The organism is Arenibaculum sp. (assembly GCF_035998295.1).
Taxonomy (GTDB): domain Bacteria; phylum Pseudomonadota; class Alphaproteobacteria; order Azospirillales; family Azospirillaceae; genus DASYHS01.
In genome coordinates this window covers 1-43,693 of the sequence record NZ_DASYHS010000142.1, presented here as the reverse complement: position 1 = coordinate 43,693, position 43,693 = coordinate 1, and the positions used below count along the sequence as shown (strand labels likewise).

General features: G+C 71.0%; 46 protein-coding genes. 27 read left to right on the top strand and 19 right to left on the bottom strand.

Features of this window, described 5'->3' with window-relative positions:
* The coding region (locus VGO20_RS13970) for a LysR substrate-binding domain-containing protein (RefSeq protein ID WP_327502972.1) at positions 1 to 925 on the bottom strand (925 nt) is incomplete at its 3' end.
* 107 nt (positions 926 to 1,032) lie between these two features.
* Here VGO20_RS13970 and VGO20_RS13965 point away from each other — a divergent pair.
* Positions 1,033 to 1,572, top strand: coding sequence for a peroxiredoxin (locus VGO20_RS13965; protein WP_327502971.1), 540 nt, complete (start codon positions 1,033 to 1,035; stop codon positions 1,570 to 1,572).
* A gap of 60 nt (positions 1,573 to 1,632) precedes the next feature.
* Complete coding sequence (ahpD, locus tag VGO20_RS13960; RefSeq protein ID WP_327502970.1) at positions 1,633 to 2,175, top strand: alkylhydroperoxidase, AhpD family; 543 nt, start codon at positions 1,633 to 1,635, stop codon at positions 2,173 to 2,175.
* 33 nt (positions 2,176 to 2,208) lie between these two features.
* Here ahpD and VGO20_RS13955 read toward each other — a convergent pair whose 3' ends face one another.
* The 3 genes from VGO20_RS13955 to trhA all read right to left on the bottom strand — a co-directional run bounded on the left by VGO20_RS13955 (position 2,209) and on the right by trhA (position 4,911).
* A complete protein-coding gene (locus VGO20_RS13955) occupies positions 2,209 to 2,847 on the bottom strand; it encodes a LysE family translocator (RefSeq protein ID WP_327502969.1) in 639 nt (212 codons plus the stop codon).
* A gap of 111 nt (positions 2,848 to 2,958) precedes the next feature.
* On the bottom strand, positions 2,959 to 4,137 hold the full coding sequence (locus tag VGO20_RS13950) for an iron-containing alcohol dehydrogenase (RefSeq protein WP_327502968.1): 1,179 nt from the start codon (positions 4,135 to 4,137) through the stop codon (positions 2,959 to 2,961).
* A 93-nt stretch (positions 4,138 to 4,230) separates the two neighbouring features.
* Positions 4,231 to 4,911, bottom strand: coding sequence for a PAQR family membrane homeostasis protein TrhA (gene trhA / locus VGO20_RS13945; RefSeq protein WP_327502967.1), 681 nt, complete (start codon positions 4,909 to 4,911; stop codon positions 4,231 to 4,233).
* Between the two features lie 134 nt (positions 4,912 to 5,045).
* Between trhA and VGO20_RS13940 the strand changes: the two genes are divergently transcribed.
* Positions 5,046 to 6,035, top strand: coding sequence for a BMP family lipoprotein (locus tag VGO20_RS13940; RefSeq protein ID WP_327502966.1), 990 nt, complete (start codon positions 5,046 to 5,048; stop codon positions 6,033 to 6,035).
* Positions 6,036 to 6,061: 26 nt separating this feature from the next.
* Positions 6,062 to 7,621 carry an ABC transporter ATP-binding protein gene (locus VGO20_RS13935; RefSeq protein WP_327502965.1) on the top strand — a complete coding sequence of 520 codons (1,560 nt, stop codon included), beginning with the start codon at positions 6,062 to 6,064 and terminating at the stop codon, positions 7,619 to 7,621.
* On the opposite strand, the gene VGO20_RS13930 is transcribed toward VGO20_RS13935, so the two are convergent.
* Positions 7,599 to 7,790 carry a hypothetical protein gene (locus VGO20_RS13930; RefSeq protein ID WP_327502964.1) on the bottom strand — a complete coding sequence of 64 codons (192 nt, stop codon included), beginning with the start codon at positions 7,788 to 7,790 and terminating at the stop codon, positions 7,599 to 7,601. The two genes, VGO20_RS13935 and VGO20_RS13930, sit on opposite strands and share 23 nt — an antisense overlap.
* An 83-nt stretch (positions 7,791 to 7,873) precedes the next feature.
* Between VGO20_RS13930 and VGO20_RS13925 the strand changes: the two genes are divergently transcribed.
* From VGO20_RS13925 to deoA, 7 genes are all read left to right on the top strand, one after another.
* Complete coding sequence (locus tag VGO20_RS13925) at positions 7,874 to 8,524, top strand: hypothetical protein (RefSeq protein ID WP_327502963.1); 651 nt, start codon at positions 7,874 to 7,876, stop codon at positions 8,522 to 8,524.
* Between the two features lie 153 nt (positions 8,525 to 8,677).
* On the top strand, positions 8,678 to 9,820 hold the full coding sequence (locus tag VGO20_RS13920) for an ABC transporter permease (protein WP_327502962.1): 1,143 nt from the start codon (positions 8,678 to 8,680) through the stop codon (positions 9,818 to 9,820).
* Positions 9,821 to 9,833: 13 nt separating this feature from the next.
* Positions 9,834 to 10,808, top strand: coding sequence for an ABC transporter permease (locus VGO20_RS13915; protein WP_327502961.1), 975 nt, complete (start codon positions 9,834 to 9,836; stop codon positions 10,806 to 10,808).
* 5 nt (positions 10,809 to 10,813) lie between these two features.
* Positions 10,814 to 11,242 carry a cytidine deaminase gene (gene cdd / locus VGO20_RS13910; RefSeq protein WP_327502960.1) on the top strand — a complete coding sequence of 143 codons (429 nt, stop codon included), beginning with the start codon at positions 10,814 to 10,816 and terminating at the stop codon, positions 11,240 to 11,242.
* A gap of 2 nt (positions 11,243 to 11,244) precedes the next feature.
* Positions 11,245 to 12,060, top strand: a complete 816-nt coding sequence (locus tag VGO20_RS13905; RefSeq protein WP_327502973.1) for a purine-nucleoside phosphorylase — start codon at positions 11,245 to 11,247, stop codon at positions 12,058 to 12,060.
* The gene (deoC, locus tag VGO20_RS13900) at positions 12,057 to 12,812 is read left to right on the top strand and encodes a deoxyribose-phosphate aldolase (RefSeq protein ID WP_327502959.1); all 756 of its coding nucleotides are present in this window, start codon (positions 12,057 to 12,059) and stop codon (positions 12,810 to 12,812) included. The genes VGO20_RS13905 and deoC overlap by 4 nt, the downstream gene beginning before the upstream one ends.
* Before the next feature lie 14 nt (positions 12,813 to 12,826).
* Positions 12,827 to 14,146, top strand: coding sequence for a thymidine phosphorylase (deoA, locus tag VGO20_RS13895; protein ID WP_327502958.1), 1,320 nt, complete (start codon positions 12,827 to 12,829; stop codon positions 14,144 to 14,146).
* A gap of 12 nt (positions 14,147 to 14,158) precedes the next feature.
* Here deoA and VGO20_RS13890 read toward each other — a convergent pair whose 3' ends face one another.
* Both VGO20_RS13890 and VGO20_RS13885 read right to left on the bottom strand, forming a co-directional pair.
* Positions 14,159 to 15,223 (bottom strand): alpha/beta hydrolase, encoded by a 1,065-nt coding sequence (locus VGO20_RS13890; RefSeq protein WP_327502957.1) that lies wholly within the window; start codon positions 15,221 to 15,223, stop codon positions 14,159 to 14,161.
* Positions 15,198 to 16,223, bottom strand: a complete 1,026-nt coding sequence (locus VGO20_RS13885) for an ABC transporter ATP-binding protein (protein ID WP_327502956.1) — start codon at positions 16,221 to 16,223, stop codon at positions 15,198 to 15,200. The genes VGO20_RS13890 and VGO20_RS13885 overlap by 26 nt, the downstream gene beginning before the upstream one ends.
* Positions 16,224 to 16,326: 103 nt before the next feature.
* On the opposite strand from VGO20_RS13885, the gene VGO20_RS13880 reads away from it, so the two are divergent.
* Together VGO20_RS13880 and VGO20_RS13875 are read left to right on the top strand one after the other, a co-directional pair.
* Positions 16,327 to 16,506, top strand: a complete 180-nt coding sequence (locus VGO20_RS13880; RefSeq protein WP_327502955.1) for a zinc-finger domain-containing protein — start codon at positions 16,327 to 16,329, stop codon at positions 16,504 to 16,506.
* A 109-nt stretch (positions 16,507 to 16,615) separates the two neighbouring features.
* Complete coding sequence (locus VGO20_RS13875) at positions 16,616 to 17,197, top strand: YqaA family protein (RefSeq protein WP_327502954.1); 582 nt, start codon at positions 16,616 to 16,618, stop codon at positions 17,195 to 17,197.
* Here the strand turns inward: VGO20_RS13875 and VGO20_RS13870 are convergent.
* Positions 17,185 to 18,060: a LysR family transcriptional regulator gene (locus tag VGO20_RS13870; RefSeq protein ID WP_327502953.1), complete on the bottom strand. Its 876-nt coding sequence runs from the start codon at positions 18,058 to 18,060 to the stop codon at positions 17,185 to 17,187. The two genes, VGO20_RS13875 and VGO20_RS13870, sit on opposite strands and share 13 nt — an antisense overlap.
* Positions 18,061 to 18,312: 252 nt before the next feature.
* Here VGO20_RS13870 and dctP point away from each other — a divergent pair, with 252 nt between their 5' ends.
* The 8 genes from dctP to VGO20_RS13830 all read left to right on the top strand — a co-directional run bounded on the left by dctP (position 18,313) and on the right by VGO20_RS13830 (position 27,299).
* Positions 18,313 to 19,287: a TRAP transporter substrate-binding protein DctP gene (gene dctP / locus VGO20_RS13865; RefSeq protein WP_327502952.1), complete on the top strand. Its 975-nt coding sequence runs from the start codon at positions 18,313 to 18,315 to the stop codon at positions 19,285 to 19,287.
* 24 nt (positions 19,288 to 19,311) lie between these two features.
* Complete coding sequence (locus VGO20_RS13860; RefSeq protein WP_327502951.1) at positions 19,312 to 19,863, top strand: TRAP transporter small permease; 552 nt, start codon at positions 19,312 to 19,314, stop codon at positions 19,861 to 19,863.
* Between the two features lie 12 nt (positions 19,864 to 19,875).
* Positions 19,876 to 21,189 carry a TRAP transporter large permease gene (locus tag VGO20_RS13855; RefSeq protein WP_327502950.1) on the top strand — a complete coding sequence of 438 codons (1,314 nt, stop codon included), beginning with the start codon at positions 19,876 to 19,878 and terminating at the stop codon, positions 21,187 to 21,189.
* An 85-nt stretch (positions 21,190 to 21,274) separates the two neighbouring features.
* Positions 21,275 to 23,059 (top strand): thiamine pyrophosphate-binding protein, encoded by a 1,785-nt coding sequence (locus VGO20_RS13850; protein ID WP_327502949.1) that lies wholly within the window; start codon positions 21,275 to 21,277, stop codon positions 23,057 to 23,059.
* Between the two features lie 49 nt (positions 23,060 to 23,108).
* Positions 23,109 to 23,861 (top strand): class II aldolase/adducin family protein, encoded by a 753-nt coding sequence (locus VGO20_RS13845; protein ID WP_327502948.1) that lies wholly within the window; start codon positions 23,109 to 23,111, stop codon positions 23,859 to 23,861.
* A 26-nt stretch (positions 23,862 to 23,887) separates the two neighbouring features.
* Positions 23,888 to 26,194 carry a xanthine dehydrogenase family protein molybdopterin-binding subunit gene (locus VGO20_RS13840; RefSeq protein WP_327502947.1) on the top strand — a complete coding sequence of 769 codons (2,307 nt, stop codon included), beginning with the start codon at positions 23,888 to 23,890 and terminating at the stop codon, positions 26,192 to 26,194.
* Complete coding sequence (locus VGO20_RS13835) at positions 26,194 to 26,751, top strand: disulfide bond formation protein B (RefSeq protein WP_327502946.1); 558 nt, start codon at positions 26,194 to 26,196, stop codon at positions 26,749 to 26,751. Before VGO20_RS13840 ends, VGO20_RS13835 begins: the two co-directional genes overlap by 1 nt.
* 59 nt (positions 26,752 to 26,810) lie before the next feature.
* Complete coding sequence (locus tag VGO20_RS13830; RefSeq protein WP_414639817.1) at positions 26,811 to 27,299, top strand: demethoxyubiquinone hydroxylase family protein; 489 nt, start codon at positions 26,811 to 26,813, stop codon at positions 27,297 to 27,299.
* A gap of 11 nt (positions 27,300 to 27,310) precedes the next feature.
* Here the strand turns inward: VGO20_RS13830 and solA are convergent, their stop codons facing one another.
* Positions 27,311 to 28,453 carry an N-methyl-L-tryptophan oxidase gene (solA, locus tag VGO20_RS13825; protein ID WP_327502944.1) on the bottom strand — a complete coding sequence of 381 codons (1,143 nt, stop codon included), beginning with the start codon at positions 28,451 to 28,453 and terminating at the stop codon, positions 27,311 to 27,313.
* Between the two features lie 128 nt (positions 28,454 to 28,581).
* Here solA and VGO20_RS13820 point away from each other — a divergent pair, with 128 nt between their 5' ends.
* Positions 28,582 to 29,313 (top strand): FkbM family methyltransferase, encoded by a 732-nt coding sequence (locus VGO20_RS13820; RefSeq protein ID WP_327502943.1) that lies wholly within the window; start codon positions 28,582 to 28,584, stop codon positions 29,311 to 29,313.
* Between the two features lie 4 nt (positions 29,314 to 29,317).
* Here VGO20_RS13820 and VGO20_RS13815 read toward each other — a convergent pair whose 3' ends face one another.
* The 6 genes from VGO20_RS13815 to VGO20_RS13790 all read right to left on the bottom strand — a co-directional run bounded on the left by VGO20_RS13815 (position 29,318) and on the right by VGO20_RS13790 (position 35,741).
* Entirely contained in the window at positions 29,318 to 29,863 is a 546-nt protein-coding gene (locus VGO20_RS13815; RefSeq protein ID WP_327502942.1) for a hypothetical protein, read from the bottom strand.
* Between the two features lie 85 nt (positions 29,864 to 29,948).
* Positions 29,949 to 31,766: an AMP-dependent synthetase/ligase gene (locus tag VGO20_RS13810; protein ID WP_327502941.1), complete on the bottom strand. Its 1,818-nt coding sequence runs from the start codon at positions 31,764 to 31,766 to the stop codon at positions 29,949 to 29,951.
* A 23-nt stretch (positions 31,767 to 31,789) separates the two neighbouring features.
* Positions 31,790 to 32,599, bottom strand: coding sequence for an ABC transporter ATP-binding protein (locus VGO20_RS13805; protein WP_327502940.1), 810 nt, complete (start codon positions 32,597 to 32,599; stop codon positions 31,790 to 31,792).
* A 4-nt stretch (positions 32,600 to 32,603) separates the two neighbouring features.
* Positions 32,604 to 33,788: an ABC transporter substrate-binding protein gene (locus tag VGO20_RS13800; protein WP_327502939.1), complete on the bottom strand. Its 1,185-nt coding sequence runs from the start codon at positions 33,786 to 33,788 to the stop codon at positions 32,604 to 32,606.
* 25 nt (positions 33,789 to 33,813) lie between these two features.
* Complete coding sequence (locus tag VGO20_RS13795; protein ID WP_327502938.1) at positions 33,814 to 34,857, bottom strand: branched-chain amino acid ABC transporter permease; 1,044 nt, start codon at positions 34,855 to 34,857, stop codon at positions 33,814 to 33,816.
* Positions 34,858 to 34,859: 2 nt separating this feature from the next.
* Positions 34,860 to 35,741, bottom strand: a complete 882-nt coding sequence (locus VGO20_RS13790) for a branched-chain amino acid ABC transporter permease (protein ID WP_327502937.1) — start codon at positions 35,739 to 35,741, stop codon at positions 34,860 to 34,862.
* A 260-nt stretch (positions 35,742 to 36,001) separates the two neighbouring features.
* Here VGO20_RS13790 and VGO20_RS13785 point away from each other — a divergent pair, with 260 nt between their 5' ends.
* A complete protein-coding gene (locus tag VGO20_RS13785) occupies positions 36,002 to 37,219 on the top strand; it encodes an IS110 family RNA-guided transposase (RefSeq protein WP_327502936.1) in 1,218 nt (405 codons plus the stop codon).
* Between the two features lie 11 nt (positions 37,220 to 37,230).
* Here VGO20_RS13785 and VGO20_RS13780 read toward each other — a convergent pair whose 3' ends face one another.
* Genes VGO20_RS13780 through VGO20_RS13770 form a run of 3 tightly spaced genes read right to left on the bottom strand, consistent with a single transcriptional unit; the run spans position 37,231 to position 38,865 of the window.
* The gene (locus tag VGO20_RS13780; RefSeq protein ID WP_327502935.1) at positions 37,231 to 38,079 is read right to left on the bottom strand and encodes an ABC transporter ATP-binding protein; all 849 of its coding nucleotides are present in this window, start codon (positions 38,077 to 38,079) and stop codon (positions 37,231 to 37,233) included.
* 1 nt (position 38,080) lies between these two features.
* Positions 38,081 to 38,320 carry an FCD domain-containing protein gene (locus tag VGO20_RS13775; protein WP_327502934.1) on the bottom strand — a complete coding sequence of 80 codons (240 nt, stop codon included), beginning with the start codon at positions 38,318 to 38,320 and terminating at the stop codon, positions 38,081 to 38,083.
* Positions 38,317 to 38,865 (bottom strand): FadR/GntR family transcriptional regulator, encoded by a 549-nt coding sequence (locus tag VGO20_RS13770; protein WP_327502933.1) that lies wholly within the window; start codon positions 38,863 to 38,865, stop codon positions 38,317 to 38,319. The genes VGO20_RS13775 and VGO20_RS13770 overlap by 4 nt, the downstream gene beginning before the upstream one ends.
* A gap of 215 nt (positions 38,866 to 39,080) precedes the next feature.
* Here VGO20_RS13770 and VGO20_RS13765 point away from each other — a divergent pair, with 215 nt between their 5' ends.
* The 4 genes from VGO20_RS13765 to VGO20_RS13750 all read left to right on the top strand — a co-directional run bounded on the left by VGO20_RS13765 (position 39,081) and on the right by VGO20_RS13750 (position 43,201).
* Positions 39,081 to 40,181, top strand: coding sequence for an ion channel (locus VGO20_RS13765; RefSeq protein WP_327502932.1), 1,101 nt, complete (start codon positions 39,081 to 39,083; stop codon positions 40,179 to 40,181).
* A 127-nt stretch (positions 40,182 to 40,308) separates the two neighbouring features.
* Positions 40,309 to 41,487, top strand: a complete 1,179-nt coding sequence (locus VGO20_RS13760) for a D-alanyl-D-alanine carboxypeptidase family protein (RefSeq protein WP_327502931.1) — start codon at positions 40,309 to 40,311, stop codon at positions 41,485 to 41,487.
* 72 nt (positions 41,488 to 41,559) lie between these two features.
* Positions 41,560 to 42,750, top strand: a complete 1,191-nt coding sequence (locus VGO20_RS13755; protein WP_327502930.1) for an MFS transporter — start codon at positions 41,560 to 41,562, stop codon at positions 42,748 to 42,750.
* A gap of 91 nt (positions 42,751 to 42,841) precedes the next feature.
* Positions 42,842 to 43,201, top strand: coding sequence for a hypothetical protein (locus VGO20_RS13750; RefSeq protein ID WP_327502929.1), 360 nt, complete (start codon positions 42,842 to 42,844; stop codon positions 43,199 to 43,201).
* A 16-nt stretch (positions 43,202 to 43,217) separates the two neighbouring features.
* Here the strand turns inward: VGO20_RS13750 and VGO20_RS13745 are convergent.
* The coding region (locus tag VGO20_RS13745; protein WP_327502928.1) for a M48 family metallopeptidase at positions 43,218 to 43,693 on the bottom strand (476 nt) is incomplete at its 5' end.

Sequence of the window (43,693 nt, the reverse complement as noted above, 5' to 3'; positions counted from 1 at the left end):
CCATCTCCTGCACCGGCTGCGCCCCCGGCGGCAGATGGGTCCGCAGGAAGTCGGCGAGGATGCGGAACTCGGCGCCGCGCGCGGCCTCCCGGCGCCAGACTAGGGCGATGCGGCGCCTCGGCACCGGGTCGGCGAAGGGCCGGATCTCGACCGAGCCGTTGGGCGCCGTCGCCCCCGTCACGGAAAGCGCAGGCAGCAGGGTCACCCCGATGCGGCTCGCGACCATCTCGCGCACGGTGTCGAGCGAGGTGGCGGCGAAGGTGTCGCGGTCGCCGGGCGCGCTGAAGCGGCACACCGCCAGCGCCTGGTCGCGCAGGCAATGCCCCTCCTCCAGCAGCAGCAGCCGCTCGCCCGCGAGGTCGCGCTCGGTCAGGCGGTCGGACGCGGCGAGCCGATGGCCGGCCGGCAGGGCCACGACGAACGGCTCGTCGTAGACCGCCACGCAGTCCAGCGACGGCTCGTCCAGCGGCAGCGCCAGCAGCAGCACGTCGACCTCTCCCGCCTTCAGCCGGTCGATCAGCCGTTCCGTCTGCTCCTCGCGCAGATAGAGGCGGAGCTGCGGATGGGCCTCGCGCAGCGCCGGCAGCACCCGGGGCAGCAGATAGGGTCCGACCGTCGGGATCACGCCCAGGCGCAGGTCGGCCGACAGCGGCCGCGCGGCGCTGCGCGCGCCGTCGGCCAGGTCCTGCACCGCCCCCAGGATCGCGCGCGCGCGCGCCACGACCTCGGCTCCGGCCGGCGTCAGCAGCACGCGGCGCTTCGTGCGTTCCAGAAGCTGCGCACCCAGCGCCTCCTCGAGCTGCTGGATCTGCGCCGACAGGCTCGGCTGGCTGACATTGGCCGCCTCGGCGGCGCGGCCGAAATGGAGCGTGTCCGCGACCGCGACGAGGTAGCGGAGCTGACGCAGGGTGATCGCCTGACTCATCGGCGCATCCTATCACCGTGTTCCGAACTTCCTATTGGATTTCCCAACCCTTTACCCACAATTTTGGACCTATTCCAATTCTCACTCAGCACCATGGAGCGCTTTTCATGCTGACCGTTGGCGACAAGTTCCCGGCATTCGATCTCAAGGCGACGGTCTCCACCGACGTCAAGCAGGCCTTCACGCAGATCACCGACAAGAGCTACGCGGGCAAGTGGCTCGTCGTGTTCGCCTGGCCGAAGGACTTCACCTTCGTGTGCCCGACCGAGATCGCGGCCTTCGGCCGGCTGAACTCCGAGTTCGCCGACCGCGACGCCCAGGTGCTCGGCCTGTCGACCGATAGCGAGTTCGTGCACCACGCCTGGCGCGTCCACCACGAGGACCTTCGGGACCTGCCGTTCCCGATGCTGGCCGACATCAAGCGCGACCTGTCCGAGGGGCTCGGCATCCTCGACCGTCAGGAAGGCGTGTGCCTGCGCGCGACCTTCATCGTCGATCCCGAGGGCATCATCCGCTTCGTGTCGGTCAACGACCTGAACGTCGGCCGCAACCCGGCCGAGGTCCTGCGCGTCCTCGACGCCCTGCAGACGGACGAGCTGTGCCCCTGCAACTGGCAGAAGGGCGAGGAAACCCTCCAGGCCGCCTGACCCGGGACGGGGCCGCTCCCCGCGGGCGGTCCCACCCATTTCCAACCGAGGAGAAGCCCGATGTCGATCGACGCGCTGAAGGCCAGGCTGCCCGACTACGCCAAGGACCTGCGCCTCAACCTGTCCAACGTCTTCAACAGCACCAACCTGACCCCGCAGCAGGTCTGGGGCACGGCCGTCGCCTCGGCGATCGCGGCGCGCAACGCCGACCTCGTCCGCGCCGTCACGGCCGCCGCGGCCGACCATCTGGACGAGACCGCGCTCAACGCCGCCAAGGCGGCCGCCGCGGTGATGGGGATGAACAACATCTACTACCGGTTCGTCCACCTGTCCTCGACCACGGACTACGCGCAGATGCCGGCCCGCCTGCGCATGAACGTGATCGGCAATCCCGGCGTCGACAAGCTGGACTTCGAGCTGTGGTCGCTCGCCGTCTCCGCGGTCAACGGCTGCGGGATGTGCATCGAGAGCCACGAGCGCGAGGTCGTGAAGAAGGGCGCCGGCAAGGAGGCCGTGCAGGACACGGTGCGTATCGCCTCCGTGATCCATGCGGTCGCGGTCACCCTCGATGCCGAGGACGCGCTGGAGCGGGTCGCGGCCTGACCGGCTTCACGCGGTCAGGCTGGTGTGCGGGACTCACGCCAGCGCCAGAACGGCGGTGACGAGGGCGTAGAGGCCGCACCCCGCGAGCAGCACGGCCGCTATGCGGTTCACCGCCGCGAACCAGCCGTCGGTGATGCGGTGGCGCATCACCGCCACGCCGGAGTTCAGCAGCAGCCACCACGCCGCCGAGCCGGCGAAGACGCCGGCCACGAGAGTGGCGGCGTCGAACCGGCCTAGCTGGCCGCCGAGCCCGAACGCCGCGAGCACGGCGACGAAGGCCATGATCGTGAGCGGGTTGCCCATGGTCAGGACGAGCCCGGTGGCGAAGTTCGCGGCCAGTCCGGCCGGGTCCGGCGGCCCGTCCGCGCCGGGCTGCGGCCGGGACGTCGCCACGGCGCCCCTGATCGCGACCGCCAGCATGAAGATGCCGCCGAAGAGCCGGAACAGGCCTTCGTGCCCGGCCATCCATTCGATGACGGCCTGCAGTCCGAAGGCGGCGACGGCACCGTAGAAGGTGTCGGCGACGGCGGCGCCCAGCCCCGTGGCGAGCCCCATGGCCGGACCGTGCTGCAGCGTGCGCCGGATGCACAGCAGGCCGATCGGCCCGACTGGGGCGGCGATGGCGAAGCCAAGAACGACGCCCTGCAGCAATACGCCCAGCCCCTCCGGCACCCGCCCTCTCTCCGCCTTCCATGCGACCGGCGCGGAGTGTGCAGCCCCTCCGTTTAATTATTCTTAACCCTCCCCGACGGCCCCCGAGCTCACACCCCGGGGCCGGCGAGTTCAGGCCGGCAGGCCGCCGGGGGTGTAGACCTCGCGGTACAGCGCCACCATCTCCCCGGCGCTCGGGACCCGCGGATTGTTGGCGGGCGACCCCGACGCCAGCGCCTGCTCCGCCATGACCGGCATTAGGTCGCGGTAGCGCCGGGCATCGACGCCGTACTCCGCCGGGCTCGGCACCTTGAGGTCCCGGTTCAGCGCGATCAGCGCCCCGATCAGCGCCGCCCCCGCCTCCCCGTCCTCCGCCTCGGGCGGGACGAGGTCCATCGCGCGCGCGCAGTCGGCGTAGCGCCCCGGCGCCGCCGGCAGCGAGAACGCGGTGACGGCCGGCAGCAGCATCGCGTTCGACAGGCCGTGGGGGACGTGGAAATGGGCCCCGATCGGCCGGCTCATCCCATGCACCAGCGCGACCGACGCGTTCGAGAACGCGATCCCCGCCTGGGTCGCGGCCAGCATCATCTCGGCGCGCGCGTGCCGGTTCGACGGCTCGAAGCAGGCGAGGCGGAGGTTGCGCCACACCTTGCCCATGGCCGCCAGCGCCATGCTGTCGGCGAACGGGTTGGCGCGCCGGCTGACATAGGCCTCGATCGCATGGGTCAGCGTGTCGATGCCGGTATCCGCGGTCAGCCGGAACGGGCAGGTCAGGGTGAACTCGTAGTCGACGATCGCGACGCGCGGCAGCACGCCCGGCCCGGCGATCAGCATCTTCTCGTCGGTCTCGGTGTCGGTGATCACTGTGAAGCGGGTCGCCTCCGAGCCGGTGCCCGCCGTGGTCGGGATCGCGACCACCGGCAGCCCGTCGCGCGGGATCGGGTTCGGGACCTTGTAGTCGCGCATCCGCCCGCCATTGGCCGCGAGCACGCCCATGGCCTTGGCGGTGTCGATCGGCGAGCCGCCGCCGAGCGCCACCATCCCGTCGAACCCGCCGCCCGCGAGCACGCGGGTGCCGGCCTCGACGACGTCGGTCGTGGGGTCCGGGACGGTGTCGGCGAACACGGAATGGGGAATGCCGGCCGCTTCCAGCGGGCCGGTCAGCCGGGCGAGCGCGCCGCTGTCGCGCAGGAAGCCGTCCGTGACGATCAGCGGGCGCCTCACGCCCGTGCGCTCCAGCACCTCGGCGATCCGGGCGACGGAGCCGCCGCCGATCAGCATGAGCGGCGGGACGGTGATGCTGGCGATCATGCTGCCTCCTGGTGCTTGCCCGAACGGTGGGGTCCGGTCGTGGCCGGCCTATCATAGCCGGCCCATCATAGCCGATCAGGGCGCCGGCGCCACTCACGCGGCGTTCGGCGCGGCGACGTAGAGGTATATGGACAGGAAATGGCTGGCGCTGCCGCAGAGCACGAACAGGTGCCAGACCGCGTGGTTGAAGGGCAGGCCTTCCCAAAGATAGAACAGCACGCCGCCGGTATAGGCGAGGCCGCCGAGCGCCAGCAGGAGCAGGCCCTCCGTCTCGATCGACCGCATCAGCGGACCCAGCGCCAGCACCCCGATCCAGCCCATCGCGAGATAGAAGACGAGCGAGGCGCGCTCGTACCGGTCGAGGCACATCACCTTGAAGGCGATGCCGGCCGCCGCCGCCGTCCAGATGGCCGCGAACAGGAGCCAGCCCGCCGCCCCGCCCATGCCGATCAGGGCGTAGGGCGTGTAGGTGCCGGCGATCAGCAGGAAGATCGCGGCGTGGTCGAACAGGCGGAACAGCCGCCGGGCCCTCCGGTGCCGGACGGAGTGGTAGAGCGTGCTCGCGAGGTAGAGGATCACCAGCGTCGCGCCGTAGACCGCCAGCGCCAGCACGTGCTCCAGCGTCCCGTGCACCGTGCCCAGCACGACCAGCAGGACGAAGGCCGCCGCCGCCAGCAGCGTGCCGATGCCGTGGGTCACTGCGTTGGCGAGTTCCTCGGCAAGGGTGTGCTCCTGCTCGCCGGGATGGATCCTCAGTCCTTGACGGGTCCGCATGGCGGTGGTTTCCCGGGACGGTTCGCGCGTGCCTTTCGTTAACGTCTCAGCCGGACGAAAGATTTCCCCTGTAAGCGGGTTAATACCGGCGCTATCTTTTCGCCGAACCCATGGACAGGGAGAGAATGGGAATCATGAGGACGCTTCTCGCCGCGCTGGCGGCAACGACCATCCTTGGCGCCGGCATCGGCGCCGGTTCGGCGCAGGCACAGGATTTCCAGCCCGCGATCGTCTATGACATGGGCGGAAAGTTCGACAAGAGCTTCAACGAGGCCGCGTACCGCGGCGCCGAGCAGTTCCGCGAGGAGAGCGGGATCGCCTACCGCGAGTTCGAGGTCACCAACGAGGCCCAGCGCGAGCAGGCCCTGCGCAACATGGCGCGGCGCGGCGCCGACGTCATCGTGGGCGTCGGCTTCGCCCAGGCGACCGCCATGGAGAAGATCGCGCAGGAGTTCCCCGACACGAAGTTCTGCATCATCGACGGCGTGGTCGAGCAGCCCAACGTCCAGTCGATCCTGTTCAAGGAGCACGAGGGCTCGTTCCTGGTCGGCATGCTGGCGGGCATGAAGTCCGGCACCGGCACGGTCGGCTTCGTCGGCGGCATGGACATCCCGCTGATCCGCAACTTCGCGACCGGCTACGAGCAGGGCGTCAAGCACGTCCGGCCCGACGCCGAGGTGATCCAGAACATGACCGGCACCACGCCGGCGGCCTGGAACGACCCCGCGCGCGGCGCCGAGCTGGCGCGCAGCCAGTTCGACCGCGGCGCCGACGTCGTCTACGCGGCCGCGGGCGCCACCGGGCTCGGCGTTCTGCGGGCGGCGGACGACGCCGGCAAGTTCTCGGTCGGCGTCGACAGCAACCAGAACTTCCTGCATCCCGGCTCGGTGCTGACCTCGATGCTGAAGCGGGTCGACACCGCCGTCTACGAATGCATGAAGAACGCGCAGGAAGGCACGCTGGAAGGCGGGGTCCGCTCGCTCGGTCTCGCGGAAGGCGGCGTCGACTACGCGATCGACGAGCACAACCGCGACCTGATCACGCCGGAGATGGAGCAGAAGGTCGAGGAGGCGAAGGCGCAGATCATCGCGGGCGACCTGAAGGTGGAGCCGTACCAGCAGTAACGGACCGGAACGGGAGGGCGGACGGCATGGCTGAGGACACCACCGTGCGGGCGATGACGCCCGCCCTCGAGGTCCGCGACGTCGACAAGTGGTTCGGGACGAACCAGGCCAACCGGCGCGTGTCGATGTCGGTGCGCCGCGGCACGATCCACGGCGTCGTCGGCGAGAACGGCGCCGGCAAGTCGACGATCATGAGCATTGTCTACGGCTATCTCCGGGCCGACGACGGGATGGTCCTGGTGAACGGCGAGCCGGTCTCGATCCGCAGCCCGCGGGACGCGATCGCCGCCGGGATCGGCATGGTCCACCAGCACTTCATGCTGGTGGACACCTTCACCGTGATCGAGAACGTGCTGCTGGGCGCCGAGGGCGGCCCGACGCTCGGCCCCGGAATGGCCCGCGCGAGGGAGGCGCTGGAGCGCATCCAGCGCGACTACGGCCTCGAGGTCGACCTGGACGCCGTGGTCGGCGAGCTGCCGGTCGGCAGCCAGCAGCGGGTCGAGATCCTGAAGGCGCTGTTCCGCGGCGCCGACATACTGATCCTGGACGAGCCGACCGGGGTCCTGACCCCGCAGGAGGCCGACCACCTCTTCCGCATCCTGCGCGCGCTGCGCGAGCAGGGAAAGACGGTCGTCATCATCACCCACAAGCTGCGCGAGATCATGGACCTGACCGACTGGGTCACCGTGATGCGGCGCGGCGAGGTCGTGGCGCATCTGCGCACGCCCGAGACCTCGCGCGAGCGCCTTGCCGAGCTGATGGTCGGCCGCAAGGTGCTGCTGCGGGTCGAGAAGCAGCCGGCCCGGCCGGGCGAAGTCCTGCTCGAGGCGCGCGACCTGACCGTCGTCGATGCCCACGGCGTGCCGCGGGTCAAGGGCGTCGGCTTCCAGGTCCGGGCAGGCGAGATCGTCGGCATCGCCGGCGTTTCCGGCAACGGCCAGTCGGAGCTGCTGGAGACGCTGGCGGGCATCCGGCCGCCGGCCTCGGGCACGGTCCTGCTGAAGGGCCGCGACATCACCCGCGACCGCGAGGCGTTCACCGCCCGCGGCCTGCGCCGCGCCGGCGTCGCCCATGTCCCGGAGGACCGCCAGAAGGTCGGCCTCGTCACCGCCTTCACCGCGAGCGAGTGCAGCATCCTCGGATACCACGACGCGCCCGACTACAACGGGGCGGTCCTGATGGACCTGCGCGCCGTCGAGGCGCGCTGCGCGCGGGAGATGAAGGACTACGACGTCCGCCCGCCGATCCCGCAGCTCCGCTCCGGGAACTTCTCCGGCGGCAACCAGCAGAAGCTGGTGCTCGCGCGCGAGATCGAGCGCAACCCCGACGTGCTCCTGGTCGGGCAGCCGACCCGCGGCGTCGACATCGGCGCGATCGAGTTCATCCACCGCCGCCTGGTCGCGATGCGCGACGCCGGCAAGGCGATCCTGCTCGTCTCGGTCGAGCTGGACGAGATCATGAGCCTGTCCGACCGTATCCTGGTGATGTTCGACGGCCACCTCGTCGGCGAGATGCCCGCCGGCCAGGCCAACGAGCGCCAGCTCGGCCTGATGATGGCCGGCGTCACCGCCGAGGCGGCGGATTAGACCGCCCGCGGCCGCCCCGGCGCCGGGACGCGAGGGTCATCGCGATCCAGATCGCGACGCCGATCCCGATGCCTGTCGCGACGTCGCCCAGCGCGATCCCGACCGCGGCGCCGATCGCCACGCCGACCCCCACGCCCGCTCCCGGGCCGATGATTTTCCCGGCTTTCATGGGTCGGCATCCTAGCCCCGATCCCGTCCGGGTGTGAACCTCCGGGCGCCTCGCGCTGTTGGGGACCGCAGGAGGTCCCCGCCATGAAATTGACCGCTCCGGTCGCAGCCCTGCTTCTCGCCGCCCTGGCCGCGCCCCTGTCGGCCCCCCGGGCAGCCCCCGTAGAGGTGCTCGTGCCGTCGCCCTGCATCGCGACGCTCGCCGCCATGGAACGCCCGCCGGGCGTCCTGTTCGCGCCCGACACCTTGGACACGCTGGAGGAGATGGCCGAGCAGGCCGTCGCCTTCGCCGACATCGGCAACGAGGACGCCTGCGCCACGCGCCTCCAGCAGATCGTGGTCATCATCGACCAGCATCTGCCGGACGAAAGCATGTGGGAGGAGCATGTCGGCCGGCTCCAGGCCTCGCGCCCGCTCCGGCCCGGGGACGACGTCGACGGCGCCGAGGTGTGGAGCCCGCGCGGCGACTGGCTCGGCGAGGCCGAGCGGTTCGTGCTCGCCCCCGACCGCACCGCCTACCTGCTGGTTTCCCGCGGCGGCTGGTTCTCGCCCGGCCGCGGCATCGTCGCCGTCCCGGTCGAGAGGGTGCGGATCACCGGGGACGACGCCCTCGTCGTGCCGGTCACCGAGGAGACGTTCCGCTCGGCCCCCGCGGTCGAGGACGAGGAGGATTTCGCCGCCACCGACGCCTGGGTCGCCCCCGTCGACCGCTTCTGGCGCGACGCCCGGTCGTAGCGCGACCCATCATCCACCCGACCGGCGGGGGCCACCGAACCGCGTAGCACCCGGCCCCGTCCACGAAACGGGGCGCCAGCGGCCTTGCCACGCGCGGCGGGCCGGGGCAAGGTCGCGGGTGGGGCATCGCAAGGCCCCGCACAGGGAAACGACATGGCAGGCGGCTCCGTGGGCAAAGGTTTCGGGCAGCCGGGCGAGATCCCGGGCTGGGTCAACTACGCATTGCTGCCGCTGCTGAACCTGACGGCGGCCTTCGTCATCTCCGGGCTCGTGATCCTGGTGATCGGCGAGAACCCGATCGCGGCGCTGGAGGTGCTGGTCTACGGCGCGGTGGGCTATCCGGAGGCGGTCGGGTTCACGCTCTACTATGCGACCAACTTCGTCTTCACCGGCCTCGCGGTCGCGATCGCGTTCCATTGCGGCCTGTTCAACATCGGCGGCGAGGGGCAGGCCCTGATCGGCGGCCTCGGCGTCGGGCTGGTCGGCCTGTCGCTCGGCGGCTGGCCGTGGTGGGCCGCCGCCCCGGTCGCCGTGCTGGCGGCGGCGCTGTTCGGTGCCGGCTGGGCCTTCGTCCCGGCCATCCTCCAGGCCAAGCGCGGCAGCCACATCGTCATCACGACGATCATGTTCAACTTCATCGCCGCCTCGCTGATGACCTACCTGATGGTCGACGTGCTGCGCAGCCCCGGCCAGCAGTCGCCCGAGAGCCGCGCCTTCGACCAGAGCACCTGGCTCCCCTTCATGCACGAGGCGCTCGGCTGGTTCGGCATCGAGGTCGCGCGCTCGCCGCTGAACCTGTCCTTCGTGTGGGCGCTCGCCTGCTGCGCCATCTTCTGGGTCCTGGTGTGGCACACGCGCTGGGGCTACGAGATCCGCACGGTCGGCCAGAACGAGCGCGCGGCCGTCTATGCCGGCATCTCGCCGGCGCGCAACATCGTCCTCGCCATGGCGCTCTCGGGCGCCTTCGCCGGGATGGTCGGCTTCAACGAGGTGCTCGGCGTGCATCACCGTCTGATCCTCGGCTTCACCGGCGGGGTCGGCTTCGTCGGCATCGCGGTGGCGCTGATGGGCCGCAACCACCCGATCGGGATCGTGCTGGCCGCCCTGCTGTTCGGGGCGCTGTACCAGGGCGGCACGGAACTGACCTTCGACTTCCCGAACATCAACCGCGAGATGGTGGTCGTGATCCAGGGCCTCGTGATCCTGTTCGCAGGCGCGATGGAGAACCTGTTCCGCCCGCGCGTCGAGGCGGCGTTCCGCAACCGGGCCAGGCAGGCCCGGGCCGCTGCCGAGTGAGGAGGACCCTGGGATGGAAGACCTGTTCCCGATCCTCGTCTCCCTGATGGCCGCGACCGCGCGCGTCGCGACGCCGCTCGTGCTGGCAGCACTCGCCGGCCTGTTCTGCGAGCGCGCGGGCGTCATCGACATCGGCCTCGAGGGCAAGATGCTGGCCGGCGCCTTCGCCGCCGCGGCCGCGGCGGTCGTGACCGGAAGCCCCTGGATCGGGCTGCTGGCCGCCATCGGGGCCGGCGTAGCACTGGCGTGGCTGCACGGCTACGCCTGCATCACGCTGCACGGCAACCAGGTCGTCAGCGGCATGGCGATCAACATCCTGGTCGCCGGCCTCGCCCCGACGCTGGCCTTCGCCTGGTTCCAGGCCGGCGGCCAGACGCCCCTGCTGGAGCAGGAGGCCCGCTTCCAGGTGATCCACCTGCCCTTCGCGCGGGACCTCGCCGACGTGCCGGTGCTGGGACCGCTCTATTCCGGCCTGATCAGCGGGCACAACCTGATCGTCTACTTCGCGGCCCTGATGGTCCCGCTCTCGGCCTGGGTGCTGTACCGCTCGCGCTTCGGGCTGCGCCTGCGCGCGGTCGGCGAGAACCCGAGCGCGGTCGACACCGCCGGCATCTCGGTGACGGGGATGCGCTACGCCGCGATCACGATCACCGGGGCCCTGACCGGCATCGCCGGCGCCTATCTCTCGACCGCCCACGGCGCCGGCTTCGTGCGCGACATGACGGCCGGCATGGGCTTCCTGGCCCTGGCGGCGCTGATCTTCGGCAAGTGGCGCCCGCTGCCCACGCTGCTGGCCTGCCTGCTGTTCGCCTTCACCGATGCGGTCCAGGTGCGCCTCCAGGGCGTCGTGCTGCCCGGCATCGGCACGATCCCGGTGCAGTTCATCCAGATGCTGCCCTATGTGCTGACGGTCCTGCTGCTGGCCGGCTTCGTCGGCAAGGCCATCGCCCCGAAGGCGAGCGGCATTCCCTACGTGAAGGAACGGTGAGCGCGATGAGTACGCTCGACGACATGATCGCCAAGGCCCACGACGCCATGGGCCGCGCCCACGCCCCCTATTCCCGCTTCCATGTCGGTTGCTGCATCCGCGGCGCGTCCGGCGCGCTCTATGCCGCCGCCAACGTCGAGAACGCCGCGTATCCGCAGGGCCAGTGCGCCGAGGCTTCGGCGATCGGCATGATGGTGGTCGGCGGCGACCGGCGCATCGCCGAGGTGGTCGTGATGGGCGGCGCCGAGGGCGACGGCGCGCTGTGCACGCCGTGCGGCGGCTGCCGCCAGCGCCTGCGCGAGTTCGCCGCCCCGGACACCCGCATCCATGTCTGCGGGCCGGAAGGGCTGCGCCGCAGCTTCACCCTCGACGAGCTGCTGCCCTTCTCCTTCGGTCCCGACAACCTCGACCGGCCGGCGGGAGACGCGCCGTGACGATGCCGGTCGAGAAGGCCGCCGCCGCCGTGCGCGAGCGCGCGCCGGGCGCGGCGCCGCGGGTCGGCATCGTGCTCGGCTCGGGCCTGGGCGGTCTCGCCGACCGGATCGAGGACGCGGTCGCTATCCCTTATGCCGAGCTGCCGGGCTTCCCGCGCCCGGGCGTGCACGGCCATGCCGGGCGGCTGGTGCTGGGCCGGCTCGGCGGGGTCGAGGTCGCCTGCCTGCAGGGCCGGGTCCACGCCTACGAGGGCCAGGGCACGGACGGGGTGCGGATGCTGATCCGCACCTTGTCGCGGATCGGCTGCGAGGCGGTGATGCTGACCTGCGCCGCCGGCTCGCTGCGCGCCGAGGTCGGGCCGGGCTCGGTGATGATGATCGCGGACCACATCAACCTTCTGGGCACGAACCCGCTGGTCGGCCCCAACGACGACGAGTTCGGCCCCCGCTTCCCGAGCATGGTCGACGCCTGGGACCCGGAACTGCGCGCGATGCTGTCGCAAGCCGCGGGGCGCGTGGGCGTGCCCCTCGCCGAAGGCGTCTACTGCGCCTTCCTCGGCCCCAGCTTCGAGACCCCGGCCGAGGTCCGCATGATCCGGACGCTCGGCGCCGACGCGGTCGGCATGTCGACGGTGCCGGAATGCATCGTCGCGCGCCATTGCGGGCTGCGCGTGCTGGGCATGGCGGTGATCACCAATCTCGGCGTCGGCATCGGCGACGGCGAGGTCAGCCACGACCAGACGCTGCGCGCCGCGGCCGCGGCGGCCGCCGACCTGGAGCGCCTCGCCGTCGCCTTCCTGGAGGAGTACGGACGATGACCCCGCGCGAGACCGCCGCCCGCGCCCTGCCGCTGCTGGACCTGACCAGCCTCAACGACGACGACACGGACGAACGCATCGAGGCGCTGTGCGCCCGCGCGGTCACGCCGGCCGGCCGGGTCGCGGCGGTGTGCATCTATCCCCGCTTCGTCCCGCTCGCCCGCCGCCTGCTCGCCGGGACCGGAGTGCGCATCGCCACCGTCGTCAATTTCCCCGAAGGCACGGCGCCGCCGGCGCGGGTCGCGGACGACACCGCTGCCGCGGTCGCCGACGGCGCGGACGAGATCGACGTCGTGATGCCCTGGCGCGCACTGGCGGCCGGAGACGCGCAGGCCGTGCGCGCCGTGCTCGGCGCCTGCCGTGGGGCGTGTCCCGGCAGCACGCTGAAGGTGATCCTGGAGACGGGCGGCCTCGCCGACCCTGGCCTGGTCGGCGCGGCGTCGCGCCTGGCCCTGGAGGCCGGCGCCGACTTCCTGAAGACCTCGACCGGCAAGCTCCAGCCGGCCGCCACGCCGGAGGCGGCGGCCGTGATGATGACGGCGATCCGCGACGCCGGGGCCGCGGCCGGCTTCAAGGCGGCCGGCGGCATCCGCGACACGGCCGCCGCCGCGGCCTATCTCGGCCTCGCCGACGCCATCCTGGGCGCCGGCTGGGCCTCGCCCGCCACCTTCCGCTTCGGCGCCAGCGGGCTGCTGGACGCGTTGCTGGCCGACCTGGGCATGGGCCCGGCCGGGCCGTCGTCGGGTTACTGAGGAGAGAAGCACCCATGCTGCCGCAGGAGATCATCCGCAGGAAGCGCGACGGCCATGCCCTGGCCGACGCCGAGATCGGGGAGTTCGTCGCGGGCGTGGTCGCCGGGACCATCGGCGAGGGACAGATCGCCGCCTTCGCGATGGCGGTGTTCCTGCGCGGCATGACCCTCGACGAGCGCGTGGCCCTGACCCGGGCGATGACGCGCTCGGGCACGGTCCTGGACTGGCGCCCGCTCGGCCTGCCGGGACCGGTCCTCGACAAGCACTCGACCGGCGGCGTCGGCGACAAAGTCAGCCTCGTGCTGGCCCCGATCGTCGCGGCCTGCGGCGGCTTCGTGCCGATGATCTCGGGCCGCGGCCTCGGCCACAGCGGCGGCACGCTCGACAAGCTGGACGCCGTCCCCGGCTACCGCTCCCAGCCCGACCTGGAGACCTTCCGCGCGGTCGTGCGGGAGGCCGGCTGTGCGATCATCGGCGCCACCGCGGACCTGGCGCCCGCCGACCGGACGATCTACGCGGTGCGCGACGTGACCGCGACCGTCGAATCGATCGACCTGATCACGGCGTCGATCCTCTCGAAGAAGCTGGCCGCCGGCCTCCAGGGCCTGGCGATGGACGTCAAGTTCGGCAACGGCGCCTTCATGAGCCGGTTCGAGGACGCCGAGGCGCTGGCCCGCAGCATCGCGACGGTGGCGCGCGGCGCGGGCCTGCCGACCACGGCGCTGCTGACGGACATGAACCGGGTGCTGGGGCGCACCGCCGGCAACGCGCTGGAGGTCGCCGAAGCGGTCGAGGTGCTGACCGGCCGGTCGGCCGAGCCGCGGCTGGTCGAGGTGACGCTGGACCTCGCGGCGGAGATGCTGCTGCTGGGCGGCCTCGCCCCGGACTTGGCGGCGGCGCGCTCGCGGGCCGGGGCCGCGCTCGCCGACGGCTCCGCCGCCGAGCGCTTCGCCCGCATGGTCGCCGCCCTCGGCGGCCCGGCGGACCTGCTGGAGGCGCATGGCCGCATCCTTCCGGCGGCGCCGGTCCGGCGCGAGGTGCGCGCGGACGAGGCCGGCTTCGTCGCCGGGGTCGACACGCGGGCGTTGGGGATCGCGGTGATCGGGCTCGGCGGCGGCCGTGCCCGCGTGCAGGACCCGATCGACCCCGCGGTGGGGCTGACGGACGTCGCCGGGCCGGGCGACCGGGTCGGTCCCGCGGAGGCGCCGCTGGCGGTCGTGCACGCCGCCAGCGAGGCGGGGGCGGAAGCGGCGGCCGAGGCGGTCCGCGCGGCCTTCACCCTCGCGGACGCAGCACCGCCGCCGCAGCCTGTCGTGGCCCTGCGGCTCGCCTGAGCGCCGGGGCTTTCAGTCCGCCTCCGCGCGCCGTGCCTCGTCCCGCCACGGCACCCGGTCGGCGCCGCTCGGCAGGGGCTCGCCCGGCCGGGCGAGCCAGGCGACGACGTCCTCCCACACCGTGCGCGCGTTCAGGTCGCGCAGCAGCATGTGGTAGCCCTTCTCGTAGACGGCGACCGTATGCCGGTCGGGAAGGGCCGCCAGCGCCCGGTCGATCGGCTTGGCGGGGATCACCTGCTCGTTGCGCCCGTACATCACCAGCATCGGGACCTCGGCGGCCTGCGGCACCGCGTTCTGGGCCCGCGTCATCAATGCCGTCAGGCCGGCGATCGCGTCGGTCCGGGTGCGCTTGATCACCAGCGGGTCGCGGCCCAGCGCGCGCAGCATCTCGATGTTGTCGGAGGGCACGATCCGCAGCTCCGGCGGGGCCGTCAGCGTCAGCCACGGCACGGTCCGGCTCGTGATCCACAGCGCGGCCCGCTGGATCGCAGACATCGAGTCGTAGTCCCAGACCGCCGGGGCGGACAGGATCGCCCCGGCGACCTGCGTCGCGAGCGGCGGGTAGCCGTCCGGCGGCGGCTCGGCCATGGCCGCCAGCACGACGGCCCCGCCCATGCTCTCGCCGAGGACGTGCAGCGGCACGCCCGGATGCTCCCGCCGCAGCGCGGACACGGCCCCGTACAGGTCGGCGATCAGCGTGTCGGCGGTGGCCCAGATCCCGGGCCGCCCGTTGGCGCCGAAGCCGCGCTGGTCGTAGGCGTAGGTCGCGATGCCGTTCTCCGCGAAGTGGCGGGCCGGCGCGTCGAAGGCGTTGGAGTAGTCGTTGAACCCGTGCAGCGCGAGCACGACCGCCTCCGGTTTCCCCTCCGGCAACCAGCTCCGCATCGAGAGCTCGACGCCGTCCGCCGCGCGGTAGGCGCCGTCCGTCACGGCCGGCGCCCCCATCGGGTCTCCCATCGGCTGGAAGGTCCCCGCGCAGCCGGCGAGCACGAGCCCCGACGCCATCCCCAGCGCCAGCGCCCGCCCCGACCGGGCAAGGCGCCGGCCGAGGTCACGGCCGGACCGGGGCCCGCTCACGGGTTCCCGCCCCGAGCTCTTCGTCATGACTGCCACGCGTCAGCTGCAGGAAGATGTCCTCGAGGTCGGTCTGCTCGGTCGTCAGGTCGGCGATCGTCACGCCCGCGTCCCGGATCGCGCCGAGCAGGTCGCCGACATTGGTGCCGCTGGGCTGGTAGCGGACGACGAGGCGGCGCGGCTCCGGCAGTTCGGCCTGGAAGCGCGACAGCGTCTCCGGCACGGCCGCGAGGTCGCGGTCGAGATGCACGATCAGCGCCTTGCTGTCGAGCCGGCGCACCAGGTTGGCGGTGCTGTCCTTGGCGACGACGGTGCCGTGGTTGATGATCGCGATCGTGTCGCAGAGCTCCTCCGCCTCCTCCAGGTAATGCGTCGTCAGCAGCACGGTGACGCCGCGGCGGTTCAGCTCGCGCACCTGCGCCCACAGCATCTGGCGCAGCTCGATGTCGACGCCCGCGGTCGGCTCGTCCAGCACCAGCACCGGCGGCGAGTGGACCATGGCCTTCGCGACCATCAGGCGCCGGCGCATGCCGCCGGACAGCGTGCGCGCATAGGCTTCCGCCTTGTCGGCCAGGCCGACCGCGGACAGCAGCCGGTCGGTGATGCGCTCCTTCGCGGGCACGCCGTAGAGCCCGGCATGCAGGTCCAGCAGCTCGCGCGGGGTGAAGAACGGGTCGAGGTTCAGCTCCTGCGGCACGACGCCGATCGCGAGCCGCGCGCCGCGAGCCTCCCGGTCGATGTCGCGCCCCCAGATCTTCACGGTGCCGGCCGTCTTGAGGACGAGGCCGGCCATGATGTTGATGATGGTCGACTTGCCGGCGCCGTTCGGGCCGAGCAGCCCGAACAGGGAACCGCGCGGGATCGCGAGGTCGACCCCCTTCACCGCGTGCTTGGCGGGCGCCTTGCCCGAAGCGCGGTACGTCTTCTCGAGTTGCCGGATCTCCACCGCGTATTCGGGCAGTGCCGGGCTGTCGGGAAGGCGGGTTGAGCTGCTGTCTGGCATGGGTGTCGGCGAATCCCGTTGATTGGCGTGCCGCGATAGGTATCATCCGCGCGGCCCGCGGCCAAGGTCCGCGACGAATGTGGGATCGGTGGGGATCAGGTCAATGCAGCCATTGGAGACGATCGAGGTCGAGACGGAAACCGTCGGCTGCGACGGCGGGGGCGGCGCGCTCGGCCACCCGGTCGTCTACCTGACCCTCGGCAAGGAAGGGCGGGTCGACTGCCCCTATTGCGGCCGGCGCTTCGTCATGAAGCCCGGCGCCAAGCTCGGCCACGGTCACTGACCTTCCGGGATATCCGCACGCGATCCGGCGGCACGCCTTCGCCGCCGTTGCAGGCCGGGGTCCGGCGCTGCTACACAACTCACCTGCCCCGACGACGGACCCCCGCCCCGTGATCCGAGCCCTCTACGACTGGACGATGCGCCTCGCCGGCCACCGGCGCGCGACATGGGCGCTCGCGGCCGTCTCCTTCATCGAAAGCTCCGTCTTTCCCGTGCCTCCCGACGCGCTGCTGCTGCCGATGGTGATGGCGCAGCGCGAGAGGGCGTGGCGGCTCGCCGCCATCTGCACCGCCGCCTCCGTGCTGGGCGGGCTCCTGGGCTACGCGATCGGCTATTTCCTGTGGGAGGCCGTCGGTCAGGCGATCGTCGACCTCTACGGCTACGCCTCGCAGTTCCAGCGCTTCAGCGAGCTCTACGAAGCCTGGGGCTTCTGGATCGTCGCCGGCGCCGGCTTCACGCCCTTCCCCTACAAGGTCATCACGATCGCGAGCGGCGTCACCGAGCTGGCGCTCGGCACCTTCCTCCTGGCGTCGGTGGTGTCGCGCGGCGCCCGCTTCTTCCTGGTGGCGGCGCTGGTCTGGTATTTCGGCCCGCCGGTCCGCGTCTTCATCGAGCGCAATCTCGGCTGGCTCGCGACCGCGTTCTTCCTGCTCCTCCTGGGCGGCTTCGTCGCGCTGCGCTACGTCGGCTGAGCGGGCCGCCGCTCGGCCGTCATGAGCGCCACGAACTCCATCACCGCGCGGCTCATCGGACGGTCGGTCCGCCGGACCAGGCCGCGGGAGACCGTGTAGCTCTCCACCGGCCCGCCGGAAAGATGCCCCGCCCGCACGTCGATCTCCAGCGCCGAGCGCGACGCGACGAAGCAGCCGACGCCCGACAGGATCAGTTCCCTGATCACCTGCCACGCATTCGTCTCCAGGACGAACTTGGGCGACAGTCCGGCCTCGGCCAGGCGGCGCTCCAGCTCCACCCTGACGCCATGGGGCCGGCGCGAGATCATCAGCGGCAGCCTGACGACTTCGGCGAGCGCGAAGGGCGTCCCGGGAGCGCACGCGTCGGGCGGGGTGAACAGCCACATCGGCTCGTCGAAAAGGGGATAGATCACGAGGTCCGGATGCGGCGGCGGCGTGGTCACGACGGCGAGGTCGAGCTGGTCGCCCAGCACCGCCGCCAGTAGGGAATCGCTCGCCCCCTCCTCCAGGTGAACGGCCACGTTCGAGAAGCGGGCCAGAAACGTCGTCAGGGGATCGAGGACGACGGACCTGGCGAGGGAGGGCGGGCAGCCGACCCGGACGGTGCCCGTCGGCGTCGCCGAGCGCGACATCAGCTCCAGCCGGGTCTCCTCGAGCGACCGCAGGAGAAAGGTGGCGCGCTCCAGCAGCAGGAGGCCGGCTTCCGTCAGTTCCACCCCACGTCCATGCCGCAGAAGCAGCGTGGAGCCGAGCTCCTGCTCCAGCAGCTTCATCTGCCGGCTCAGCGCCGGTTGCGCAACCCCGAGCTTCAAGGCAGCGGCAGTGAAGCTACCGGTTTCGGCGATCTCCAAGAAGTATTTCAACTGAACGAACTTCAGGCGACCCTCCCACGGACCCGAGACCAGGTGCAAAGCCGAAGATATACCGGCTTGATATGGCTTCGATACTCAAATCCTATTTGCCTTATGTCTCTCCGGGGCGTGATCATACTCGCGAATGACGTCGGACGACGTCGAGGGATATCCGGTCCTCAAGTGCTCGCAAGAAGCATCGGGACGCCGTGGGGACAATGCGGCGTCCGCGTCCGGTATCGGGCAAAGACCTGGGAGAGGTTCATGAGAAAGCTGGCAGTCTTCCTCGGCCTGTGCGCGGCCCTGGTCGCCGGTGCCCCGGGAGGGGCGGCGGCGCAGGAGACCACCCTGAAGGCGGCGTATTTCATAGCCCCCGGGGACTCGCTGTTCCGCAAGGCCTTCGAGAAGTTCGTCGAGGCCGTGAACGAGAGAGGCAAGGGCAAAGTCCAGATCGGCGACATCATCGGTCCCGAGGCCCTGCCGCCGAACCAGATGGGAAGTGCCCTGCGTGGCGGCATCGTCGACATCATCGGCGTGCCGCCGAGCTATCTCTCCAACCTCGTCCCCGGGATCGAAGGCTTGAGCCAGCCGTCGGTCGAACTCGCGGACATGCGGACGAACGGCACCTTCGATGCCCTGCGCGAGGTCCTCGCCGAAAAGGCGAACGCCTATCCGCTGGCGCATTTCGGCGACGTGCCCTTCCACATCTTCTCGAACAAGCCGATCGCGTCGGTCGATGACCTGAAGGGGATGCGGGTCCGCACGACCAACACCTACAGGGCCTTCCTGGACGCGGCCGGCGCCATTCCCGTCTCGACGGCCCGGGGCGAGATCTACACCGCGCTGGAGCGCGGGGTCGTCGACGCCTACGTCAACATCTCCTCGGAAGTGAAGCCGGGGGGCTGGCAGGAGGTCACCAAGTATCGGGTCGACCCCGGGTTCTACGCGTCGACGGTCCTGATCGCGATCAACCGCCAGACCTGGGAAAGCCTGACGCCGGAGCAGCGCGCCTTCCTGGAGGAGATCGGCCAGTTCACCGAGACCGAGATCTCGCGGAACCTCACCGAGGGCGACGAGGCGGCGGCCAGGGAACTCGAGGAAGGCGGGATGGAGGTCCTGACCCTCGATGAGACCGAGGCCGCGAAGCTTCGCGACCTCGCCTACGAGGCATCCTGGGACAACATCGTGCAGCAGGCGCCCGAGTTCGGCCCCAAGCTTCGCGGGCTCATCTACGAGTAGGCCGCCGGGTACCGGCACCATGCGGTGCCGGTACCGTCCCCGCGTCGCCCAAGCCGGAGGGAGGCGATCATCTCGCGCATCTACGACCGATTTCTCGATGCCCTGGAACTGGTCCCGGGGATCCTCATCGGCATCATCGCCCTGGTGATCGGCCTCGACGTCCTGCTTCGGAACATCGGGTATATCGGGCTCAAGGGAATGATCGAGCTGATCGAGTACGCCCTGTTCGGGCTCACCTTCATCGGGATCGCGCCGGCCATGCGGCGCGGCGCCCACGTCTCCGTGGACATTCTCCTGATGAAGCTCGAAGGGCGGTACAGGCGCACCGTCCTGTGGCTCGTCCGGGCCATCAGCGTGGCGATCGCCGCCATGATCGCGGTGTCGGCCTGGATCGGCCTTGCCGACGCGGTCGCATCGGGCACCCAGGTCTACAAGAACTTCATCTTTCCGGAATGGATCCTGTTCGCGGTCATCCTGAGCGGCACGCTCCTCTTCACCATCGAGTGCCTGAGACAGCTCAAGAAGACCCCGGACGATCCCGCGGACGGAAAACCGACCGAGACAGTGACGGTTTGATCGGAACGGCACATGGACTGGCAGATCGCCTTCCTTCTCCTGATGGGGACCGTCCTGGCCCCCATGTTCCTGGGAGTTCCGGTCGCCCTCGCCTTCTTCGGCGCGAACATCGTCGGCGCCGTCGTCTTCTTCGGCGGCGAGGCCGGCCTCGCCCAGATGGCGCGCAACGCCTATGAGGGGCTGATCAACTTCTCGCTCTCGCCCATTCCCATGTTCGTGCTGATGGGCGAGATCATGTTCCAGACCGGCGTCGCATTCCGGGCCATCGATGCGATCGACCGGCTGATCACGCGCGTCCCCGGCCGGCTCTCGCTCGTCGCCGTCTCCTGCGGCACGGTCTTCTCGGCCCTGTCCGGATCGTCGATGGCCAACACCGCCCTGCTCGGCGGCACCCTGATGCCCGAGATGACGCGCCGGGGTTATCACCCCGGCATGGCGCTCGGCCCGATCCTGGGGTCCGGCGGCCTGGCGATGCTGATACCTCCCTCCTCCATGGCCGTGCTCCTCGGCAGCATGTCGGGCATCTCGATCACGGGGATTCTTCTGGGCGGCATCCTGCCCGCGCTGCTGATCGCCGCCTTCTACGTCGTCTACATCGTGCTGCGCTGCACGATCGACCCGTCGCTGGCGCCCGCCTACCCGACCCCGAAGATGCGCTGGTCGGAAAGGGTGATGCCGTTCCTGGTCTACGTGCTGCCGCTGATGTCGCTGTTCGTCGTCGTGGTCGGCAGCATCCTGACGGGCATCGCCACCCCGACCGAGTCCGCGGCGCTGGGCGCGATCGGCGCCACCGTCGCCGCCGCCTGCTACCGCTGCCTGACCTGGCGGAGCCTCCACAAGGCGCTCGTTCAGACCGGCAAGATCACCGTCACCATCTTCTTCATCATCGCGGCCTCTCTCACCTTCTCTCAGATCCTGGCGTTCTCGGGTGCTACCGGCGGCATCCTGTCCCTGCTCAACCAGTTCGACCTGACCCCCCTGGTGGTCGTGGTGGGCATGCTGGTGATCGTGCTGGCCCTGGGCTGCCTGATGGACCCGCTGAGCATCATCCTGATAACGCTGCCCTTCTTCATTCCCCTGGTGCGCCAGGTCGGTATCGAGCCGGTGTGGTTCGGGGTGCTGATGCTGGTCGCCCTCGAGGTGGGGCAGACCACGCCGCCGTTCGGGCTCCTGCTGTTCACGATGAAGAGCGTGGCCCCCGAGAGCACGACGATGCGCCAGGTCTACCTCGCCGCGGCGCCGTTCACGCTGATGCAGATCCTGGCGATCGCGCTGATCGTTTTCTTCCCGGCATTGGGAACCTGGCTCCCGAGCCTCTCCAACTGACCCGAACTTCTATCCGATCCATCCGCCGGACCGGTGGGCGACGCTCGAAGTCCGCCCAGGAGGTCCTCCGCCGCCGGAGTGAAAGATGAGCAACCTCGACGACATCGAACGGCCGACGCAGGGCGGGGACGCCTCGGTCTGGGGAAGCGACGTCATCGCCGAACTGCTGCGGCGGCTCGGCCTGCGCTACGTCGCCTTGAATCCCGGGGCAAGCTTCCGGGGCCTCCACGACAGCCTCGTGAACTGGAACGGCAACCGCGACCCCCAGATGATCCTGTGCCTGCACGAGGAGCATGCGGTCGCGATCGCGCATGGCTACGCGAAGGTGACGGGCGAGCCGATGGCCGTCATCCTGCACAGCAACGTCGGCCTGCTGCACGGCTCCATGGGGATATTCAACGCCTGGGTCGACCGGATGCCGGTCCTGGTCCTGGGTGCCACGGGCCCCGTCGACGCCGCGAAGCGCCGTCCCTGGATCGACTGGATCCACACCGCGCAGGACCAGGGGGCCCTGGTCCGGCCCTTCGTGAAATGGGACGATCAGCCGGCATCGGTCCCGGCGACGGTCGAGGCGATCCTGCGCGCGAACCTCCTGTCGCGCACCGCCCCTTGCGGCCCCACCTATGTCTGCATGGACGCGGCCGTCCAGGAAGGCAAGCTGGACGGGATGCCGGAGCTGCCGGAACCCAGGCGCTTCACCCCGCCCCAGCCGTCGCGCCCGGGCGCCGGTTCGGTCGCCGAGACGGTCCGCCTGCTCGAGAAGGCCAGGTCGCCCGTCATCCTGGCCGGACGGGGGTCGCGGGGCGCTTCGCAGTGGCGCCGCCGGATCGCCCTGGCGCAAGCCCTGGGGGCGAAGGTCGCGACCGATCTCAAGGCCGCCGCGGCCTTCCCGACCGACCACCCCCTTCACGTCGCCAGCCCCGGCTACTTCCTCGATGCGGACGCGCTCGGGGCCCTGCGCGAGGCGGACGTGATCCTGAGCCTCGACTGGATCGATCTCGCCGGCAGCCTCAAGCTGGCCTTCGGCGCGGCCGGGCCGGCCGAGGCGACGGTCGTCCAGGCGTCCATCGACCATGTCAACCATTCCGGCTGGAGCAAGGACCACCAGGCGCTGGCGCCGGTCGACATCCATCTCGCCAGCGACCCGGACACCGCCGTGAGCGAACTTTGCGCGGCCTTCGGGCTGGCCGAGGTGCCGGCCGAGGCGCTGGAGGATTTCCCCACCGCGCCGATTCCGGCCGCACTGCCCGAGGAGGAGGCGCTGGACATCCCCGGGCTCGCGGCCGCGCTGGGCAAGGGGCTCGGCGGCGCGGCGGTGACGTTCCTGCGCCTCCCCCTCGGCTGGGACGGCGCGCTCTGGCATTTCCGCCATCCGCTGGACTATCTCGGCGGGGACGGCGGCGGCGGGCTCGGATCGGGCCCGGGCATGGCGGTCGGCGCGGCCCTCGCGTTGCGGGGCGGGCCGCGCCTGCCGGTGGCCGTGCTCGGAGACGGCGACTTCGTGATGGCGTCCTCGGCCATCTGGACGGCCGCGCATTACAGGATCCCGATGCTCGTCGTCGTCTGCAACAACGGCTCCTTCTACAACGACGAGGTCCATCAGGAACGGGTGGCGCGCGAGCGCGGCCGTCCGGTCGAGAACAAGTGGATCGGCCAGCGGATCTCCGATCCCGCCATCGACGTCGCCGGCCTCGCGCGCTCCTACGGCGCCGACGCCATCGGCCCCGTCTCGACGCCCCTCGACCTCGCCCGTGCGGTCGAGGCCGGCGCCCGCCTCGTGGGGGAGGGACGGGTCTGCGTGATCGATGCCCGCGTCCAGCCCGGCTACTCCAAGGCGATGGCGACCAGCCTCAACCGGAAGCCCTCGTGAACGCCCCGCCCAATACACTGCCCAAGACACTGCCGACCGAGGTGATGCCGTGACCACCGTTCCCCGTTCCGAATGGCCGGACGACGCGCTCGAAAAGCTGGCGGTCGCCTCCCGCATCCTCGAGATGGAGGGGCATGGCGACATGACCCTCGGCCACCTGTCGCTCAGGGACCCGATGGGGCGCGGCTTCTGGCTCAAGCGCAACGCCTTCGGCCTGGGCGAGATCCTCGGCCCGGCGGACTTCGTCCTGCTCGGCTTCGACGGCGTCCAGATCGCCGGCGAGGGCGGCCGCCATTCGGAATGGCCGATCCACTCGGAGATCCTGCGCGCCCGGCCGGACGTCACCGTCGTCGCCCATACCCACCCGTTCCACACCTGCCTGTTCTCCGCGTCCGATGATCCGCTGCTGCCCTACACGCTCGACGCGGACTACTTCGCCGAACTGCCCAAGCACGCCGGCACCGCGGCTCTCGTCAACACGGTGGAACTCGGCGCCGACCTGGCCCGCGCCCTCGGCCCGACGGCGCATGCCGTGCTGATGGCCAATCACGGCGCGACCTTCTGCGGCACCTCCGTCGAGCACGCCGCGATCGTCGGTGTCTTCCTGGAGCGCGCGTGCCGCGCGCACATGGCCGGGAAGGCCGCCGGCCTGCGCTGCAGCTTCCCGGACCCGTCCGAACGCACGCTGCGCCACCGCCAGATCATGCAGCCGGTCCACGTGTCCCATTCCTGGAACTACTTCACGCGCAAGCTGGCGGACCGGTCCCGGGACGGCGAACCACGGGCCCTGTACGCGTCGTGACGGCGTCCGGGAGAACGGAGCGGAGAATGGCCGGGAGCGAGGTCGGAACGGCGCGGCGGCGCGACGAGGACGAGCGGCACCTGCGCGGAGGGGGCCGGTACGGGGCGGACGTCGAGGCCGAAGGCACGGCCCGCATGGTCGTCCTGCGCTCCCCCCACGCCGCCGCCGGTATCCTGTCCATCGACACCTCCGAGGCCGAAGCCATGCCCGGCGTGGTCGCCGTGCTGACGGGGCGCGACGCGGCCGAAGACGGCCTCGGCACGCTTCGCCCGCTGCTCAGGTACCGGCGGCCGGACGGGTCCGACATGGCGATACCTCCCCACGGCGTCCTCGCCCTGGACCGGGTCCGCTTCGTCGGCGACGGCGTCGCGGTGGTGGTGGCCGAAACGGCCGCGCAGGCCGAGGATGCTGCCGAAGCGATCGTCGTCGACTACGAGGAATCCCAGGCGGTAACCGACGTCGCGCAGGCGACCGCACCGGGAGCCCCGGCGGTCTGGGACGAGGTCCCCGGCAACGTCGCCTTCCTCCACGCGCTCGGCGACCCCGGCGCGGCCGAGGACGCCTTCCGGACGGCCGGCCACGTGGTCGAGCTCACGATGCGGATCTCCCGCGTCTCGGCCAATCCCATCGAACCGCGCAACGCCCTCGGGCGCTACGATCCCGCGTCCGGTCGGTACGAGCTCGTCGTCGGCACCCAGACGCCGAACCTCGTCCGCCGGCATCTCGCGGCCGAGATGCTGCGCATCGACCCGTCCCTGCTGCGGGTGGTCTCGCCGGATTGCGGCGGCTCCTTCGGGATGAAGAACACCCCCTACCCCGAATACGCGCTGGTGCTGTGGGCGGCGAAGCGCACCGGGCGGCCGGTCCGCTGGGTCGCGAGCCGGTCGGAATCACTGCTGTCCGACTACCACGGCCGGGACAACCTGACGACGGCCGCCCTCGCCCTCGACCGCGAAGGCCGGTTCCTGGGCCTGCGCGTCCGCACGCTCGCCAATCTGGGCGCGTATCTGGGCGTGATGGCGCCGCATTCCCCGACGGCCAATCTCGGCGGGCTGGCCGGCATGTACAAGATCGCGTGCTTCGACGTGGCCGTCCGCGGCGTCCACACGCACACCCAGCCGACCGCGCCCTACCGGGGCGCCGGCCGGCCGGAGGCGACCTACGTGATCGAGCGCCTGATCGACCACGCGGCCGCGACGCTGGGCTTCGATCGCGTCGATCTGCGCCGCCGCAACATGATCCGGCCGGAGGAGATGCCGTACGACACCGGCCTCGCCTTCACCTACGACTGCGGCGACTTCCCGGGCATCCTCGACCGCGCGCTCGACCTCTCGGACTGGGCCGGCTTCGAGGCGCGCCGGCTGGAGGCGTCGAGACGCGGCAAGCTTCGCGGCATCGGCCTCTCCTGCCCCATTGAGATCGCGGGCGGCCCGGTCGGCCGGCCGATGGGCGAGCTTGCGGACATCCGCTTCGAAGGCGGCCGCGCGGTCGTCACGCTCGGCTCCTCCGACGCCGGGCAGGGGCACGGCACGGCGATCCGGCAGATCGTGGCCGAGGCGACGGGCCTGCCGGCCGGGGAGATCGTCATCGTCTCCGGCGACACCGATACGGCGCGCGAGGGCGTGGGGACCTACGGCTCGCGCACGACGGCGGCAGCCGGAACCGCCGTCATCGACGCGCTCGGGAGCGTCGTCGCCCAGGGCATCGCGATCGCCGCCGAGGAGCTGGAGGCCGCCGCCGCCGACATCGAGTTCGTGGACGGCGCCTTCGCCGTCGCGGGAACCGACCGCGCCATCCGTCTGGACGAGCTTGCCGCCCGCCATCCCGAGGCCCTGCGCGCCCGGAGCGTCGCGGCCGCCCACGGGCCGACCTTCCCCAACGGATGCCACGTCTGCGAAGTGGAGGTCGACCCCGAAACCGGCGTCACGGAGCTGATGTCCTACCTCGTGGTCGACGACGTCGGCGTCGCCATCAACCCGATGCTGGTCAAGGGCCAGATGCACGGGGGCGTCGCCCAGGGCGTCGGGCAGGCGCTGTTCGAGGCCGTCGTGTACGACCCCGAATCGGGCCAGTTGCTCAGCGGGTCCTTCACCGACTACGCGATGCCCCGCGCGGTCGACCTGCCCGAGATCGCCGTCGCGATGCATCCGGTGCCGACGCGGGCCAATCCGCTGGGCGTGAAGGGGGCGGGCGAGGCCGGTACGGTCGGCGCCATCCCCGCCGTGATCAACGCGGTCGTCGACGCCCTGTCGCCGTTCGGCGTCACGCATGTCGACATGCCCGCCACGTCCGAAAAGGTCTGGCGCCGGATCCGGGCCGCCGGCCAGGGCTGATGGGCACGGCGCTGGCGCATGACGGCGCGCTGCATTATATGCTCTGGGCCATGACGCGCCCGCACCCTCTCGCCGAGACCCGGCTGCCCGTGCTGCTGCTGATGCTGGCCAGCGCCGGCACGCTGCTCGCCGCCCTGTTCTTCCAGTACGTCGTCGGGCTCCAGCCCTGCGTGCTGTGCATCTGGCAGCGCTGGCCCTATGTGGCCGTGCTCGCGCTCGGCCTGGTGGCGCTGGCGGTCGGCCGCAATGCCCGCGCACGTGCCGCGCTGATAGGGCTGATGGGGGTCGCCCTCGTGGTCGGCGCCGGCGTCGCCGTCTTCCATGTCGGCGTCGAGCAGCACTGGTGGGCGGGAACCTCGGGCTGCGGGGTGACGGGAAGCGCCGACAGCCTCGAAGCCCTGCGCGCGCAGGTTCTGGCCGCTCCGGTGACGCGCTGCGACGAGGTCGCCTGGTCCCTGCTCGGCGTCTCGATGGCGGGCTGGAACGCCCTGATCGCGGCCGGGCTCGGCGTCGCCGCCTTCGCCTTCGCCGCCGCGTCCTGGCGGGCCGCCCGATGAGCGGGGGCCTTCCTCCCGGCCTCCCCGGCGACCCGCCGCCACGGACTGAGGTCGCGCGCATGGTCCGGGTCGACCATGCCGGCGAATACGGCGCCCGGCGCATCTACGAGGGCCAGATCGCCGTGCTCGGCCGCAGCCGCATCGGCCCGCTGCTCCGGCACATGAAGGACCAGGAGCTGGAGCATCTGCAGGCATTCGAGGCCGAGATCGTCGAGCGCCGCGTCCGCCCCACCCTGCTCCAGCCGGTCTGGCACGCCGCCGGCTTCGCGCTGGGGGCCGCGACGGCCCTGATGGGCGAGCGCGCGGCCATGGCCTGCACGGTCGCGGTCGAGGAGGTGATCGACCGCCATTACGAGGAGCAGGCCGCCCGCCTCGGCCCCGAGGAAGGAAAGCTCAAGGCCGACATCGAGCGGTTCCGCGCCGAGGAGGGCGAACATCGCGACATCGGCCTCGCCCACGAGGCCGAGCTGACGCCGGGCTACCGCCTGCTGAGCACCGTGATCAAGGCCGGCTCGCGCGCCGCCATCTGGCTGTCGACGCGGATCTGAGCCTGCCGCCGTCAGGCGTGCGACGGCAGGCGCGACAGGCGGAACCGGTCGAGGTCGTGGCGGGAGCGGCCCTGCCCGACCAGGTCGGCGACCGCCTCCCCGACCGCCGGCGCGAACTTGAACCCGTGGCCCGAACAGGCCGAGGCGACGACCACCTGGGGGAAGCCGGGCAGCCGGTCGATGACGAAGTCCTCGTCCGGCGCGTTGGTGTAGATGCAGGCCCGGTGGTCGAGCACGCGGCCGTTCGCGGCGGGGAAGAACCGGGCGACGCAGCTTCGCAGCAGGTCCTCGTCGCGGGCGTGCAGGGTCCGATCCAGCGCGTCCGGGTCCGTCGCCTCGCGCAGATGGTAGTGGCAGCCGATCTTGAAGCCGGGCGCACCCCATTCCGGGAAGCCGTAGAACTGGGTCCCTTCCTCGTTCTCGACCACGAAGACCGGGAAGCGCGACGGCGCGAAGGCGTCCGGGTCCGCGATCTCGAACCAGCAGACGACCTGGCGCAGCGGCACGAGATTCCTTTTCAGCTCCGGCACGAGATCGGCGACCCAGGGGCCGGCCGAGACGACCAGATGCCCGGCCTCGTAGGTCCCGGCCTCGGTGCGCACGGCGACGCCGTCGCCCTTCGGCTCCCAGCCCAGGACGCGCTCCCCGGTCCGGATCTCCGCCCCGAAGCGCCGCGCCAGGCCTGCATGGGCGGCGACCGCCGCCTCGGAGGCGAGGAAGCCGCCGTCAGGCTGGTAGACGCCGCGCCAGTCGGCCGGGACCGCGTAGCCCGGGAAGCGGCGGCCGATCGCGCCGCCGTCGAGGACCTCGTGGTCGAGCCCGTTGACGCGGCAGGAGGCGGCCGCGCTCTCGATGTTGGCGCTGCCGGGAGGGCCGGCGTCGAGCGACCCGGTCACGGTGAGGATGCTCTCTCCGGTGTCGCGCTCGAGCCGGCGCCACAGCTCGTGGGCCCGGCGCACGAAGGGCACGTAGGCGGCCCCTTCGAAATAGGCGAGCCGGATGATGCGGGTGAGCCCGTGATGGGAGCTGCGGTCGTTGGGAACGGAGAAGCGGTCGAGGCCCAGCACCCGCGACCCGCGGCGCGCCAGTTCGCACGCCACGGCGCTGCCCGACGCTCCGACCCCGGCGACGATCACGTCGTAGACGGCACCCAAAGTCGCTTCCTCCCTTGCCGGCCTGGCGTTGCTGTAGCACGCGCGATGACACGCGGGAAAGACCGCCGGAACATCGCCGCCCCCGTGCGGGTTGAGACCGGGACTGGCCGCAGGCTCGATGGGACGGAATGCGCAGACGACTGAAGAAATTCGTGGAACGCCTCGCCGGCGTGCGCATCCTGCGCGACGTCCCGGGCGGCATGAGCCTCGGCGCCGACCTGGCGCAGTGGCTGCCGAAGCTGGACGTGAAGGTCGTCTTCGACGTCGGGGCCAACACCGGCCAGTCCGCCCGGGCCTTCGCCTCCGACTTTCCTTCCGCCACGATCCACAGCTTCGAGCCGGGGAAGGCGATCTTCGATCAGCTCGTCGCCAATGTCGGACAGCATCCCAGGGTGCGTTGCCACCAGATCGCGTTCGGCTCCGCCGCCGGGGAGCACGACTTCGTCGTTCACAAGGTCCTCTCGCACCTCGCCAAGGCGGGCGAAGCCCCGAGCGGCCATCCCGTCGAGAAGGTACGGGTGGCGCTGCTGTCGGAATTCTGCCGCCAGCACGCCATCGAGCGGATCGGCTTCCTGAAGATCGATACCGAGGGGCACGACTTGGAAGTGCTGCGCGGCGCGGACGAGATGCTCCGCGACGGCAGGATCGACCTCGTCCAGGTCGAGGCCGGAATGAACCCGCGCAACGAGCTGCACGTCCCCATGGAGCGGTTCAAGAGCTTCCTGGAGGAGCGCGGCTACCTGCTGTTCGGCATCTACGAGCAGAAGCACGAATGGTCGGGGGAACCCCAGCTCCGGCGCGCGGACCTGACCTTCCTGTCGCCGCGGATCTGGCAGTCCCCCGAAATGAGATGGCGCTGACCGGTTACACCGCCCCGTCCGGGCCGCAGGTCGGCGCGGCGCTCGTGGACGCCCCGGTCAGGGCCGCCTGCTTCTCGATCTCGTCGGACGAGGCGTCGACGATCGCATAGAAGCTGTCGCGCATCCGCTGGCAGTAGAGGCCCGGCCCGATCCGGCGCATGTTCATCGATTCGTCGTTCGACATCTCGGTGTGCAGAACGTCGAAGGCCCGCGTACCGCCGAGGCCCTTGGCCACCTCCGACTGCGACTCGCGCAGCAGGCCCGCGTTGCGCACGGTGAAGTCGGCATAGCGCCCAAAGGCCTGCCCGTCGCCCCAGACCGGGCCGCAGGCCAGGCCCGCGACCATGGCCCTCGTGTGCAGCCGGACGATCCGCTCCGCCGCCGTCGGCGCGGGCGGGACGCAGAGCGCCGGCGCCTCGGCCACCGCCATCGGCTCGGCCGGGGCCTCGGCCGTCTCCGGGGTTCCGGCACAAGCCGCGAGGAAGGCGACGGAGAACGGCAGCGCCGCGCGGGCGAGCGCCGTCGGCAGCGTGCGGAAGGGTGATCGCATCTGGGCCTTTCCCTGCAAGGCAACGAGGAGAGCGCGTCACCCTAGCATTGCCGCCTCCGGCCACCGGCCGCGAAAAGGGGGTAGTCTAACCCGATGCCGGCTGGTAGAGCGCCGAGATCTCGCGTTCGTATTTGCGGAAGATGTTGGCGCGCCGGACCTTCATCGTCGCCGTCACCTCGTCGTCGTCGTGGTCGAGCTCCTTGGTCAGGAGATGGAAGCGCCGGATGCGGGCGACCTGCGCCAGCCCGTCGTTGGCGGCGTCGATCTCCCGCTGGACCAGGCCGCGCACCTCCTCGTTCTCCGCGAGGCTGCGGAAATTCGTGAAGGCGATCCGGCGCTCCTCCGCCCATTTGGCGACCGTCTCGAGGTCGATCTGGATCAGGGCGGAGACGTATTTGCGCCCGTCGGCGACGACGATGCACTCCTTCACGAACGGGCTCGCCTTGACCGCGTTCTCGATCTCCGACGGGCTGAGGTTCTTGCCCCCCGCGGTGATCATGATGTCCTTCAGGCGGTCGACGATGCGGATCTGGCCGTCCTCGACCTCGATCACGTCGCCGGTATGCAGCCATCCGTCGCGGATCGCGGCCGCCGTGGCCTCCTCGTTGCGGTAGTAGCCCTCGAAGACCATGAGGCCGCGCACCAGCAGCTCCCCCTGGTCGCCGACCCGGTACTCGGCGCCCGCGGCGATCTCTCCCACGCTTCCGGGCCGGATCGCTTCCAGGCGCTGGCCCGTCACCATGCCGCTCGTCTCGGTCAGCCCGTAGACCTCCACCAGCGGCACGCCGATCGTCCGGAAGAAGCGCACGATCCCCGGCGAGATCGGCGCCGCCCCCGTCAGCGCGATCCGCGCCCGGCGCAGCCCGACATAGTTCAGCAGCGGGCGGAACACCAGCCAGTACCAGAAGGCGAAGCTCAGCCTTTCGCGTCCGGTCCAGGCGGCGCGCGGCTTGTCGGCGAACCGGCCGCAGGCCGCGTGCGCCGCCTCGTAGAGCCGGCGACGCGCGCCGCCCGCCTCCATCATCTTGATCGTGATCGCGGAGTGCAGCTTCTCCCATATCCGCGGCACGCCGAGGAACATCGTGGGCGCGACCTCGCGCAGGTCCTCCTGCACGGTCCGGATCGACTCGCCGAAATTGACGAGCGAACCGTTGTAGATCGGGGTGAAGGCGGTCAGCATCTGCTCCGCGACGTGGCACAGCGGCAGATAGGAGAGATGCGTCGTCCCCGGCCCCAGCTCCAGCCGCTCGATGACGGCCGCCGCCTGGGCGCGGATGTTGCGGTAGCTGAGCATCGCCCCCTTCGGCTTTCCGGTGGAGCCCGAGGTGTAGACGATCAGCCCGGTCTGCCCGAGCTGCTGGCCGTCGAGGACGCCGTCGACGAGGCCGGAATGCGCCCTGCCGTGCTCCTCGCCCAGCGCCTCGACCTCGGTGAAGGGGATCACGAGGTCGCGGGGATAGCCGCGCAGCCCCTTGGTCTCGATCGCGACGATCCGCTTCAGCGCGGGCAGCTCGCCCAGCCGCTCCATCACCTTGTCGGTCTGCTCCTGGTCCTCGCATACGACGACCTCGACCCCCGCATGGCCGAGCACCCAGGCGGCCTCGACCGCGGGGCTGGTCGGGTAGACGCCGACCGTGACCGCGTCGACCATCCCGGCGCCGAGCTGCGCCAGCACCCATTCCGCCCGGTTCTCCGACAGGATGCCGAGCCGACTTCCCGGCTCCAGGCCCAGTGCCCGCAGGCCGAGGCCGAAGCGGGCGGCCCGCGCGTGGTACCCGGCCCAGGAGACCGGCCTCCATATCCCGAACTCCTTCTGGCGCAGCGCCGTCCCGTCGGGGTCGGTGCGCGCCCGCTCGCGCAGCATCTGCGGCAATGTCAGCGGCGGCAGGTCCGGAAGCGGCATCGGGATGCTCCTGCGTGTGTTCCTCAAGACAGCCAGCGCTTGCGCCGCTTGTAGTGCTTGACGTCGCGGTAGCTGCGCCGCCCCTCTCCGGCGCCGAGGCCGAGGTAGAATTCCCGGACGTCCTGGTCGCGCGACAAGCGGTCGACCGGCCCGTCGGTGACGATTCGCCCGGTCTCCATGATGTAGGCGTAGGAGGCGACCGAGAAGGCGACCGCGGCGTTCTGCTCGACCAGCAGCATCGCGGTGCCGCGCTCGGCGTTGATGCGGGCGATGATCTCGAAGATCTCGTCGACCAGCAGCGGCGACAGGCCAAGCGAAGGCTCGTCGAGCAGGATGATCTTGGGCTCGGCGACCAGCGCCCGGCCGATCGCGAGCATCTGCTGCTCGCCGCCCGAAAGGTACCCCGCCCGCCCGGCCCGGCGCTCGTGCAGCCGCGGGAAGTATTCGTAGACGAGATCGAAGCTGCCGGCCGCCGAACCCCGCGGCCGGGCGAAGGTCGCGGCGACGAGGTTCTCCTCGACGGTGAGGTCCTCGAAGATCCGCCGCCCTTCCATCACGTGGAACAGGCCGCCCCGCACCAGCGCGTGCGGCCGGACGCCGGCGGTCGGCGCGCCGTCGAAGCGGATCTCGCCCGCGCTGAGCTCGCCGTCCTCGAGCGCCAGCAGGTTGGAGATCGCCTTCAGGGTCGTCGACTTGCCGGCCCCGTTCGAGCCGAGGAGGGCGACGACCGCCCCCCTCGGCACGCTGAGCGACAGGCCGCGCAGGACCTGGATCGTCCGGTTGTAGACGACCTCGATGTTGTTGACCTCGAGAATGGGTCCTGCGCTCGTCACGGCCCTACTCCAGAACGATCCAGTCGGAGGCCGGCACCATCAGCTTCTTCTCCAGGTCGGCCTGGTAGATGCGGCCGACCGGGATCGAGTTGCCGGGGATGCTGATCGGCACGCCGATGATCCCGCCGGTGTCGAAGTCCTCGATCGTGTTGAGCGCCGCCTTGAGGTTGGCCCCGTTCAGCTCCTTGCCGCCGTCCAGCGTGCGCTCGGCCGCCTCGACCATCAGCATCGCGGTCAGGAAGCCCTGCAGATAGGCGGTCGACTGGTATTCGGGGCGCATCTCCCGGATCTTCTCCAGCATCGGCGCCTCGCCCTCGGTGTCGTAGTAGTAGCGGTAGGGCATCACGCCCATGAACCCCTCGGCCGCCTCGCCCATGTTCATGACCATGGAGTTGTCCATGCTCCAGAACGTGCCCATGAACCGGGTATCCATGCCCATCTGCCGGGCCTGGGTGATGAATTCGGGGATCGGCGCCAGCACGTAGCCGTGGAAGATCACGTAGTCCGGCGCCGCGCGGCGCAGCTTCAGCACCTCCGTCGAGACGTCGACGCTGCCGGGCGGCGTCACGATCGTCTCGACCACCTCGAGCCCGAGCGTCTCGGCGAGTTTCCGGCTGCTCTCGATGGGGTCGCGGCCGAACTCCGTGTCGGAATGGACGAAGGCGACCTTGGCGCCGGCATCGGCGTCGGCGATGTAGCGCAGCAGGATGCCGAACATCTCCGTGTAGTCCGGCCCCGCCATGAACTGGAGCGGGTATTTCTCGGGGTCGTTCAGCTCGGTCGCGAAGGAGGCGCCGGCCATCAGCATGGTGCCCTGGCGCTCCAGCTCCGCGTTGATCGTCTTCGAGAAGGCCGTGCTGTCGCCGTAGTAGAAGTTCGGGCTCTCCTGGCCGGTGATCTTGTTGAACGCGGCGACCGAGGCGTCGACCTTGTAGGCGGTGTCCTCCGCGACGTAGCGGATGGGGCGCCCATGGACGCCGCCCGCATCGTTCACGATCTTCAGGTAGTCCTGGATGCCGGCGTGGATGCCGACGCCGGCGAAGGCGAACACGCCGGTCAGCGGGATCGACCCGCCGAACACGATCTCGTCGGCGGCGCGCGCGCCCTGCGCGGGTACAAGGGCCGTGCCCAGCGCCGCGCCCGCGGCGACGGCGAAGCCCAGCAGCGTCCTTCGGTTCACTCTCGCCATTCCTCGTTTCCTCCCGTTGTCGGTTTCACGTCTTGAAGGGCCACAGATGGAAGAAGCGCCGCGAGCGCCGCCACATCTCGGCGAGGCCCTGGGGCTCGAAGACCAGGAAGCCGACGATCAGCGCCCCGAACACGATCGTGCGGACCGGGGACAGGATCGCGACCGCGTCCGGCAGCCACGGGCCGAGCAGGCCGACCGCGAGCTTGAGCACCTCGGGCACCAGGGTCATGAAGACCGCGCCCAGGATGCCGCCCAGGATCGTTCCCATGCCGCCGACGATGATCGCGGCCAGGAAGAAGATCGACAGCACCAGCGGGAAGCTCTCGGGCGTCACGACCCGGAAGAAATAGGCCCACAGCCCGCCCGCCACGCCGGCATAGAACGAGGACAGGCCGAAACTGAGGAGCTTGTAGCGCAGCAGCGGTATCCCCAGCACCTCGGCCGAGATGTCGCGGTCGCGGATCGCGATGAAGGCGCGGCCGATGCGGGTCCGGAACAGGTTCGCCGCCCCCAGCACCATCAGCAGCGTCACGGGCACGATCAGCCAGTACAGCTCGCCCGGCCGCGCCAGCTCGATCCCGAACAGGCGCGCCGGCGGGATCTGTATCCCGGACACGCCGCCCGTCACCGAGGTCCAGGTCGCGAACACGAAATGCAGGATGAACGAGGCCGCGATGGTCGCGATCGCGAGGTACAGGCCCTTGACCCGCAGGCTCGGGATGCCGACGACCAGCCCGACCAGGGCGGCGACGAGCCCGGCCGCCGGCAGGTTCAGCAGGAACGGGGTGCCGAGGCGGTTCTCCATCACGGCGACCGTGTAGGCGCCCACGCCCATGAACGCCGCCTGGCCGAGGCTGACCAGGCCCGTGTAGCCGGTCAGGATGTTGAGCCCGGTGGCGCTCGCGACGTTGATCGCGACCAGGCATGCCATGTAGATCCAGTACGGGCCGGCGAAGAACGGGAACAGGACCAGCGCCAGCAGCATCACGGCCAGCCAGGCCCATTGCACCGGCGTGTCGAACAGCGCCTCGTCGGCGGCGTAGGTTTCCTTGGCGGTTCCGATGCGCATGTCTACAGCCGCTCGATCTCGGCGGTGCCGAACAGGCCGTAGGGCCGGACCATCAGCACCGCGACCAGGAGGATGAAGGTGGCGAGCAGCTTGTACTCGCCGCCGAGATAGGCGCCTGCCCAGGCCTCGATCAGGCCGATCAGGATGCCGCCCAGCAGCGCTCCCGGGATGCTGTCGAGGCCGCCGACGATCACGACCACCAGCACCGAAAGGCCGAAGACGCCCATGGTCGGCGAGATGCCGCCGATCGCTCCGACGAGGACGCCGGCCCCCGCCGCGGCCATGCAGCCGAGGATCCAGGCCATGGCGAAGACGCCGGGAACGTCGATGCCCATGGAATAGGCGGCCGCCTGGTCGGACGCGGTCGCCCGCAGCGCGACGCCGCCGCGCCAGAAGCGGAAGGCGACGAGGAAGGCCAGGATCACGGCCGCCGCGACCAGCGCGCCCCAGCCGACCTTGGGCGACAGGTACGCCTCGCCCAGGAAGATCGGGTCGCGGGGCATGAACTCGGGCAGACGGTTCGGGTTGGGGCCCCAGACCAGCTCCACCACGCCGGTGAGGATGCTGCCGATGCCGATCGTCACCATGAAGACGGAAATCGGGCTCTCGCCGAGCATGGGCCGGATCACCGTGCGCTCGACCACGGCCCCGAACAGTCCGCCGCCCAGCACCGCGAGTGCCACCGCGAGCCAGACCGGAAGTGCCAGGCCGGCCGCGAAGCCGAAGAAGAGATAGGCGCCGAGCATCAGGATCTCGCCGATCGCAAGGTTGACGACCCGCGTCGCCTTGTAGATCAGCACGAAGGCGAGCGCGGTCAGCGCGTAGAGCCCCCCGGTGCCGACCCCGGCGAGGCTGACCTCGGCGAAGAACAGCCAGTCGCTCATTGGGGCACCTTGGCATTGGTTGAGCTTTTCACCCCGCATGCGGGGTGAAAAGCTCGGCTCCGACCGAGCACCCGCCATGATGGCCAAGGCCGCTTGCCGACCAACGGCCCGCATGAGACCCGCCGCATGGCGGGTGCCGGGAGGGCACGACGGGCAACAGGGTGTAGCGCCAGGGTGTACGGCCCGGAGCGCCAGTCAATGAGCGACCCGCAGTTCCTCCCGACGCTCGGCAGCGTAGCGCAACTCGAGAGGACCGGCCCATGCTGCATTTCGGGGGACTGGATTGGGGCGACGCCGGCCATGCGGTCTGCGTCGTCGACATCGCTGGAGCCGTCGTGCTCAAGCTGGAGGTCACGCATGATGCCGCCGGCTTGGCCGACCTGCGCAAGCGGCTGGCCAAGCTGGCACCGGCCGGCGACCTTCCCATCGCCATCGAGCGCCCGAGCGGGCTGATCGTCGATGCCCTGGTCGAGGCCGGCCATCCGGTCGTGCCGCTCCACCCGAATGTCGTCAAGGCCTGCCGGCCGCGCTACCGCGCCGCCGGCGCGAAGAGCGATCCCGGCGACGCCTTCATGCTCGCCGACATCCTGCGCACCGACGGCCACCGCTTCCGGCCTCTGACGCCCTGCTCCGACGAGATCAAGGCCTTGCGAGCCCTGGTCCGTGGCCGCGACGACCTGGTCGCCGAGCGCGTCTGCCTGGCCAACCGCCTGCGCAGCCTGCTGGACAGCTTCTGGCCCGGCGCGGCGGCCGTCTTCGCCGATATCGACAGCCCCATCGCGCTCGCCTTCGTCCAACGCTATCCAACCCCCGAGGCCGCCGCCCGCCTCGGCGAGAAACGGATGAAGGTCTTCCTGGCCAGCCAGTCCTATTGCGGGCGCCGCAGCCCGGCCGACCTGCTCGATCGCCTGCGCACCGCCCCCACCGGCCTCGCCGGCGAGGCCGAAGCCCAGGCCAGGGGCGAGATGGTCCGCGCGCTCGCCGCCGTCCTGGAGCGCCTGGTCGGCGAAATCGCCAAACTCACCGCCCGCATCGAGCACACCGTCGCCGACCTCCCCGACGGCCAGGTCGTCATGTCCTTCCCGCGCGCCGGACGCATCTGCGCCGCCCAGATCCTCGCCGAGCTCGGCGACGTCCGCGAGCGTTTCCAGACCCCGGACCAGCTCGCCGCCGAGGCCGGCGTCTGCCCGGTCACCCATGCCTCCGGCAAATCCCGCGGCGTCGTCTTCCGATGGGCCTGTAACCACCGCCTGCGCGCCGCCGTCACCTGCTTCGCCGACAACTCTCGACACGCCTCGCCATGGGCTGCCGACCTCTACAAGCGCGCCAGAGCCCGCGGCTGTGACCATCCCCATGCCACCCGAATCCTCGCAAGAGCCTGGATACGCGTTCTCTGGAGAGCTTGGACCAGCCGCACAGCATACAATCCAAAATCGCATGGCGCCGCCGCTGCGCTCAACCAAACCCTCGCTGCTTGACACAGGGTGTCTCATGCCGCCTCGCCCTCCGGCCGGAGGGCTCCGGCCCGGCCGGTGCCGAGATACGCGGCGACGACCTGCGGATCGCGCTGGACTTCCTCCGGCTGGCCGCGGGCGATCACCTGGCCGAAATTCAGCACCACGACGTGGTCGGAGACGTCCATCACCATGCCCATGTCGTGCTCGACCATCAGGATCGTGACGCCCCACTCCTCCTTCACGTCGAGGATGAAGCGGGCCATGTCCTCGGTCTCCTCCCGGTTCATGCCGGCGACCGGCTCGTCCAGCATCAGGATGCGCGGCCGCATGGCCAGCGCCCGGGCGAGCTCGACCCGCTTGCGCAGCCCGTAGGGCAGCGCCGCCACCGGGGCGTGGCGGATGTGGTCGATCTCCAGGAAGTCGATGATCCGCTCCTCCACCTCGCCCCGCAGCGCCACCTCCTCCCGCCGGGCGCGGCCGAGATAGAAGAGCGCGTCCAGCAGGTTCGTGCGCATGTGGGCGTGCCGGCCGAGCTTGATGTTGTCGAGCACGGTCATGCCGCGGAACAGCGCGATGTTCTGGAAGGTACGTGCGAGGCCGAGGGCCGCGCGCCGGGGCGCGTGCAGGCGGCCGACGTCGCGCCCGAACACGCGCACCGTCCCGGCGTCCGGCCGGTAGAAGCCCGAGATCGCGTTGAACAGGCTGGTCTTGCCGGCACCGTTCGGCCCGATCACCGAGGTGATGGACCCCTCCTCCACCTCGAAGGACACGCCGGCGAGCGCGCGCACGCCTCCGAAGGACAGGGTCAGCCCCTCGACTTCGAGCGCGTGTGCGCTCCGCTCGCTTCCGGCCGCGGGCGTCGGCGGCTCCCGGGTCTGCACCTCACCCCTCCCCGTCTTCGGATGCCCCGTCGCCGGCCTCGACGAGATGGTCGAGATACAGCCGTTCGACGGGGCGGTCGAAATCCTTGCCGGTGCGCACGAAGCCCTTGCGGAAATCCTCGGCGTGGCGGCGCATCCACAGCGCCGCCCCCTCGGCGTCGCGGCGGCCGATCGCGTCCAGCACGTGGCGGTGGGCCTCGATCAGCCGGCCGGCCCCTTCCGGGACGGCGCGGAAGATCATCTCGGCGCCGGTGCCATCAGCATGGCCGCCGGCTCGCGCGCGAGCTGGAGCACCTTGTTGCCCGACGCGCGCGCGATCAGGGCGTGGAACTCGCAGTCGAGCTCGACCAGCGCCGCCGGATCGCCGGCCGCGGCCTCGCTGCGCGCGAGGTTGTCCTCCATCGCCGCCACGTCGCCGGGCGTGGCGTTCCGCGCCGCGAGCTCCGCGCTCGCCGGTTCCAGCGTCGCGGTCGCCTCCCACAGCTCGCGGAACGTCACCTGGTGCAGGACCAGGGCCCGCCCGATGCGCGAGGCCAGCTTGTTGTAGCGGGGAAGGCTGGCGCACAGCCGGCGGCTGCCGTCGCGGCGCAGCAGGCCGCTCTGCTCCAGCAGGCGGATGCCCTCCCGGATGGTCGACCGGTTGACCCCGAACTGCCTGCCGAGCGACGCCTCGGTGCCGATGCGTTCGCCCGGCACGATGCGGCCGCTCAGGATCTCCCGTTCGATCGCCTCCGCGACCAGCGCATAGGCCGGCGCGGTCTGTATGCGCTCGAAGCGCTCCGTCATGGCGGCGTTTCCTCCCTGCCGGAAGAGGGGTGCCGATCTGCCGTCGGCTTCCATCCGTTTCCGGGCCCGACCGTCGTTTGTCGGACAAACCGACAGTAAGGGTCGGAACATTGCGACGTCAAGGGCATTCACGATCGAAAATTGCTGCAACGCAGCACTGGCCGACGTCCGCTGAAAGGCTCGGCACGAAACCGGGCCTTGCGCGTTCCCACCGCGTGCTCGTCCTTTTCCGTCGCCTCGTCCTGCGCCGCCGGGCGCGCGCCTGGACCCGCTACATCCCGAGCGCCGACCCGAAACGGGCGCTGCGGTGGTTTGCGGCGTGGCTGCTGCTGGTCCTGGTTCTGCACACCCTCGCCATGGTCGCCTTCGAGGGGCTGGCCCCCGGGGACGCGGCGTGGCTGACGCTGACGACGGTGACGACGGTCGGCTATGGCGACTTCTCGGCCGAAACCGCGGCCGGGCGCCTGTCGACGGCGGTCCTGATCTATTTCGGCGGCATCTTCGTGCTGTTCCAGGCCGCCGCCGTCTATTTCGACTACCGGGCTGACCGGCGCGAACGCATGCATCACGGCCGCTGGAGATGGAACATGCGCGACCACATCCTGGTCCTGAACGTCCCGGCCGAGAACGCCGTGTCCTACCTCGTGCGCCTCGTGCGCGAGTTCCGGGCGAGCCGGCGGTTTCGCGACCGGCCGGTGCAGGTCGTGACCACGAAGTTCGAGGATGGCCTGCCCGAGCCGCTGCACGGCCTCGGCGTCGTCCACTACTGCGGCGAAGCCTGGGACCCGCAGGCACTGGCCGCCGCCGAAGCGCGCGCCGCCTCGGTGATCGTGGTCCTGTCGCGCAGCGACACGGACCCCGCTTCCGACGGCCGGACCTTCGACATCGTCGACCGGTTGCGCGAGGCCGGCGTCGAGGGCCGCATCCTGGCGGAATGCGTCGAGGACGCGAATCGCGAGCGCCTGAGACGGGCCGGCGCGGAGATCGTCGTCCGTCCCCTGCGCGGCTATCCGGAGATGATTGTGCGCGCGCTCGCCGCCCCCGGCGCCGAGACGATCCTGGAGGACCTGTTCACGAGCCGCGGCGACGAGTGCTGGCGCTACGACGTCGACGTCGAGGGCCGGCGCTGGGCGGACGTCGTGCGCCTCCTGGTCGAGCGCGACGTCGGCGTGCCGGTCGGCTACCGCCGCGCCGCCGACCGCCAGCTCCGGATCAATCCCCCGCCCGACGACGTCGTCCGGGCGGACAAGCTCTACGTGCTGGTCCGGGAAGGCAACGCCCGTCCGGACGAGGAGATCGCGACCATCCTGCGATGACGGCCGGCCTCCGGCATAGGGTAGATATCGGCTTCCGGCGCACGGGATGTCCTCGCTCCTAAAACTCCATTAACCAGTCTTGCGTAGGGTGAAGGTCCCGCCACCACACCCGACCGATCGCCGAACCATGCCGCAGAAGTGGACTTTCCCCCTCGCCGCGCTGCTGTGCGGCCTTCTCGCACTCGCCTTGTCCTCCGCTCCGGCGCTCGCGAAACCGCCCTATGCCGAGTTCCTGCTCGACCCGGCGACCGGGGCGGTGCTCCACGCCCACAACGCCGACGTCCCGACCCAGCCGGCTTCGCTGACCAAGATCATGACGCTGTTCCTCGCGTTCGACGCGCTGGAACGCGGCGAGCTGCGGCTCGACCAGCGCCTGCCGGTATCGCGCCGCGCGGCGGGGATGGCCCCGTCCAGGCTCGGTGTGCCGGCCGGAAAGACGCTGAAGACGGAGGACGCGATCCTGGCCCTCGTCACCAAGTCGGCGAACGACGTCGCGGTCGTGATCGCCGAGGCGCTCGGCGGTACCGAGGAGCGTTTCGCGGAGATGATGACGGCGAAGGCGCGCGAACTCGGCATGGCCGCGACCACGTTCCGCAACGCCTCGGGCCTGCCGAACTCCAGGCAGGTGACGACTGCGCGCGACATGGCCCGGCTGTCCGTCGCGGTAATCGAGCGGCATCCCCGTCGCTACTCCTATTTCAGCCGGAGCAACTTCTCCTACAACGGCGCCAAGATCCGAAGCCACAACCGGCTGATGACGCGCTACTACGGCATGGACGGCATCAAGACCGGCTTCGTCAACGCCTCCGGCTTCAACCTCGCCGCCTCGGCCGTGCGCGACGGCCGCCGGCTGATCGCGGTCGTGCTGGGGGGCCCGACCGCAGCCGAGCGCGACCGCCGCGTCGCCGCCCTGCTCGACCGCGGCTTCGGCGGCCAAGCGCCGATGCTGGTCGCTTCCGCCGATCTCGAGCCGGCCGTGACGCCCGCCGCCGCGGTGCCGTTCGCCGCCCCGAAGCCGCCGGGCAAGCCCGTGGCTGCCGCCGCGCCGCTGCGCCAAGCCGCCAAGGGCGCCTACACGATCCAGGTCGGCACCTATCTGAGCGCGAAAGCGGCCCGGCTCGGCCTCGACATCACGCGCAAGCGGCTGGCCGCCAGCCTGCCGGACGAGGCCGACGGGACCGTCGTGCAGGCCCGGGGCAAGAGGTTCCTCGCCCACTTCTCCGGCCTCAGCGAGGCCGCGGCCAGGAGCGCCTGCCGGAGGCTGGAGGCCAAGGGCCAGGACTGCCTGGTGCTCGCATCGGGCTGACGCGGCGCGCATGGCGGCCGCGCGCGGACGGCGCGTGCGGCCGCGGCCCGGCTGGGCTACCTATTGCCGACCATGCTGATCCCGTTCCGCCTGTCGGCGATGTTCGCCGTCGTCTTCGCCGTCGTCGCGGTCCAGCTCACCTTCTGGCCGGTGTGGCTGGCCGCGCAGGGGCTGGACGCGGCGGGGATCGGGCTGATCGTGTCGATCGGCTACTGGATGAGGACGGTCTCGGACCCGCTGGCGGGCTTCGTCGTCGACCGCACCGGCTCGCGCCGCAACGCGATGGTCGCGGTCGCCCTGATCGCGCTCGGCGGCGCCCTGCTGTTCCTGACCTCGCGCACGACCCCGGTCCTGTTTCTCGCCTCCCTGCTCTGGGCTGGCGCCTTCGCAGCCCTCGTCCCGCTCGGCGACAACCTCGCCCTGCTGACCGCGAAGGCGCGCGGGCTCGACTACGGAAGGCTGCGCGTCTGGGGCTCGATCGCCTTCGTCGCGTCGACATGGCTCACCGCGCGGCTGCTGACGGACCTGCCTGCCGAGGCCATTCTCCATACCCTGCTGGCCGGGCTGGCCGCCACCGTCCTCGCCTGCCTGTTCCTGCCCGAAGCCCCGGTCGCCGCGCGCCCGTCGGACAACGCGAAGGCCTCGCCCTGGCCACTGTTGCGTCACCCCGTCTACCTGCGCTTCCTGCTGGCGGCAGGCATGGTCCAGGCGAGCCACGGCGTGCTCTACGCCTTCGGCTCGCTGCACTGGCGCGGGCTCGGGCTGTCCAGCACCACGGTCGGGCTGCTCTGGATCGAGGGCGTGGCGGTCGAGATCGCGCTGTTCGCCTTCGGCCGCCGCATCGTCGACCGGCTCGGGGCCGCCCGGCTCCTCCTCGTGGCGGCGCTGGCCGGGATGGTGCGCTGGAGCCTCCTGGCCGAGGCCGAATCGGTTCCGTGGCTGGTCCTGGCCCAGGCGCTTCACGGGCTCACCTTCGGCGCGGCCCACTTGGCCGCGATGCGGTTCGTGGTCGAGGCGGTGCCGTCCAGCCATTCCGCGACCGGCCAGACCCTCTATTCGGGACTGGCGCTCGGCGTCGGCTACGGCCTGTCGACGGCGGCCTCCGGCCCGCTCTACGCCGCGCTCGGCGGCGGTGCGTTCCTGGTGATGGCGGGCCTGTGCGCCGTGTCGGCGGTCACGGCCTGGACCCTCGCCCGCCACTGGACCCCGGGCGAACCGCTCCGGCTCCCGGGCGTCGGGGACGGAGCCCGGGCAGGCACCTAGGGCTTCGCCCGCCCCGGCCCGCGATCCGGAATCAATGGGTTGGAAGCGGATTTCCGCTCTAGACTGGCGGGACAGTCGAGGAGAACCGACCATGAGACTGTCCGGCCAGGGCTTCCTGCTCGCAGGCGCGGTCGCCGCCTGGTTGCTCGCCGCCCTGCTGGCGGCACTGTTCGTGTCCAGGGTGGGCTTCCTCGGCATCGGCATCATCGGCACGCTGATGTGGTTCATCTGCGTGCGCGTCGAGCTGGAGAAGGACGCGGCCGTCGGCGACGTCCATACGACCGACCTCTATGCGCGCCAGATCAGGGCGCGGCACGGGCAGCACAGGTCCGAGCGCGCGTCCCGGCGCCACGAACAGGCGGTGCTGGTCCACTCGCTCGCCTTCTTCAGGATGCTCGCGATCGGCCTGACCGTGATCGGCTTCGCGACGTTCTTCCTGTTCGAACTCTGATGCCGGCCCCGGGGCCTCACGAACCCTCGTAGACCGCCTGCGCCTCGGGCACCAGTTCCTCCAGCCGCGCGATCCGGGATTCCGGCCCGGGATGGGTGGACATGAATTCCGGCGGGCGCGCGCCCCCCGCCGCCCCCATGTTGCGCCAGAGCTGGACCGCCGCGCGCGGGTCGTAGCCGGCGCGCGCCATCATCAGCAGGCCCAGCCGGTCCGCCTCCAGCTCCTGGTTGCGCGAATAGGGCAGGATCAGCCCGTACTGGGCGCCGGCCCCCAGCAGCGCCGCGATCTGCTGCCCTCCGCCGACATTGCCGCCCTGCAGCACCGCTCCCAGCACCTGGGTGCCGAGTTCCGTCGCCGCCTGGGAGCTCAGCCGCTGCTGGGCGTGCTGGGCCTGGTTGTGCGCGATCTCGTGCCCGACCACGGCGGCGAGCTGGGCCTCGTTCTCGGCGACCTGGAACATGCCCTCGTAGACGCCGATCTTGCCGCCCGGCA

Bases quoted from the DNA above. Each gene is read 5' to 3' on its own strand.
- deoA (WP_327502958.1), top strand. From the start codon at position 12,827: ATGCTGCCGCAGGAGATCATCCGCAGGAAGCGCGACGGCCATGCCCTG.
- VGO20_RS13925 (WP_327502963.1), top strand. From the start codon at position 7,874: ATGAAATTGACCGCTCCGGTCGCAGCCCTGCTTCTCGCCGCCCTGGCC.
- dctP (WP_327502952.1), top strand. From the start codon at position 18,313: ATGAGAAAGCTGGCAGTCTTCCTCGGCCTGTGCGCGGCCCTGGTCGCC.
- ahpD (WP_327502970.1), top strand. From the start codon at position 1,633: ATGTCGATCGACGCGCTGAAGGCCAGGCTGCCCGACTACGCCAAGGAC.
- VGO20_RS13795 (WP_327502938.1), bottom strand. From the start codon at position 34,857: ATGCGCATCGGAACCGCCAAGGAAACCTACGCCGCCGACGAGGCGCTG.
- VGO20_RS13810 (WP_327502941.1), bottom strand. From the start codon at position 31,766: ATGCCGCTTCCGGACCTGCCGCCGCTGACATTGCCGCAGATGCTGCGC.
- VGO20_RS13800 (WP_327502939.1), bottom strand. From the start codon at position 33,788: ATGGCGAGAGTGAACCGAAGGACGCTGCTGGGCTTCGCCGTCGCCGCG.
- VGO20_RS13760 (WP_327502931.1), top strand. From the start codon at position 40,309: ATGCCGCAGAAGTGGACTTTCCCCCTCGCCGCGCTGCTGTGCGGCCTT.
- VGO20_RS13840 (WP_327502947.1), top strand. From the start codon at position 23,888: ATGGCCGGGAGCGAGGTCGGAACGGCGCGGCGGCGCGACGAGGACGAG.
- VGO20_RS13820 (WP_327502943.1), top strand. From the start codon at position 28,582: ATGCGCAGACGACTGAAGAAATTCGTGGAACGCCTCGCCGGCGTGCGC.
- VGO20_RS13965 (WP_327502971.1), top strand. From the start codon at position 1,033: ATGCTGACCGTTGGCGACAAGTTCCCGGCATTCGATCTCAAGGCGACG.
- VGO20_RS13915 (WP_327502961.1), top strand. From the start codon at position 9,834: ATGGAAGACCTGTTCCCGATCCTCGTCTCCCTGATGGCCGCGACCGCG.
- VGO20_RS13935 (WP_327502965.1), top strand. From the start codon at position 6,062: ATGGCTGAGGACACCACCGTGCGGGCGATGACGCCCGCCCTCGAGGTC.
- VGO20_RS13755 (WP_327502930.1), top strand. From the start codon at position 41,560: ATGCTGATCCCGTTCCGCCTGTCGGCGATGTTCGCCGTCGTCTTCGCC.
- VGO20_RS13815 (WP_327502942.1), bottom strand. From the start codon at position 29,863: ATGCGATCACCCTTCCGCACGCTGCCGACGGCGCTCGCCCGCGCGGCG.
- VGO20_RS13940 (WP_327502966.1), top strand. From the start codon at position 5,046: ATGAGGACGCTTCTCGCCGCGCTGGCGGCAACGACCATCCTTGGCGCC.
- VGO20_RS13950 (WP_327502968.1), bottom strand. From the start codon at position 4,137: ATGATCGCCAGCATCACCGTCCCGCCGCTCATGCTGATCGGCGGCGGC.
- VGO20_RS13905 (WP_327502973.1), top strand. From the start codon at position 11,245: ATGCCGGTCGAGAAGGCCGCCGCCGCCGTGCGCGAGCGCGCGCCGGGC.
- VGO20_RS13835 (WP_327502946.1), top strand. From the start codon at position 26,194: ATGGGCACGGCGCTGGCGCATGACGGCGCGCTGCATTATATGCTCTGG.
- VGO20_RS13830 (WP_414639817.1), top strand. From the start codon at position 26,811: ATGGTCCGGGTCGACCATGCCGGCGAATACGGCGCCCGGCGCATCTAC.
- deoC (WP_327502959.1), top strand. From the start codon at position 12,057: ATGACCCCGCGCGAGACCGCCGCCCGCGCCCTGCCGCTGCTGGACCTG.
- VGO20_RS13880 (WP_327502955.1), top strand. From the start codon at position 16,327: ATGCAGCCATTGGAGACGATCGAGGTCGAGACGGAAACCGTCGGCTGC.
- VGO20_RS13855 (WP_327502950.1), top strand. From the start codon at position 19,876: ATGGACTGGCAGATCGCCTTCCTTCTCCTGATGGGGACCGTCCTGGCC.
- VGO20_RS13850 (WP_327502949.1), top strand. From the start codon at position 21,275: ATGAGCAACCTCGACGACATCGAACGGCCGACGCAGGGCGGGGACGCC.
- VGO20_RS13790 (WP_327502937.1), bottom strand. From the start codon at position 35,741: ATGAGCGACTGGCTGTTCTTCGCCGAGGTCAGCCTCGCCGGGGTCGGC.
- VGO20_RS13885 (WP_327502956.1), bottom strand. From the start codon at position 16,223: ATGCCAGACAGCAGCTCAACCCGCCTTCCCGACAGCCCGGCACTGCCC.
- VGO20_RS13770 (WP_327502933.1), bottom strand. From the start codon at position 38,865: ATGACGGAGCGCTTCGAGCGCATACAGACCGCGCCGGCCTATGCGCTG.
- trhA (WP_327502967.1), bottom strand. From the start codon at position 4,911: ATGCGGACCCGTCAAGGACTGAGGATCCATCCCGGCGAGCAGGAGCAC.
- VGO20_RS13785 (WP_327502936.1), top strand. From the start codon at position 36,002: ATGCTGCATTTCGGGGGACTGGATTGGGGCGACGCCGGCCATGCGGTC.
- cdd (WP_327502960.1), top strand. From the start codon at position 10,814: ATGAGTACGCTCGACGACATGATCGCCAAGGCCCACGACGCCATGGGC.
- VGO20_RS13930 (WP_327502964.1), bottom strand. From the start codon at position 7,790: ATGAAAGCCGGGAAAATCATCGGCCCGGGAGCGGGCGTGGGGGTCGGC.
- VGO20_RS13775 (WP_327502934.1), bottom strand. From the start codon at position 38,320: ATGATCTTCCGCGCCGTCCCGGAAGGGGCCGGCCGGCTGATCGAGGCC.
- VGO20_RS13750 (WP_327502929.1), top strand. From the start codon at position 42,842: ATGAGACTGTCCGGCCAGGGCTTCCTGCTCGCAGGCGCGGTCGCCGCC.
- VGO20_RS13920 (WP_327502962.1), top strand. From the start codon at position 8,678: ATGGCAGGCGGCTCCGTGGGCAAAGGTTTCGGGCAGCCGGGCGAGATC.